This window comes from Flavobacteriales bacterium (assembly GCA_020635395.1).
Lineage (GTDB): Bacteria > Bacteroidota > Bacteroidia > NS11-12g > UBA9320 > UBA987.
This window is the reverse complement of sequence record JACJZV010000003.1, coordinates 230,687-288,357: the sequence shown is the minus strand read 5'-3', so window position 1 is coordinate 288,357 and position 57,671 is coordinate 230,687. Positions and strand designations below refer to the sequence as shown.

The window sequence follows — 57,671 nt, the reverse complement described above, 5'->3', positions numbered from 1 at the left end:
GTTGACAAGGCCATGGAGTTTAAGTTAGGAGCAAGAGGTCTTCGGTCTATGTGCGAGGCACTTTTGTTGGACTATATGTACGAATCGCCATCTGATAAAAAATCTAAAAAAGTAACCATCAGTATAGACACAGCTCAAAAGAAATTGAGCAAGTTTCAGCAAAGAGCAGCTTAGTTTCTCTTTTTTTCGTTACTTCGAGGCCGTATGCTTGAAAAAAACAATCCAAAAGTTATAAACGGTTGGGCATTTTACGATTGGGCAAATTCGGTTTATAATTTGGTTATTACTTCTGTTGTTTTTCCGATGTTTTATCGAAAAATGACTCCCGAAAGAGTAGATTTTTGGGGACGAAATTTTGAACACATGGAGCTTTATTCGTATGTGTTTTCTGCCTCATTTTTGGTTGTTACCATCATGGTGCCGCTGCTAAGCGGCATTGCCGACTACACCGGAAGCAAAAAAAGATTCCTTCAGTTTTTTTGTTATTTGGGTGCGGCATCGTGTGTAACCTTGTTTTTTTTCAATCCAAATCATCTTGAACTTAGTTTAATTTCTCCTTTTTTGGCCAGCATTGGTTTTTGGGGAAGTTTGGTTTTTTATAACTCTTATTTGCCCGAAATTGCAACACCCGATATGCACAATAAAATCAGTGCCAAAGGATTTTCTCTGGGCTATATAGGTAGTATTTTATTATTAATTTCCATTCTAATTGCCATAAAAACATTTCCAGAACAAGGCGGTCTTATTCCTCGACTTGGCTTTGTGGCTGTTGGCCTGTGGTGGGCTGGTTTCTCCCAAATAACCTATGCCCGACTACCGCATAATGTGTATAACAAAAAACCAATAAAAGAGGCAGGATACATTTTTAAAGGTTTTAAAGAATTACAGAAAGTGTGGCAAGAGCTGCGACATTTGAAGCAAGTTAAACGGTTTCTATTCTCCTATTTCATCTACAATATGGGAGTTCAAACCATAATGCTGCTGGCAGTTGTTTTTGCCGAAGAAGAAATAAACTGGCCTGTTGTGAACGGCGAAGTGGATACCAGCGGATTGATAGTCAGTATAATTCTTATACAGTTGGTGGCGGTTTTGGGTGCTATGGTCATGTCACGAATTGCTAAAAAAATTGGCAATATTTGGGTTATTAAAATTGCCGTTCTTATATGGATAGTGGTTTGCCTTATTGCATACAATATCTCTGAGCCTTCAGAATTTTATATTCTGGCAGCCATTGTTGGTTTTGTAATGGGTGGAATACAATCGATGAGTCGCTCCACGTATTCGCAGATGCTGCCAAGCGAAACCACCGACCATGCTTCCTATTTCAGTTTTTATGATGTTTTAGAAAAAATTGGCCTCATCATCGGCCCATTTTTATATGGCTATACCACTGGAAATTTTGGAGGAATGCGAAATGCGGTTATCATACTTGCCTCTATTTTTGTGTTTGGTTTTATAAGTTTGTTTTGGTTGAAATCAGAAAAGAGCGAAAAGCAATTGAGTGCTTTGTAGTTTATGCACACTTTCTTTAGTCAACATATCGAAAATGATAAAATTATTCTTGACGAAGAAGAAAGCCGACATTGCACCAAAGTAATGAGATTGACCATTGGTACAAGCCTTTGGGTTATTGATGGAAAAGGTAACAGGTACACTTGTGCCATTGAAACCGCGGGAAAAAGAGTGAGTTTGGATATTTTAGAAACCAAATTTCAATCTCAAAAATCTACGTGTGTGGTGGCTGTCTCTCCGACAAAAAATGCGGATAGAATGGAGTGGATGACCGAGAAAATGGTTGAAATTGGTGTGCAAAAAATTGCTTTTATCCAAACCGAAAACAGCGAACGAAGCCGTTTAAATTTGGGTAGAATTGAAAAAAAGGCGATTTCGGCTTTAAAACAATCCGGAAATTTGTGGATGCCCGAGTTAGTGGCCGATCAAAAACTAAACGATTTTATCAAAACCGATGATTCAGAAATAAAACTTGTTGCACATTGCTATGAAGGTCAAAAAGCTACTATCGGCAATATAATTTCACAAAAACAAACCACAATTTTAATAGGCCCTGAGGGAGATTTTTCAGAAACTGAAATTAAAGGGTTGATAAACGGAGGTTATCTGCCCACTTCTCTCGGAAATTCGAGATTGAGAACCGAAACGGCAGCAGTGGTGGCATGTACTTTGATAAATCATTTTACGTTAATTTAGCAAACTCAAAATGAACAGAAATTTTGCAATTGTATTGTTAATCTTTTTAGTGGGAACATCGTTTTCGCAGCGATATTCTATACAAATAGCCAAAGTAAAATACAATGGGGGAGGAGACTGGTATGCCAACCGGACGGCTCTTCCAAACCTAATAAAATTTTGCAACGAAAACCTAAAAACCAGCATTGACCCCGCCGACCAAACCGTAGAAGTGGGCAGTTCAGATATTTATAATTATCCGTTTATTTATCTAACAGGTCATGGAAACGTGGTTTTTTCAGACAATGAAGCTGATAATTTGAGAAAATACTTGGAAGCTGGTGGTTTTTTGCATATCGATGATAACTATGGTCTGGAGAAATTCATTCGCCCACAAATGAAAAAAGTGTTTCCCGAATTGGATTTTGTTGAATTACCGTTTACGCATACACTATATAGTCAGAAGTTTAAATTTCCGAACGGCCTGCCAAAAATTCACGAACACGATGGCAAACCACCAAAGGGATATGGCTTGATTTATCAAGGAAGATTGGTGTGTTTTTTTGACGTAGAGTGCGATTTGGGCAATGGTTGGGAAGATTTTGGCATACATGGCGATTCGGAAGAAACCCGCCAAAAAGCCCTAAAAATGGGAGCCAATTTGGTGCAATATGCCTTGACAAATTAATGAGTCCAAAAACTTCAATTCTTTTTGTCGTTAATCCGATTTCTGGAGGAAAATCAAAAAAGAATATTCCACAACTAATTGATAACTATTTAGATAGCTCCATATTTTCGATTGATATATTTTGGTGGAATAAAGCGGATGAACTTTTGGGAAAGGTCAATCATTTTATTGAATCGAACGGAGAGGTGGTAATAGCCGTAGGTGGTGATGGAACAATAAACTTGTTGGCTTCTATGTTGAGCAAGACAAATGTTGCATTGGGCATAATACCGATGGGAAGTGGAAATGGTTTGGCACGCGAACTGGGTATTTCAATGAATCCGCAAGAGGCCATAAAAGCATTAAATTCTGCCAAAATAGAATACATGGATCTTGGGTTGCTAAATGGTAAAGTGTTTTGCAATGTGGCCGGAATCGGCTTTGCCGGACAAGTGGTTAAAACATTTTCAACAATAAAGCGTAGAGGGTTGTTCTCGTATATTTTGGCAGTAAAAAAAGAATTCAATAAGGCTCAAAATACGCAATTCGAAATAAAATTGGATGAAACAGAAACAGTTGAAACAGCTTTTATGTTGGATGTGGCAAATGGCACACAATGGGGCAATAATTTTTTTGTAGCTCCCGATGCCAGCTATACCGACGGCGAGCTTGATTTTGTATTTTTAAAGAAGCCAAAGATGATTCAAATTCCTGCTTTTGTTTGGTCGTTGTTGCAAAAAAAGAATCATAAACTCATAAAAAGATACCGCTTAAAAGAGGCAACAATTACCCTTAACGAACCACTTTTTACTCATTTGGATGGAGAGTGCCAACAGGCTGAAAATCAATTAACTTTTTCGATAATTCCTTCCGGATTAAAACTGTTTCGCTAAACAACTTTATGGTATCCATTTGTCTTTTCCGAAATCAGGTTTCCTTTTTTCAAGAAAAGCATTACGGCCTTCCTTTGCCTCGTCAGTCATATAGGCCAATCGGGTAGCTTCACCGGCAAACACCTGTTGTCCCACCATGCCGTCATCGGTTAAGTTCATGGCAAATTTTAGCATTTTTATACTTGTGGGAGATTTTGCCAAAATTTCCTGAGCCCACTCAAAGGCGGTGTTTTCAAGTTCGGCATGTGGAATTACTGCATTTACCATACCCATTTCAAAAGCTTCTTGTGCCGAATAATTTCTGCCCAAAAAGAAAATTTCTCGTGCTTTTTTCTGTCCCACCAATTTAGCCAAATAGGCAGAACCGTAACCGCCATCGAAACTCGTTACATCTGCATCTGTTTGTTTAAAAATGGCATGTTCTTTACTGGCCAAAGTCAGGTCACAAACCACGTGCAGGCTATGTCCACCGCCAACGGCCCAACCCGGCACCACGGCTATAACTACTTTTGGCATAAACCTAATAAGACGTTGCACATCCAAAATATTCAACCGATGATAATTGTCCTCCCCAACATAGCCTTGATGACCTCTGGCACGTTGGTCTCCACCACTGCAAAAAGAATATACTCCATCCTTCGTACTCGGACCTTCTGCACTCAACAAAATCACGCCAATCCTCGTATCTTCCTGGGCATTATGAAAAGCATCTAAAAGCTCGGAGGTGGTTTTGGGGCGAAATGCATTGCGAACATTGGGGCGATTAAAAGCGATGCGAGCAACGCCGTTACATTTTTTATAAGTTATGTCTTCGTATTCTTTGGCTGTTTGCCAGTTGATGGTGTTCATATTTTATATTTTATGCAAAGGTAAGGAAGGTGGGGTATCTTTAACTCAAATAAGAAAAGGACGTTTGAAAAGCAATAGGGCTCATAAAACGTTTATGAGCCTTTCATTAACCTCTTATCAAAATAGAAAGGCTTTGTTTCAATTATTCTAACAATAGAACCGAAGTTGGAAGATAGTGGATTTAAGAGAATATTTTGCTCCTCAGGAATAACCACGGAAGGAACGGTTGTGGCCAATTGTGATGATTTTACCCAGTTGTCTCCGGTGCGTTGTGATGCAGATTCAAATGGCAAACTTTGCCAGTTTTGGGGGAGGGGCAACAATGGAATATTCTCTAAATCTATTTTTAAGATAATCATAAACATATCTTCGGGAAGCTTTGTTGAGGCCAGGTTTACCAACAATTCCAATACGGCCAATGAGCGAGATGAAGCAGCATATAGCATAGGTGTGCCAACACTATTCCATCTACCACCGTATAGTTTCGACCCCTCACCAGAAAGATCTAATGCATATTTTTCTTTAGCAAGCCGATAGACTAACATTATGAAAAAATGCCATGCTCAATTCTTCCCAAAACATCTTGCACCATTTTGATGCCGAAAGTGTTGTCTATAATCGAGATGGGCTCAACATCTCCTAGGGCTATGTTGGAAACGTGAAGCCAATCATAAAATGCCTGATTAGAACCCAAAACCTCTTTTCCTCGTTTAAAAAGCAGAAGCACCTCTAATATTTTCTCGGCATATATGGACTCAAATTTTTTGTTTTCTTTTTTATAGCGTTGAAAGGTACGTTCAGACAAGTGAAGCAAATTGCTCCATTCGTTTTGGTTAAAGGGTATTTTATTTGATTGATTTTCAAATAGTTGAAAAGGAATGCCCCTCTGGCTATACGAAACTAAATAGGGCATAGCAGGCTCTTCTACGAGTGGGGTTATTTCTTCGGGTAAGTTATATTTTTTCATAATAAACCGACATTTGTCCAACAAATTTACGACATTTTTCGTTGGTTTAATAATTTTTACCAAAAAAATCTCGCATCAATATTTTCTTATGCTTATAAAAAAACTCTCAATTTACATATTCCTTCTATACTCGCCACCCACTTCAAACAATGCGTTGGTAATTTGGCCAATGGAGCATACTTTGCATGCTTCCATCAATGCGGCAAATACATTTTGGTTTTTTAATGCTGTTTGCTGAACGTTTTTCAATTCCGCTAAAGATTTATCCGCATTTCGTTGGTGAAGATTTTGCAATGTTTGTATTTGAAACTGCTTTTCTTCTTCGGTTGCCCGAATTACTTCTTGTGGCACTATCGTGGGTGAACCTTTGCTACTCAAAAAAGTATTTACCCCAATAATTGGATACTCACCAGTATGTTTTAGTGTTTCATAATACAAACTTTCTTCCTGAATTTTTGACCGTTGATACATGGTTTCCATTGCTCCCAACACACCACCACGCTCAGTAATTCGATCAAATTCGGCCAATACCGCTTCTTCCACCAAGTCCGTCAATTCTTCAATTACAAAAGAACCCTGCATCGGATTTTCGTTTTTGGCCAAGCCCAATTCTCTATTTATAATAAGCTGAATAGCAACTGCTCTTCGTACACTTTCTTCGGTAGGAGTAGTAATGGCCTCGTCGTAGGCATTGGTATGCAGCGAGTTACAATTGTCGTAAATGGCATAAAGTGCCTGCAAGGTAGTACGAATATCATTGAAATCTATCTCTTGAGCGTGCAAACTTCTACCACTCGTTTGGATATGGTACTTGAGCATCTGGCTTCGTTCATCTGCACCATATTTTAGTTTCATGGCTTTAGCCCAAATTCTTCGGGCAACTCGACCAATTACGGCATACTCAGGGTCAATTCCATTGGAGAAAAAGAACGACAAATTAGGCCCAAATTCGTTGATGTCCATACCTCTGCTCAGGTAGTATTCTACATACGTAAATCCATTGGCTAAGGTAAATGCCAATTGACTTATTGGGTTGGCTCCAGCCTCGGCAATATGATAACCCGAAATACTTACTGAATAAAAGTTACGCACCTTATTATCAATAAAATACGACTGCACATCTCCCATTAATCGCAATGCAAATTCAGTACTAAAAATACAGGTATTTTGAGCCTGATCTTCTTTAAGAATATCAGCTTGCACCGTGCCTCGTACTTGAGCAATGGTTTCTGCTTTAATTTTTTCGTACACTTCTTTTGGCAAAACCATATCACCAGTCATGCCCAAAAGCATTAAACCGAGTCCATCATTTCCTTCGGGCAATGCTCCGTTGTATCGTGGTTGTACAGTTCCTTTTTCGTTAAAATATGCGTCAATTTTTTGTTTTACTTCCGCTTCTAAACCATTTTGTTTGATGTAAATTTCGCATTGTTGGTCAATAGCGGCATTCATAAAGTAGCCCAACATCATTGGTGCCGGCCCATTAATTGTCATTGATACAGAGGTAATTGGATCGGCCAAATTAAATCCAGAATACAATTTTTTTGCATCGTCCAAACAACAAATACTCACACCAGAGTTGCCAATTTTTCCGTAAATGTCAGGTCGATGGTCTGGGTCGTTACCATAAAGTGTTACCGAATCAAAAGCCGTGCTCAACCTTTTGGCTGGCATTCCTTTGCTCAAATAGTGAAACCGTTTGTTGGTGCGTTCCGGGCCACCTTCTCCTGCAAACATACGGGTTGGGTCTTCACCTTGTCTTTTAAACGGATAAATACCCGCCGTGTATGGAAATTTTCCAGGAACATTTTCTTGTAAATTCCATTGTAAAATATCTCCCCAATCGTTGTATTTGGGCAAACTCACTTTTGAAATAGGCAAATGAGAAAGCGATTCGGTTGTGGTTTTTACTTTTATTTCTTTTCCCCTTACAAAATAGCTAAAATATTCCCCTTGATATTGTGCTTTAGTTGCATTCCAATCCTTTATAATATCTTGATTTTCAGGAGATAGCTGACGAAGGAGTTCATGTTTTTTTGATTCTAAATCCGTAGTTGCAAAATTTTCAACCAAATCAATCCCATACAACTTCCTTGCAATTGCCGCTTGTTCGGTAGCCCATTTGTCATAACTGCGGTTATTTTCGGCTATTTCTGATAAATAACGCACTCTTTTTGGTGGAATGATAAAAATCTTTTCCGACTCATCTTCTTCTTTCTCAAAATGGGAATGAAAATCGTTTCTTGTTTTTTGTTTAATGGTTTCAAACAACTTGGCGTACAATGCGTTCACGCCTGGGTCGTTAAATTGGCTGGCAATCGTACCAAAGACCGGCATAGAGTCCGCATCTTCGTCAAATAATTTATGATTGCGTTGATATTGTTTCTTTACGTCTCTAATTGCATCGGCAGCACCCCGTTTGTCAAATTTGTTTATGGCCACCAAGTCGGCAAAATCGAGCATATCAATTTTTTCGAGTTGGGTAGCCGCACCAAATTCAGGAGTCATTACATAGAGCGAAACATCGCTGTGGTCGGTAATTTCCGTGTCGCTTTGACCAATCCCTGAAGTTTCGAGTACAATTAAATCGTATCCTGCCACTTTAAGAATGTCTTTGGCCACATCAATATGTGCCGAAAGTGCAAGGTTTGCCTGACGTGTTGCCAACGAACGCATGTAAATACGCTCATTTCGTATGCTGTTCATCCGAATTCGGTCGCCTAATAAAGCTCCACCAGTCTTTCTTTTGGATGGATCTACTGAAATTATGGCCATTTTCTTTTCAGGAAAATCAATTAAAAAACGACGAACCAATTCGTCCACCAAGCTCGATTTACCTGCACCGCCTGTTCCCGTTATACCCAACACTGGGGTATTCAATGCATTCGCCTCATTTTTAATGCGTTGAATAAGATCTTTATTCTCTTCAGGAAAATTTTCAACCGCCGAAATCATTCGGGCAATGGCCATTTTATTCCCTTTTTTAAAAGACTGAACTTCTCCATTCAGATTTGCTCCCGTTGCAAAGTCCGATTTTTGTACCAAATCATTTATCATGCCTTGCAAACCCATTGCTCGTCCATCGTCGGGGTGGTAAATACGAGCAATTCCGTAATCTTGGAGTTCCTTTATTTCGGAAGGCAATATAGTTCCTCCACCTCCGCCAAAAATCTTGATATGGCCGGCTCCTTTTTCTTGCAACAAATCGTACATATACTTAAAGTACTCATTATGACCACCTTGATAGCTGGTCATTGCAATGGCATTTGCATCTTCTTGAATGGCAGTGTTCACCACTTCCTCCGCACTTCGGTCGTGGCCAAGATGTATTACCTCGCAGCCCGTGCTTTGGATTATCCTACGCATCACATTTATTGCCGCATCGTGCCCGTCAAACAGCGAAGCAGCCGTAACTATTCGAACTTTATTTTTTGGAGTATAGGGAGATTGTTCTTGCATAAACTCAATATAGGTGTGGCAAAGATAAAATACTTATTCTCAAAATTCTCAAATACAAAAGACCCGCTCTCGCAGGTCTTTAAAATTCTCTCTTTTAGAGAGCACAGTTAAATGTAGTAATTCTAGTTTGAGATTCTACCTGTCGCAGGTATCATCAATAGTAGTGTAGCATTAATAATAAACAGATATTAGATTTTCTTAGTAGTTAAAATGTAGTAGTGTTCTTAAGTAGTGCGTAGTATTTATCAAATATTGTCAAATTCTTATTATCGTTTTTTTGAAATTATATTGTCAATACTTGTGCCAAATGTCTAGATAACCGTAGGATGTGTTGTTTAAATAATTGAATATTAAATGTTTATAAATTTGCTCGAGGTTTTGGATTAATGACCAAATTGTCTCAAAAATGGAAAAAATACCAAATTTGAGACAATTTCTATATTTTGTTGACAAAATTACAAGTCGGTCTTTCTCATTTTTTTTCAAGATTTTTGTCCGATGCATATTTTAAGAGGGTTTTTAGGTTTATTTTTTCTACTTTTTGTAGCTTATGGTTTTAGTAAAAACAGAAAGTCTATAAATTGGAGGTTAGTCTTATCTGGAGTTGGTCTTCAGTTGATTCTAGCAGTGTTGATTTATAAAGCCCCTGGCTTTGATAGTTTTTTTGGATGGCTGGCCACTGGTTTTACTCGTCTGCTTTCATTTACTGATGAGGGTGCAAAGTTTATTTTTGGGAAATGGCCCGAAGTAGCTCAGATTTTTGATATGACCACTGGCACTCCGGTGGCCCATACCATTGGGTATGTGTTTGCATTTAAGGTTTTGCCAACCATTGTTTTCTTTTCAGCCTTAACATCATTGCTATATTATTTAGGAATTCTTCAAAAGGTGGTATATGGGTTTGCTTGGGTATTGAGCAAAACGATGAGACTTTCGGGTGCAGAAAGTCTTGCAGCAGCCGCCAATATTTTTGTTGGTCAAACGGAGGCTCCACTTGTGGTAAAACCCTATATAAGCAAAATGACGAAATCTGAAATTTTGTGCCTCATGGTTGGTGGCATGGCCACTATAGCAGGTGGGGTTTTTGCAGCATTTATTGGAATGTTGGGTGGAGCAGATCCGCAAATGCAAGAAATGTTTGCCAAACATTTATTAACAGCTTCCATATTATCTGCTCCTGCTGCCATTGTTTTTGCAAAAATGCTTTTGCCCGAAACGGAGGAAGTAGAGAAAAAGTTGGATATTGATAAAGAAAAAATTGGTGCAGACCCGCTTGAGGCCATATCTACCGGAACAACGGAAGGAATAAAATTGGCCGTAAATGTGGGCGGAATGATTCTGGTTTTTTTGGCTTTTATTGCAATGTTCAATTTTTTTCTAACCAATATTATTGGAAGTTTTGATGGTATTGGCTCTTGGAAATTTACCAGTTTAAATGAAATGGTAAAAAGCAACACCATTTATCAAAGTTTTAACCTCCAAATGATTCTTGGTTATGTATTTGCTCCGGTTGCTTGGCTCATCGGAATTAGTTCAAACGACATGATTCTATCCGGACAATTGCTCGGTGAGAAAACCGTTCTGAATGAGTTTATTGCCTATATTTCCTTGTCAAACTTCGAACATTCAGCGGCCTTTGTCCATCAGCGTTCAATAGTAATATTAACCTATGCCCTTTGCGGATTTTCAAATTTTGCAAGTATTGGAATTCAAATTGGAGGAATCGGCACGTTAGCTCCAAATCAACGCACAACTCTTGCAAAACTGGGCATGAGAGCATTATTGGGGGGCACATTGGCTTGTTTAATGACTGCCGCTATAGCCGGAATTTTCTACTAATGCAAAATAGATCTTTTCTTTATGGCGATGGCTTTTTTGAGTCGATAAGAATTATCGATAAAAGCATTCCATTGCTAAACCTACATTTGGAAAGAGCTCAAAAAACGGCTCTATTTTTTGGTATGAATTGGCCAAAAAAATGGGATGAACCATTTTTTAAACATGAAATATTCGATAAATATGAACTAACAAATGGCGTTGTTCGAATAACCTTTTATCGGGCAAATGGCGGACTTTATTATACCGAAAATGCAGAAATTTGTTTTGAAGTATCCTCAAGGTTAATGAACGAAACTGGCATATTTCTTTTAAATGAAAATACAACTTCTGATAATCTAATCCGGCAAATTAGTGAGCTGAATGAACTAAAACTTGTGGTTGGTACTTATATCAAAAAGCCAATTAATCCATTATCCCCATTCAAATTAAATTCGGCAATACTTTATGTATATGCGGCTCAACAATTGAAAACAGCGAATGGAATTGATGATTTATTTCTGCTAAACGAAGATGGAAATATTTGCGAAGCACTGAGTAGCAACGTTTTAATTTACATTGATGGAAATTGGATAACTCCAAATATGCAAACTCAAGGCCCCGTAAATGGCGTATATTTTGCTTATATGAGGCAATATATTTCTGTAAAAGAAAAAACAGTTACCATTAATGAATTAAAATCTGCCGAATTGATTTTGTTGACCAATGCCACCCTGGGCATCCGAAGGGCTTGTTTAATAGGATAGTATTTCAGCCATTTTTATGAGGGATGTATCAATTTTCTTTTGATGGCTTATCGCCTCTGTAAATGGAGTATATTTAACTTGGTCATTAACCACCCCAACCGTTACATTTTTTTCGCCATTTAAAAGTGCCAAAACGCCTTCATAGCCCAGCCTACTGGCCAAAACTCGGTCTTTTGCTGTTGGGCTACCACCACGTTGAATATGCCCCAACACCGTATTTCTAATGTCAATATCCGGAAATTCTTTTTTTATTTTTTCAAAAAGCACGGAGGAGTTTCCGGTAGTTTCACCTTCAGCCACAACAATAATTGAGAACGATTTATTCCTGCGGTTGGCATTGTTAAAGTGTTGTCTAACCATTTCCATTTCACCAGTTCTTTCGGGAATGAATATGGCTTCGGCACCTGCCGAAATACCCACCTGAATGCCAATAAAACCGGAGTCTCTTCCCATAACTTCAACCAAAAAAACGCGGTTGTGGCTGTCGGCGGTATCTCGTATTTTGTCTATTGCCTCTACGGCAGTGTTTACGGCGGTGTCGTAGCCGATGGTGTAATCGGTTCCATACAAATCATTATCAATTGTGCCAGGCAGTCCAACGGTCGGAATGTTATATTCTTCATAAAGTTTTAAAGCTCCGGTATAAGAGCCGTTTCCACCAATACACACCAAAGCGTCAATTTCGTGGTTTTTGAGGTTCTCAAAAGCCTTTTTTCTACCTTCCGGAGTCATAAATTCTTTGCTCCTTGCAGTTTTTAATATGGTTCCACCTAACTGAAGTATGTTGGCCACCGATTTGCGACTCATTTCAACAAATTCATCCTCAATCATTCCTTGATATCCCCTTCTTACACCCATAACTTCAAGGTCATGGTATAATGCTGTTCTTACCACTGCCCGAATGCAGGCATTCATACCAGGCGAATCGCCGCCTGAAGTAAAGACTCCAATTCTTTTCATGGAAACAAAACAACAGAATTTATTTGAGAAGCGTAAAAAAAAAGACCGACTAAAAGCCGGTCTTTTTCAAAAAAATTAAAAATTTCTTAGTTGTCTTCAACCAAAACACTCACATTTATTGTGTTGTCAGTTCCGATGTTTTTAATCAACATCAAGGCATAACGGCCAGTAGAACTTGCAGGTTTTACAAAGTAAACGCTACCGCCAGTGATGTCAACATCGTTTGAAGTTGGCGAAGTGCTAGCAATCTCAGCATTCAATTTTTCAGATGTAGTCATTGCATTGAATTGAGTTGCAGAGTAGCTTGTTTTTCTAAATTCAGTAGCATTTTTGGTTGTCCAAGTGGCAACTTTAGTCATAATGCTTTGAACTCTTGAAGATGAAGGAGCACCAACAATGTGCAAGCTATTTGTTTCGTCCAAAACGTAAACCAAATCAACTGATGCAGAATTTGCAGTAGCATCTGTCAAGTTGTAAACGGTAAAGTCTGTCAAGTTCAATGAAGAACCTTCGGCAGCTTTTTGATTACCCAAAGTAGCGTCAACTGCTCTAACAGGTTTTGGAGTAGAAGTTCTTGTCAATTTAATTGATCTGGTAGTTTCATTTCCGTCTTTATCAGCCACGGTAAAGAACCACTCTTCGTAACCAACTTTGTTTTGAACCATGTTTGTGAAATCTACAGTCAAGGTTTTTGATTTGAAAGTAGTATCACAAAGAGTACACATGTCTGGAGTTACTTGTGAGCTTCCATCCAAACTAACACGAACTTTAAGAGATTCGATGTTTGAAGAATGAGATGCCTGAATGCCTACGGTAAATTCAGAACCTTCGGTAATTTCTCCATCTGCCGATATATAACCGGTATTAGATAAAAAGTTTAAAACAGGCTTGTCGGGTTCGGGTGTAACCCCAGGATCTGTACATGCATTAAGTACTAAAGTCCCGACAACGGCGAATGCAATCAATAAGTTAAATTTTACGTTTCTCATTACTGTGTCTATAAGTTTTCGGCAAATATATAACCGTTAAAACTGTTTTTTTTAAGTAATTGCTGTTTTAATTAAAAATTCTACAATGGTTTTACATTGGGTTGACTGGAGCATTATTGCAATCTTTCTTCTTTTTTCGGTTTTGATAAACCTAAAATTCAAATCGCTCGGCGAATCCGGGTTGGAAGGTTTTTTTCTTGGAGGTAGAAATTTGCCGTGGTATTTGGCAGGATTGAGCATGGTAGCCACCACGTTTGCCGCCGACACACCATTGGCGGTTACAGAACTTGTGGCTCAAGGGGGAATTGCCAAAAACTGGCTTTGGTGGAACATGTTAGCCGGAGGGCTTCTAACCGCAATATTTTTTACCCGACTTTGGCGGCGGTCAGGAGTGTTAACGGAAGTCGAATTTATAAATATTCGATACAGTGGCAGGGCGGCAAAATTTTTACGCAGTTTTAAGGCAGTATATCTTGGGTTGATAATCAACGCAGTGGTAATTGCCTGGGTTAATCTGGCTTTTATGTCGTTGGTGGAAGTCTTTTTTGGAATAACCGGAGCTAAACTCTACCTCATTACCGGGTTGGCCATGCTTATTGTGTATGCCTATTCGTCTATTTCTGGCCTTAAAGGTATAGCCGTTACGGATGCTTTTCAATTTATTATTGCGATGATTGGCTGCATAGTGCTTGCAGTTTTAGTATTGCAAAGTGATAAAATTGGAGGAATTTCAGGGTTAAAATCAAAGCTTGATTCAAGTGCTTTTCAATTTTTTCCAACTATAAAAAATGAAATGTCAAAATCGGCGATTGTCGATAATGAAAAGATTTTTACCATTTCTGTGGCCTCCTTTTTTACGATGGCCGGAGTGCTTTGGTGGAGTACTTGGTATCCGGGTGCCGAACCCGGTGGTGGTGGATATATCGCCCAGCGAATGATGTCGGCCAAAGACGAAAAAAATTCTTTTTTTGCTACACTGTTTTTTCAAATTGCCCATTATTGTTTGCGACCCTGGCCATGGATTTTAGTGGCCCTGTGTGCATTGGTTTTGTACCCCGATTTGCCAGCCGCCGACCAAAAATTAGGCTATGTAATGGCCATGAAAGATTATCTACCAACAGGTTTAAAAGGGTTGTTGCTGGTTGCTTTTTTAGGAGCTTATATGAGCACTATTTCTACCCAACTCAACTGGGGAGCAAGCTATCTGGTAAATGATTTTTATTTACCCGTTAGACAAGCAAGTCGAAATTCAGAAAGCAATGAATTAGACTCAAATATTGTGAAACAAAAAGAGCAAAACTTGATTAGAGTGAGCCGAATGGCAACCTTATTGGTTGTAGTTTTTTCATTAATCATCACCACTCAGGTTAAAACTATTTCAGGGGTTTGGGAATTTATTATGCAATGCGGAAGCGGCTTGGGGTTGGTTCTTATTCTACGTTGGTTTTGGCATCGCATCAATGTATGGAGCGAAATAACTGCCACAATTACACCTTTTTTTGTCTATGGATTTGTACTCATCAAACAGAATATTTTTAAAAATGATTTTTTGCTAAGTCATTCGCAGGCAGAGTTAGATGCCTTTTTAAGCAGTGGAGTGGCAGATATTCCGTTGTATTTCGATTTTGCCAATGGCGTATTATTGTCGGTTTCTATTACCACAGTTTGTTGGCTGGTTGTTACCTTTTTAACCCGCCCCACCGACCACAAGGTTTTATCTAAATTTTACGAAAAAGTGCAGCCAACAGGGGCCTGGGGAGGTTTTGGCCAACCCAATAACTCCCTGCTCATTTGGTCGGCTTTGGCTTGGGTTTCGTCAATTGTAATGGTTTACTCATGTCTATTTTGTAGCGGAAAATTCATTTTTATGGAATGGCAGCAGGGCTTTCAGTTTTTAGCTACAGCCATCATTGGTTTTGTTGGTTTTGTGTTTTTTGCCAAAAAAGCAAAGCTCTTTGCATAGTGTTGGCACAACTATTGCCAATGTATGCCCACATTATACACTAATAAAATACCTGACAGATTGACAATGTTTGATAAATCGCAGAATATACTACAGTTGGAAACCGATTCGGAAATAGATAATCCGGGCTTTATAACCCTGATGTCGCAAGACGAAGAAAATGAAATGAATAAGGAAACCTTGCCAGAGCAACTTCCTTTGTTACCATTAAAAAACACAACCTTATTTCCAGGTGTGGTTTTTCCTATTACCTTGGGCAGAGATAAGTCAATAAAACTGATAAAAGATGCCTATAAATCATCAAAAATAATTGGTGTCGTTTCGCAAAGAAGTAGCGAAATAGAAAATCCACAACAGGCTGATTTATACGAAATTGGCACATTGGCTCAGATCGTAAAAATGATTCGAATGCCTGATGGAAATACCATGGCAATCATTCAAGGAAAACGAAAATTTAGAATAGACGATATTGTTTCTGAAGAACCCTATTTTATTGCTAAAGTGAGTGCGGTTGTTGACAAAAAAGTAAAAGCCGACAAAAATTTTAAGGCACTTTTAGATTCGGTAAAGGATATGGCTATTCGCATCGTCGAATTGTCGCCAAACATTCCTACCGAGGCCAATTTTGCATTAAAAAATATCGATAGCCCCAATTTTTTAATCAATTTTATTGCATCAAACCTTAATGTTGGAATTGAAGAAAAACAGGCCATTTTAGAAATGGACAATTTGGCTTCAAAAGCCGAGCGGGTGCTGGAGTTGCTCACAAAGGAATTACAAATGCTGGAGCTGAAATCGCAAATTCAGTCGAAGGTAAAAGTAGATTTAGACAAACAGCAACGAGAGTATTTTTTGCATCAACAAATAAGAGCTATACAAGAAGAATTGGGTCAAGAAAGCCCCGACCAAGAAGTGGAAAGTATGCGTGGCCGAGGGTTGAAGAAAAAATGGCCAGACCATGTGGCTAAAGCCTTCAACAAAGAACTCGATAAATTGCTAAGAACCAATCCAGCCGCTCCAGATTATTCGGTTGGTTTAAATTATGCCGAATTGCTGCTTGAACTTCCGTGGAACGAATTTTCGAAAGATAATTTTGATCTTGCCAAAGCCAAAAAAGTGTTGGATAGCGACCACTTTGGTCTTGAGAAAGTCAAAGACCGCATATTGGAATATCTGGCTGTTTTGAAGCTAAAAGGTGATATGAAAAGCCCTATTTTGTGTCTTTATGGCCCTCCAGGTGTTGGTAAAACCTCTTTAGGACACAGCATTGCAAAGGCCGTTGGCCGCAAATATGTGCGTGTATCGTTGGGTGGTTTGCACGACGAAGCAGAGCTAAGAGGCCACCGAAAAACGTACATTGGTGCCATGCCAGGGCGTATTATTCAATCGTTAAAAAAGGCGGAGACATCAAACCCCATTTTTGTATTAGATGAAATTGACAAAATTGGAAATGATTTTCGTGGAGACCCATCATCGGCGTTGTTAGAAATTTTAGACCCGGAGCAAAACAACAGCTTCCACGACAACTACGTGGATTTGGATTATGACCTTTCCAAAATCATGTTTATTGCCACAGCTAATAGATTGGATACTATTCAGCCCGCCTTGTTGGATAGAATGGAGATTATCGAAATTAACGGCTACACGCTCGAGGAAAAAATAGAAATTGCTAAAAAATACCTTGTTCCGAAACAACGAAAAGAACATGGGTTAAAAAACAGCCAATTTAAAATTTCGGATAAGGTATTGGCCAAAGTTGTGGACGAATACACCCGAGAAAGCGGTGTTCGTGGTTTAGAGAAAAAAATAGCCTCATTGGCCAGATACAGGGCAAAACAGGTAGTGGCCAATGAGGTGGCAGATGCCAAAGTTTCGGCAGAAGATGTATTAAAAATTCTTGGAAACCAACGAGTAGAAAAGGAACAATATCAAGACAACGAAACTGCGGGAGTGGTTACAGGATTGGCCTGGACATCAGTGGGAGGCGAGATTTTGTATGTAGAAAGCAACATGACACACGGCAAAGGCAAGTTGACACTGACAGGGCAATTGGGCGACGTTATGAAAGAGTCGGCCATTTCAGCATTGTCATACCTCAAAGCCAATTGCGAATATTTGGATATGGATTATCGCTTGTTTGACGAATACGATTTTCATATACACTTTCCGGCAGGAGCCATACCAAAAGACGGTCCATCGGCGGGAATAACCATTTTGACATCGCTTGCCAGCATCCTCACCCAGCGAAAAATAAAATCGCATTTGGCCATGACCGGCGAAATAACTTTGCGTGGCAAGGTGCTTCCGGTGGGCGGCATCAAAGAAAAGATTTTGGCCGCTAAAAGAGCAGGTATCAAAGAGATTATCTTGTCGGATATGAATAAAAAGGATATTGACGACATTCCGGCTCACTACTTAGAAGGACTGAAATTTCATTTTGTGAAGAATATGCTTGGCGTGCTCGATTTGGCTTTAACTAACGAAAAGGTTAAAAACGCAAAAGTTTGGCGAGTGGAGGAGTTGGCTGCTAGTGGGGCTTAATCGAAAAAGATAATTGTGAACGTTTGATTTTCTTGGGTTCAAACCTCACTCCCCACCCGATTCAAAAAAATCATCCCAATACTTCTGATGCTTTTTCAATTTTTCATTGTACTGTTCTGAAAAAATCATTCGCAATCCTTTCTTCCCGTTACTATCAGGAATGTTTTGGTAATATTCCAATTGATATTGTAAAGTGCTGTCATCCATGCTCTTAGGAACAATAAGAATGGCCATTTTTTGCGGTGTTAGAAAATCATTCTCCCATGTGTATATCGTTTTATGCAAATCCATATACCAACTGCCCTCATAAGTTTCAGTTATTGAACCATCTTCTAATTGAATTGAATAATACGTACTAAAATTTCCTGCAAACAAAATGGAGTCCTTTTGCTCGTTGTGTGCAAACACCAGCATCCAACTATTGCCGTTCATGTTTGGGTCGGTGGCCATAACAATTTCCAAACCCGATTTTCCATTCAATTCTTCAAAATAAATGCGGTCATAACTTTCATCTTCCGAACCCTGATGAAAGCCAATTCGTTTCCAATAGTTCTTTTCGAGCCGATAAAACTCAACATAATTATGCTCCATATCATAGGCAATGGCAAGACAATTTTTTTTGTCAATGAATTTGCCGATTAACAATATTTCTGGTTTATCGTAACCTAAATGCGTTTCTAAAATACGTCGTTGGTTCTTGTCTCCCCAACTATTACGATAGTTAATGTAAAACTCGGGATACCTTTTTTGCATTAAATTGTTGTAAAACGGCTCCAATGAATCTGATTTTGCATATTGTATTACCTTTGGTAGTAATTTGGTCATCATTTCATACATACCAAGATTTTTAACTTCATTAGTGTCACGAAAATTCCATACATCATTGACTTTTAAATAAATACGATACTCTTCCAAGTACTTTTTTCTCTGTTCCTCAAAAATGACGGCTGAATTTTTATTGGTATCGCAAGGTTGAATAGATTGCTTGCTAATGGAATCCGGTTCAACCTTTATTGTCTTTAATTTTCGGGAATGATTGGTACACGAAGCAGCTAAAATGAACAGTAACCATATAATATTTTCAGTTCTTCGTGTCATTTGAAATGTTAAACGAGTCAATGGAATTTGTATTACTGATTCCAAACTCTTTACAACCACAAATTTAGATCTCAAAAAAAAATCCCCCGATTTCTCGGAGGATTTTTCTATCAAAAAGAATAATTAATTCTTAGTATCTGTACATATCCGATTTGAACGGACCTTCGATGTTTACGCCAATGTATTCGGCTTGTTCAACTGAAAGGGTTTCTAATTCTACGCCAATTTTGGCAAGGTGCAATTGGGCAACTTTTTCATCCAAATGCTTTGGTAACGTGTAAACTGCGTTTTCGTAGTTTTCGGCATTTTGCCACAACTCGAGTTGAGCAAGGGTTTGGTTGGTAAAACTGTTCGACATTACAAACGATGGGTGACCAGTAGCACAACCCAAGTTTACCAATCGGCCTTCAGCCAAAACGATGATTTCTTTTCCGGCCACGTTGTAAACATCTACCTGCGGTTTTACCTCGTATTTGGTGTTTCCAAAAGTTTTGTCAAGCCAAGCCATGTCTATTTCGTTGTCGAAATGGCCAATGTTGCATACAATCGTTTTATCGTTCATCGCACGGAAATGTGCTTCTGTGATAATATCTTTATTTCCGGTAGCGGTAACAACGATATTGGCACGAGGAATGGCGTTTTCCATTTTCTTAACTTCAAATCCGTCCATAGCTGCTTGCAATGCACAAATTGGGTCAATTTCAGTTACAATAACACGTGCTCCGGCACCTCTAAGAGATTGAGCAGTACCTTTACCCACATCGCCGTAGCCGGCCACAACAGCCACTTTTCCGGCCATCATAATATCCGTTGCACGACGAATTGCGTCAACCGCTGATTCTTTACAACCATATTTGTTGTCGAATTTTGATTTGGTAACCGAGTCGTTGATATTGATTGCTGGCAATGGCAACGTACCTTTTTTCATACGTTCATAAAGTCTCAAAACTCCCGTGGTTGTTTCTTCCGAAATACCTCTAATAGCAGGTACCAACTCAGGATATTTGTCCAAAACCATGTTGGTTAAATCACCACCATCGTCAAGAATCATGTTTAATGGTTGGCCGTCTTTAAAAGCGGTTAAGGTTTGCTCAATGCACCAGTCAAATTCTTCGGCATTCATTCCTTTCCATGCAAAAACCGGAATTCCTGCGGCAGCTATTGCTGCAGCAGCGTGGTCTTGGGTTGAAAAAATGTTGCACGATGACCAGGTAACTTCTGCACCTAAGGCTTGCAATGTTTCAATCAAAACGGCCGTTTGAATTGTCATGTGAAGACAGCCTGCAATACGAGCACCTTTAAGGGGTTGGCTCGCACCATATTCTGCTCTCAAACTCATCAAACCGGGCATTTCAGCCTCGGCCAGTCTAATTTCTTTTCTACCCCAATCGGCAAGATTAATGTCTTTTACTTTGTAATTTGTTGATGATGTCAATGTAGTCATTTTTAAATCTGTTCTTAAAAATCGGTGCAAAGGTAGCATTTTATTGCCCGAACCCAAAACATTATACCACACGGATTGTTCTGATTTCTGTAATAATTACTTTTGCAAAAAATAAAAATATGTATCCAGAAGAGTTGGTAAGACCCATGAGAGCCGAGTTGACAAAAAATGGCTTTATAGAATTGAAAACCGCAGACGAAGTGAAAGATGCCATGAAAGCTGCTAAAGGCACGGCCTTGGTGGTGGTTAATTCTGTGTGCGGATGTGCGGCAGGAACAGCAAGGCCCGGTGTTTTACTTTCGCTTACAGGTGATAAAAAACCAGCTAATTTGCTTACCGTTTTTGCAGGACAAGATGCAGAAGCCACCCAAACTGCTCGAAATTTTATGTTGCCTTTTCCTCCATCATCGCCATGCGTTGCTTTATTTAAAGATGGTGAATTGGTGCACATGGTAGAGCGTCATCACATCGAGGGTCGCAGTGCCGAAATGATTGCCATGAATTTAAAAGCTGCATACGACGAGTTTTGTTAGAATAGCTTCTAAGCAAAGATTCAATTTGAAGTCGACATGCAGAACGCGGTGAAGCATCTAAAAAAAAGGCCACAGTGGCAACTTTGATGTAAAATTGTTTGTGTGATGAAAGTACTTTCTTTCAATTTTAGATATTGTTAGCCCCAATTGGCAGGGTCATTTCTCCAAGCTTCTAACAGGGGCAAATCTTCTTGCTTAATGTAATTTTGAGCTACAGCTTGTGGCAAAAGTGCTTCGTAATTTGACAAACTGAAAAACGGACAATTGGCTTGATTGAAGTTCTTGGAGGCAACATCAAATCCGTAATTAAAAATGGAGATCATGCCCACTACATTATATCCCGCTTCACGTAAATAATTGACTACCAGAAGGCTACTTCCTCCAGTGGAAATTAAATCTTCCACAACCACCACGTTGCTTCCGGCTTCAATTCTACCTTCTAATTGATTTTTCATGCCATGGTCTTTTGGTTTTGGCCGACAATAGCTGTAGGGCAATTCCAAATTATCGGCCACCAAACCACCAATGGCTATGCCTGCGGTGGCCACTCCACACAATGATTGAGCCTCCGGAAATTTTTTTTTCACAATTTCTGCCAAGTTTTGAGCAATAAACTTTCGTATTTCAGGATAAGACAAAGTAACCCTATTGTCGCAATAAATGGGAGATTTCCATCCACTCGACCATGTAAAAGGATTGTTAGGTTCTAGTTTAACAGCTTTTATTTTTAATAAATATTCTGCTAATTTGACCGAAATTTTTGACTCAAAAATCATGCAGCAAAAGTATAAAATATTCTTTCGCAGGCATCAGTTTGTGTTTGGCAATGAAACTGATTTTGTCAATCCGGCAAATGTTGTGGTTAATGTACTAACAAAGGCATTAATAAAGGGCTTGCTCGAATATTTGAAGAAGGAAAAGGAGCCACAAATGGTTCTTATTACGGAAACAGGAGGATTTGTTCGGTTTTGCGAATTGCTAAAAATGGTGTATGCCGCCGGAGGTGCGGTTTTTAATACCAAAGGGCAATTGCTTTTGATAAGGAGAAACGATTTGTGGGATCTACCAAAAGGAAAATTAAACAAATTGGAGCCGGCATCGGTGGGAGCTTTGCGGGAAGTGGAGGAGGAGTGCAACGTGTTCGACATCAAATTAGAAAAGAAATTAGATACCACTTTTCATGTCTATTTCGAGAAAAAATGGTTGGTAAAACAAACCGATTGGTATAAAATGACCTCTGCTAATTGGCAGAATGCAAAACCTCAATTGGAGGAAGATATTCAGGAAATAAAATGGGTTGACCCCGATAATTTGGATATTGCCGAATTAGACACCTACCAAAGCATACGACAGGTACTTAACCAACTGTTACACCAGCAGGTAGATATTTAGCATAATTGCCGCCATGTAAAATAAGGTCTCTAATTACCGTTGAGCTAACGGCAGTATATTTTTGTTCGCTCAATACAAATACGGTTTGTATTTGCGGAGCTTGGTCACTGTTTACTAAGGCTATTTGTTTTTCGTATTCAAAATCAGCCACGGTACGCAAGCCTCTCAAAATAAAAGTGGCACCAATCTCTTTGCAAAAATTAATAGTCAAACCTGAATAGGTGCGAACTTCAACATTTTTTTGACCAATAAAGCAATTCTCTATCCACTGCTTTCGCTGTTCCAGTGGAAACATCGTTTTCTTATTGGCATTTTCACCAATGGCAATAATAACATGGTCAAAAAGAGAAAGCCCTTTTTCGATAATGTCTAAATGCCCATTGGTAAATGGGTCGAACGTGCCAGGAAAGAGTGCGATTTTTGTCATTTTAAAAAAAACAAAGTTAACAGTTCGATTGAATTTGACTTATTTATTTTCTTCGGTAAACTCAAAAAAGCTAAAAACCGATTGTCCGTAAACTCTTTGTTCGGAAGGAATGGTTTCATTCCATTTAAAACTCGAATGGTGTTCTATAACTAACAATCCACCTTTTTTTAATAGTTTTTGACGAAAAATGAGTTTTGGCAATTCGGACATTTTTTCCAAATGATAAGGTGGGTCGGCAAAAATGATGTCGAACGTATCTTTTGATTGTTTTAAAAAGCTGAAAACATTCATGGTAATGAATTGAACGTCAATATCTTTGCTCATGGAAAATGCAATGTTTTGAAGTGTAATTTTTCGATTTTTTTCCACAGAAATAACCAATTGGCAGTCTTGGGAGGCAAATTCAAAAGCCATATTTCCGCTGCCGCTAAATAAATCAAGCACTTCACAATTCGTCATCTCAAACCGATTTTGGAGAATATTAAAAAGCGATTCTTTTGCCCTGTCGGTAGTTGGCCTTATATCTCCGCCTTTGGGCATTGGTATGGTCAAACCTTTGTATTTACCCGAAATTATACGCATTGTAGAGCCATCCGAACGTTGTGGGGCAAGTCGTTCGATTTAATAATGGAAATATACTGAATGTAGTTTTTAAAGGTAGATTCAATAGTATCGGAAGATGAAAAAGCGGCATTTTCAAACCAATGTAAATGCAGGTTTTCATTGTCTAAATCAAGTTGCTCTACGGTAAACATGATAAAATAGAAGGCATCATCAACAGTACCGCATTGATACTGGTTTAGAAGCAAAACGGTTTTATCTTTTAACACCAACAACAAAAGATTTTCACCATCTTGTTTTGCATAAATGGCTGTTTCTGATTGGGTGGAATGGCTAATGGTAAAGGAGAAAAAGGGCATGGTTTCATGGTGGTATTCCAGCGTGGGATACTGCTTTTTAAAGGCATCGAGCAACTTGGTTTGTACAGAAAATAGAATTGTTATTTCGGCATTTAGGCTCGATTCTAAAAGAGATTCGTCTTGTTTTAGCGAATGGGAAGTTTCAAAAATCTGCTTTTTTTGACCGTTGGTTGAAAAAATAGGGGGAACGCAAGCAAAATTATTTCCGGAAAAAATAAGGTTTACCTTGCTATAAATTTGATTTAAAGGAAATCGGGAATCAAGATTGGCACGGAGCATCTCGTCATCTACCGCCGCAATTAGTCCATGAGTTAAAACATTTCCGGCCTTGTCGGCCACCATATACCCCAACTCATCGAGTTGTTGAACTAAAAAAAGAGAGTTACTTATGGAATGATTGTAGTTTTCTGCCACATCAAATTACTCCCAATTACCGTCAAATTTTATTTCGGTTAAAGAGCCCAATTGCAATGTATCCTTTGGATGGTTTGGGTTGGCTCTGTCTCTATCAAAAGGTCTTGGATCTAAAACCATAAAAACCTGATTGTCTTGATCTTGTTTTCTAAGAGTTCCCGCTTTCATTATAAACATATATTTTTCATCGGGCGGCACAAATCCAATCAAATCAATATTTACATCTTTAAACAAAGTGTCTTTTACCAATATATTTTTTATTTCTCTGCGGTATGTGTTTGTTGTATCGTTTTTGTCGCCATACTCCACCATAACTTTCATGGTTCCGGTTTTCATATAGTTTATCAACGAATCAAAGCTCGATGTGAAATGTCCGTTTACATCGCGAAAATTCATCTGAGCTTTTTTAATGATTTCCATTTTTTTGATTACCTGTGCTTCAATATCGTCTCGCTCGGCACGATAGGACATTTCTTTTGCAAATAGGTCGTATAAAAGATAGGCAAGCAAACAAGCTCCTGCAAAAAATAGTACTTTAAGAATGTTGTTAATCATTTTTCAAAATTCTGTGTCGGCAATATTAACACTTTACCACCGAAAATTAATATTTCAAAAAGGTTATGATTTTAGGAATTAATCAAAGTTTTTAACCAACGGTTATTTCATAAACCGATTTCCCACCCAAACAAATCGTTTGTTTATGTATTCTGGATTTGTAAAACTGGCATTGCCCGAGGGATTACCACCCGTAACGTGAAAATCACTGAACGCTGCATGTTGATTGACAAATGCTGCACCACCAAAATTGAAAGAAACGGGTGTGAATGTGTTGTTCATTATTTCTTCAATATGATTGACCATTTTTTCGTCGGTGCAATAAGCCGAGCAGGTTATTGCTCCTTTAGTTTTGGCCATTTCGGCAGCAATTTCAACCGAATGTTCGCGGTTTTTGGTTTTTACAATAAAAATAATTGGGCCAAAACATTCATGACCAAAGGCTTCAAAATTATCCGCATCGGTTGCAATAACCTTTGGAGAGTAAATTCGTGCATTTTCAAATTCAGGATTCACAACGTCTTGCTTTTCCAGCAAAACCTTTCCGCCAAAATCACCGCTGTCTGCAATTCGTTTTATGGTGTTGTCGTTTTGAATGCCGCCCAACGTGCCGGCTCCCATTTTTGGGTGCGAAACTAAACCGCTAACCGCATTGGCTATGGCATTGGCCACTTCATCAAAAGTTACCATGCCATTCTCGGTTTCTACACCCTCGCCAGAAACAAAAATGTTTTGAGGTGCGGTACACATTTGTCCAGAGTAGAGTGATGAGGCAAAGGCAATATTTTGAGCCACCAAATTGAGGTCTTTTACGGAATCTATAATAACACTGTTAACTCCTGCTTTTTCGGTAAATGTTGTTTTGTTTAGCGATTCAATGTAATCGCCAAAGAGGCTGCCACCGGTGTAGTCGATTAATTTTATTTTATCGGCAACGGCCAATTCTTTTGTTATTGGGTTATTCATTGTGTCAACCGCCATTTGAACAATATTTGGGTCGAGATTATTCTCAACAAACACCTTTCTAAGTTCAGCTATCACAATGGCTATGGGCAATATGGCTTTTGGGTGCGGTTTCACAATCACAGGGTTGCCGGTAATTAAACTGGCGTACATGCCCGGCACCGTGTTCCAAGTTGGGAAAGTGGAGCAACCAATAACCAATCCTATTCCTTTTGGCACTGCTTTCCAAGTTTTGTGGAGGGTCAAATCAAATTTTCCCATGGGTTTTACCCAATCTACCTGATTCGGAAAACGCGATATTTCATGGTATCCCATGGCAATAGCTTCCAACGCTCTGTCGTTGGCGTGCGGGCCACTTGCCTGAAAAGCCATCATAAAGCTTTGCCCAGTAGTATGCATGGTGGCATAGGCAATATCAAAATATCTTTTTTCTACTCTATACAGTGATTCAATCAAAATTCCGGCACGGTTTTCAATCGAAACATTTTTCCATGATTTGGCATTGTTTGCATTGTTAATTAGTTCCTCAACCGATAGTTGTGGATACGAAATTCCAATGCCGGTTTGCAGATATGGAGATACCTCTTCGCCAATCCAATGGTCGCTGTTTAAACCCAATTCGGTAAATTCATTATTCATCATTTGCCCAAATTTGGTTCTACCTTCCTCATCGGCTGTTTCGGGGTAGGCTCGCGGATGCTCAGGAAAAGGGCTGTAAAAATCTCTTTTATGGATTGCCTCGATGGCCTCGGTCAACACTTTTTTGTGTTTATCTGCTAAAATCATTGATTGTGTCATAATAGGGTGCAAAGTTAGAAATTATAGCAATTCTATTTGCGGTAAACTTTTTTACCATGGAGCTGCCAATATTCAAATATTTACCCAAAGGTTGCCAATTTGTACAGTGCATGTCATAGCCTAATGTAAAATCTCTTTTAGCCTAGGCGAACCGTTGTTCAACTAAAATTCAAATACATGGAAAAGCCAAAAAATTCACTGACTTTAAACGCATTACATCAAGAAATATAAAACAAGAAAAAAGAGTGTGTTAATGAACCAATATTTTGATGGGTTCATTTTCGTCAATCGATACCAAATAGAAGCCTCTATCAAAATTTGATAGGTCAATTAATGTATTGACACCTTCTGCCAATTGCGATACAATGGTTTGCCCATAAATATTGACAATGGTTACCTTTAGTTTTTCTTGGTCGGAATTATTCTCTATCAAAACTGCGTTTGATGTCAAAATTCTAACATTCACTTGATCCGATGGTAAAACATCCGCTTTACAACCACCTTTGGCCAAAAAAGATTCTGAATTTCCATCAAAATCAACCTGCACAAGTTTAAAATAACATTCGTTGTTACTTACTTTAACCACCTCATCATAATTGATGGTTTGGGTTGAATTTCCGTGTCCTTCTACTCGACCTAAATAGGTGTAATTCTGTGCGTCTGATGAAGCAAAAATCTCAAAGTGGCTATTGTTAGTCTCACTGGCAGTACTCCACGATAAAAGCACTTTATCTGTTTCAAGGTTTTTGGCATTAAAATAAACAATTTCAACTGGAAGTGGGCCGTTTTCGTCAAAACCTCCGTTGGCAACAATGGCGGAGAATAAATAATCACCACTATTGCTGCATGATCCAACTATGCTTCCAATAAGAAATTTGTAGTTGGCATTGCATCCACCCGAATTGGTTAACGTACCCCCGTTAATAATCTGAAGTTTTCCTCCTGTCCCGATTTGAAATGTTGCTGCCGCTGCCCAATCAATTGTACCACCATTTACTATAATAACTACATTTTGAATACTGGCCAAGGTTGTATAGCTGGCATTTAGTGTTAATGTAGAAGTAATAAAAATGGTATCTCCGGTACCAATGTTATTACACATGGTGGCAGAGGCAGTGGTTGGAGAACTTATTGTACAATTTGAAGCAAATGTTCGAGTTAAACCGAACATCATAAGAAGAACAAGGACTGAGATTTTTTTTAGATTACTAAACCTTAAAAATCTCCAAAATTTTAGAATTGAAAGTTTCATTTTAATACTTTTGACTACACATATCTTGTCGCAAATGTATCTAAACTTTTCTTGGAAAAAGTGAATATGGTTTCCAATCATCACTTATTTTTGATTAGAAATGACAGTAGAATGTTAATTCAACTTCAATTCTGCTTTTTTCTCCGTTTTTTACAATTCAATTTTGAGTTAATTAGTTAGTTATGAAATTGTTAAAGTACTTGTTGGTGGCTCTGATTTTGTTAATTACTGTTCTGATTTGCTCAATAAATGTTCGTTTGAAGCAAACAAGTTTTAAGAAGTCTGAACTCAAAGAAGACATAGTTAACACACTCAATTTTTTGGAAAACCAAATAAACAAAAAGAATTTAGGTCAAAAAATGCAGCAAATTTTTCCAGAGGGCTACGTCTTTACTCATGCTGTGTATGGTGTGTCTTGGTGCCAGTTGGCATTGGCTCAAAAAAATGATTCAGAAATTAGAAACAAAGCCCTACATCAGGCTATTTTGGCCTATAAAAATTTGGAAACTGAATACGCTAAAATGCCTTTTTCGGAAAACCTTGACCCCAACTACGGTATTTTTTACGTGGGCTGGAAAAATTATTTGTTGTCCAAAATTTTTTTGATTGACACCGTTTTTGCTCAATCTGATATTTTTCGAGCCAAATTTGAGCAACAGTGCCATGAAATTGCTGACGCGGCTTTTTCTTCTCAAAATCCATATCCACAATCGTATGCAGGGCATAGTTGGCCAAGTGATGCCTTTGTGGCGGTGGCTTCGTTGAGCAATTATGATAAAATATTTGGTAAAAAATTTAGAATCAACATCGACGAATGGTTGGCAAATATTAATGAAAGACTTGATGCTGAAACGGGTATGATACCGCACAAGGTTGATTTTGAAACAGGCAAATGCGTTGTTGGTACAAGAGGGTGTTCCATAGCATTAATATTGAGGATGTTAGCCGAAATTGATTCTGATTTGGCCACTGAACAATACCTAAAAGCCAAAGAAAAATTTATGGGTAAAACAGTTGGGCTGCCATCTGTTCGGGAATATCCAAAAGGAAAACATGGAAAAGGTGATATAGACTCAGGGCCGGTAATTTTTGGGGTAGGTTTTACGGCCACCATTATGATGGTGGGTGTAATGGCCATGCTGGATGATTCTGATATTGCTTTGCAGCAATATCAGACGATTAACGCTTTTGGCTTTGCTCAAACATCGAAAAAACAAAAAAAATATTTGTTAGGGAAACTGCCTATTGCTGATGCGTTTATTGTTTGGGGAAAGTGCACTGTTCTTAGTAGATATAACCAAAACGAGTATGAAAAAAAAGGTTCAATTTTTCTGAAGTTTCACCTTATTTCTGCACTCATACTCTTTTTTATTTGGGCAGGTTATTTTGCAAAACCCATAATTCGATGGATAAAAAATCCCAAAAAAATGTAGCTCAGTTTTTAATGCCTTCAGAGAAGTTTCCTTAACTTTTTGGTGAAAAAAGTTGCCATAATTATTTCTTAACTATATTGCCTGCCGATAACAAAAAAATGCCCCGCAAAATAAATATAGCAATAGACGGCCATTCCAGTTGTGGAAAGGGAACATTAGCCAAAAATTTGGCGAAAAAATTAGGGTATATGTTTATTGACTCCGGAGCCATGTATAGAGCCGTTACGCTCTATTTAAAACGAAACGCAATAAGATTGGAAGAAGTTGTTGAAAGGCCTCAATTGCTTGATAATATTGAGATTAGTTTTGATTTAGATCCGTTTTCTGGCTTCTACAACACTATGTTAAATGGAGAAAATGTGGAAAACGAAATACGTGGTATGGAAGTTTCGGGATGGGTAAGTGAAGTGAGTGCGGTTAAAGAAATTAGAACATTTTTGGTAAACAAACAGCAAAAAATGGGCGAAAATAAAGGTGTGGTAATGGATGGAAGAGACATTGGAACTGTTGTTTTTCCGGATGCGGAATTGAAAATTTTTATGACCGCAGAACCTATGGTGCGTGCAAAACGTCGGTTTCTGGAACTGAAAGAAAAAGGCATGGATGCCAATCTTGAAGACATTTATAACAACATTCTGCACCGCGATAATCATGACTCTTCCCGAGAAATCAGCCCACTGGTGCAAGCCCAAGATGCTATTGTGCTTAACAATACCGAAATGTCCCGCGATGAGCAAACCCAAATTGCTCTTACTTGGGCAAGAGGGGTTATTTTAGCATGATTCTGATAGGAACCACCGAGAACACAGGTCAGCGTTGGGGAGCTTCGTCAAATCTTCTGAGCCCAATTGTTTGAAAAAAAAGTCAATTTTTACATGATTAGTTACGTTGGTTTAAAGTCAATTATTTGATTTTTGGGGGAATGCATAGATATAAGTTACTTTTTTTAACGAATAAACCGCTACTACCTCTCCAACCCTTCCAAAATAATCTTACAAGATTTTTTAATTTCATTTAAGGTAATAATAAGGGGAGGAGCAATGCGAAGTTTATCCTCAGCAAACAAAAACCAATCAATCATTAGGCCTTTTTGCAGGCAATAGTCAACTGTTTTTTGCAATTTTTCTTTTGATTTTAATTGCACCCCAAGCATCAATCCTTTTCCCGTAATCTCGACAATCTCGGGGTGTTGAAGCAAATTTCGGAACAATTCTTCCTTTTTTGAAACTTCTTTAATCAAACCGGAGGTGGTTAGCACTTTTAAGTTTTCAAATGCCGCAGCACAGCTTACAGGATGACCCCCAAATGTGGTAATATGCCCCAAAACAGGATTGTCTGTGAGGCATTGCATCGTATTTTTGTTGGCCACAAATGCACCCAGCGGCATGCCGCCTCCAAAGGCTTTTGCCAAACAAATTATATCGGGAACTAAATTATACTGCTCAAATGCAAAAAGGCTTCCGGTTCTGCCCATAGCTGTCTGAATTTCATCAACAATTAAAAGTGTATTGGTTTGATTGCACCGTTCTCTGACGTTTTCTAAAAAATCAGGATTTGGTGCAAGATATCCGGCTTCTGCTTGCACAATTTCCAACACCACACAAGCCGTTTGTTCGTCAATCAGGTTTAGATTTTCTTCGTTGTTAAATTCGGCAAAATGCACGTTGGGTAGCAAGGGTCGAAAAGCCTCCGTAAAATAATTATTATTCATAAGGCTCAAAGCCCCGTGAGTGCTGCCATGATAGGCATTTTTCATGGCCACAATTTTGGTTTTTCCGGTAAATCGTTTTGCCAACTTCAAGGCACCTTCAATGGCTTCGCTACCCGAGTTAACAAAATAACATGAGTTGAGCGAGGGGGGCAATAAAGAAGTTAGCTTTTGAGCCAGTTTCACTTGAGGCGATTGTATATGTTCGCCATACACCATGGTGTGCCAATATTTGCCAACTTGTTTGCGAATGGCATTGGCCACGCGGTGGTTTCTATGCCCCATATTACTTACTCCAATACCCGAAATCAGGTCGATGTAACGTTTGCCATCGGTGATGGTAATATATATTCCGGAAGCTTTTTTTACTTCCAGATTCATTGGGTTTTCTGAAGTTTGGGCAATATGTTGCAGAAATAAGTTCCTCACCTATTTTTGGAATTATTCTCCTTTAAATTCTGGTCGACGTTTTTCAATAAATGCGGCCATGCCTTCTTTTTGATCGTTGGTGGCAAACAGCATATAAAAGTTTTTACGCTCGAATGATAGTGCTTCTTGCAATGGCATTTCATAAGCCTTTAAAACACTTTCTTTGGCCAACTGCACTGCCAGCGGGCTTTGAGCCGCAATGGTTTGAGCCATTCGCACGGTCTCGATCATATACGATTCAACAGGCACCACTTTGTTTATCAACCCATATCGCAAGGCTTCATCGGCAGAAATAAAGTTTCCGGTCAAAACCATTTCCATGGCTCTGGTTTTGCCAACAGCTCTTGGCAATCGTTGTGTTCCTCCAGCACCGGGCATCACACCAATTTTTATTTCGGGTTGGCCAAATTGTGCCGTTTCGGAGGCCACTACCATATCGCACGTCATAACCAACTCGCAGCCGCCACCCAATGCAAAACCACTCACCGCAGCAATAATTGGTTTTTTCGTTTTTCTAATTTGATCCCACGTGCTAAATTGGTCAATCTTTAGCATGTCTATAGCACCTTTTCCGGCCATTTGTTTTATGTCGGCTCCGGCGGCAAAAGCCCTTTCGTTTCCAGTTATAATAATGACACGCACTTCGGGGTCGTTGTCCAATAGTTGCAGGGCATCGCGTATTTCGCCCATTACCTGAAGGTTTAAAGCATTCAATTCTTTTGGTCGGTTAAGTTGGATTACGGCAATATGCTTTTCATATTGGGGCGTTACAATTATCAATTCCGGATTCATTGTTATTAAATTGACTTCAATATTAAGATTTTAAAATTTTATGGATTAGTTTTGGAAACATGAAAAAATACATTTTAGCTATCGTTGTATCTGCACTGTCTTTTTCAAATTATGTGTTTGCACAATCCAATTTTGGTTCTTCATCAATATCCGTTGATATGAGTGAACCGATTGACAGTCGAAAAAATTACATCAACCAAATTTTTAAAGGCGATGACGGAACACTTTTCAGTATCAATAATGTGTCCAGAAACTATACATTAATTCGGTATAGGGATGATTTGAGCGAAGGAGCAAGTGTAAATCTTTCTGAATTGATGAGTAGAAATGCCTACATCGAAAATGTAGTGTGTATCAATAATGGCATTGTTGTTTTTTTTAGTGAAAAAGATAATCGTGAAAAAGAGAATAAATTGAGTTATATGACTTTTGACCAAGATGATTTGTCCGTGTTGGAATCTACCAAAGAATTATCTGCCATTAAGTTCAACTCGAGGCTAAACACCGGAAACTTTGATGTGGCAGTGTCGCAGGATAGCTCAAAAATATTGGTTTATGCCAATACTCCATACAAACGAGCTAAAGATGCCAACGATGAGGTAAGCGTGGTGGTGTTGACAAAAGATTTTGATTTGATTTGGGAAAAGAACATCACTTTACCTTATGAAGAAAAAGACTTTTTGATAATGAACTACAATTTGGATAATAACGGAAATATTCAAATTTTAGGAAGATTGAAAAAAGAAAGATCCGAGCGAAAAAAGAAGACTCAAAACTATACCTTTCACTTTATTAGCTACACGGATGAAGGCAAATCAAGAGAAGAACATGAACTGAAATTGAAAGAAAACTTCATTTCATCCATTGATTATACGGTAAAAGAGGATGGCAATTTGCTTTGTGCGGGTTTATACAGTAAAACTGCCGAAAACCGGGCTTCGGGTGTTTTTTATTTGGAATTGGAGCAGGGTACTTTAGATGTTGTTTCGGAAAATGTTGAAGAATTTGGGTTGGATTTTTTTACAGAAGGTTTATCAGAACGAGCCGCGGAAAAATTAGAAAAAAAGGCAGCCAAAGGAAAGGAAATCGAATTTTACGAATTTGAAATAAGAGATTTACTTCCAAATTCGATGGGAGGACTTACTATGGTGGCAGAACAATATTATGTATATACCACAACCACTACCACAACCAACAGCAATGGCACTACCACCACACGCACAGTAACACATTACATATATAATGATATTTTGGTGGTAGAATTTGACGAAACCGGCGAGGTAGTTTGGAAACAAAAAATACATAAATATCAGCACACAACCGATGATGGCGGTTATTACAGCGGATTTAACTTGGTTAAAAATGGCGAAACGCTTCATTTTTTCTTTGTAACACCACTATCAAATACCGAAGATATTGAACTCCCAGAGGAAATGGAGGGCGATAAAAAGGCAAAAAAATATTACCACTACATTCACGTAGAAGTAGATGAGAACGGAAAAAAACAAGCAGAAACATTAGGGTATATTAGTAAGAAAGCCCATAGGCCGGTTGTTCGAGAATGTGTCAGCTTAAAAGATGGCACATCGTTGGTTTTTGCAAAAGGGAGAAAAACACACCAAATTGGTTTGTTGAAAACGGAGAATTAATGATTTCCAAGCAGACTGCTTAAAATGGCAATTGCCGCCCCAAGTGCAATGGCCACAAGCTTGTATCGGCTGAATTTGTGATTGTCCGTGTTTTCGAACAAAATGGTGGTTGAGATGTGCAGAAACACGCCAATAACCAACGCCACCAAATAGATGGAGATATACTCAAAATCGGGTATCAATTGGCTTAGTCCACCACTGGTTAATGCCCCCAAAACGGTCATTAGGGCATAAAAAACCAGCCAAGTGTACAGATATTGTTTTTTTACGTTTCCAGCTTTCAAAATAGTGATTAATGCAAATGCCGCAGGAATTTCATGAAGGGCAATACCAAAAACAAAACCACTTTGTATTTTTTCGGAAAATAAGTTGCTACCTGCTGCCATTCCTTCCAAAAAAGCGTGAAGGCTAAGGGCTATAAACACACCATAAGGTGTTTTGTCGGTTTTGTGATGATGCAAATGCCCATGTTCAATGCCCTGTGAGAACAAATCGATGACAATTTGAAGAAAAAATCCGGCCAAGACAAAGTAGCCTATGTTAAATTTAGTGTGATGATGGTAAACTTCGGGGATGATGCTAACAGCCGTAATGGAAAACAAAAAAGCCCCACTAAATGCCAAAAAAAGTTTGAGATACTGTGTTTTTTCCGACTGAATGATTAGGCCAACCGTGCCACCAACCAACGGAAAGAAAAACAATATAAAGTATGACCAAAAATTCACGAGGCAAATTTAGAACGATTATGCAGATTGTGCGAATGCAGATAGATTTTGAACAACAAATAAACTACTTGGTCGTTAAACTCACATTATTAAAATTCTCTTTTTTGTGTGTTTAAAAAGAACCCTAATAGTTGTATATATTTTGCTGCTTGGTCAGTATTTTCAGGCAAACGCACAGATTATTTCCTTAAAAAAGGGAAAATCTCAAGACTCTATTAAGATTGGAAAAGTAAACTGGACGGTTCAAGAGGTTATAGTTAAGAAAGATACCAATTTATATTATTTCACTGATTGGGATAATCAAATTTATGCCAGAAAAATTCAGTTAGAAAAAAGAAGAAATTTTCGATTAGAGTACTACAATCAGGATAGCATTATGTATCTGTCTCAGACTTATTTGGGAAAAAAAAGAAAAATTATAAATCGAGAACTGATAGGTGATGATCCGGAGGCTATTTTGTTTTCGTCTATTGATAGTGTTTTTGATGAAAACGGAGTTTTTAAATCAGTAACAAAACGGGATAAAAATGGAATGTAATTTATTATTTTGTAAATCCTTCAATGCACAGCACCAATGTTTTTGATATTCGCTATTATTCAAGAAATGCGGATACCGTTTCCATTTCTACACCTGCAGAAAAAACGATAATCGTTCTATCCCCTAAAAGTATTTTCTGCATAAAATACTCCGCTCTTGATTCAAACCAAATAGATACGCTGAAAATTAATTTTGAAAAGACAATTGCCATTTATTCTTATGGAAATATGGGTAATGAAAAAGACACAATTGCCGATTCAAGAAGGTATTTTAAAGAATACCAGCGTTTTCGCTCTAAAAATATTTTAAGAAAACATAGTGATAAGTTTGATTATTTTGAATGGTTGTTCGATAATTTTTAATGCCTTGCAGTAAAGCATTAAACCTCATGACTAAACTATATCTTCTTCCCGCACCTCGTGCAAAGCACAAACCTATTTAGCCAGCCAAAAGTCAGACCTATTATTATTCCCAAAATAGCCCCTCCAATTACATCAAAAGGGTAATGAACCCCAACATACACCTGGGCAAACGCCACCAATGATGCCCAAAGCAAAAAAGTTGGAATAACCCAAAGCCTGTTGCTTGGTCGGGCAAAAACAGTAATAAAATACATGCCAATTGCAAAATGGTTGGTGGCATGGCTGCTCACAAAACTGTAGCCGCTGCCACAGTCAACCAAATTATGTACCCATTGTCTAATGCAAGCATCGTTGCAGGGTCTAGCCCGTTGCACCAAAGGTTTTATAACATGGGCACTCAGTTGGTCGGCCACCAAAAAAGTAAGTGCTGCAAAGCCAAGAACATAAAGCGATTTTAGGCCATAATTTTTAATGACAAATGCCACAATAATGGCATACAGTGGCAACCACGTATATTTGTCTCTTAGAATTGGCATTAAACTATCAAAAAAATCATTTTTCATGCAATGGTTTACATGAAAAAAAAGTTGTTTGTCGATATGCTTAATACAATCTATCAAGTTGTTTTTTGAGCAACAATAATGAGTCTGTCCGAATTTTTTTTGTCAAAGTTAGTTAACCCATAGTCGCCATAAATTGTTTTTATTCCAAAGCCAGTTTCTTTCAGAATGTTACTCAAATCATCCTTCGTGAGCATAAATACCCGCTCAAAAAAGGTTCTTTTTATATCGTTTTCTTCAATAGTTATTTTCTTGATTATGAATGGTTTGTCGATAATCTTGTGGGTTTTAAATAAAATTTTTCCTTTACTGATTTGTTGTTCTCCACTTTCCGAAATTTCATCAAGAACTTTGCAAATATTTAGATAATCCAATACCAATATCCCATTTCTTTTCAATTGGTTTTTTATTGCCAATAGCGTCTGTTTTTGTTCATCTCTGCTCTTAAAATAGCCAAAACTGGTAAACAAATTCAACACAAAATCGAATTCATTTTCAAAATGAGTTTCACGCATATCGCCCACCAAAAAATGCTGCTTTTCGCAACCCATTTTGGTGGCATATTCAATGCTATTGGGGCTAAGATCTATGCCGGTGGCACTATATCCCATGGCAGCAATTTCGCGGGTATGCCTACCACTGCCACAGGCTAAGTCGAGAAATTTGGCCGTTGGCAAAGGATTTAGCTTTGTAATCAAGTTTTTAATAAAAATCTTCGCCTCATCTTCATCGCGATTGTCGTATAAAAGATGATAGTATGGCGAATTAAACCATTCTTCAAACCAGCTATCAGAAATATCCATACTGCAAAGGTGTTTTAATTTTTGGTTTGTCAAAAAATGCCGTTTATCGAAAATTTAATAGATTGAAATAGAGTAAGTTGAATATCACATTAAACAAAGTTTTAATTTGTTGTAACTTTAAAAACTATTTGACGTATTACAGTCGAAATTAATGACCACAAAAGAGTATAATACTTGTGTAGAAACACTGTCGGACGGCATCTTCAGATTTGCTTTAAAATATCTGAGAGATGAATTTGAGGCCGAAAATGTGGTTCAAAACACATTTGAAAAACTTTGGGTTAGAAAGGAAAAAGTAGAAATGCAAACAGCAAAAGCCTTTATGTTTAAAATAGCTTACAACAATTGTATTGACTTGCTAAGGGTGGCCGGAAGAACCACAACCATGGAGGATGTGGTGGAAAACAACTACAGTCACACCGAACAATATAGCGACACTTTGGAAATAGTGAATGCCGCTGTGGCCAAATTGCCCGAAAAACAAAAAACGGCTGTTATGCTTCGAGATTATGAAGGATATGACTATAAAACCATTGGTGATATTACAGGAATGACTGAGGCTCAGGTAAAAATAAATATTTTTAGAGCCAGACAATTCTTAAAGTCTTATTTAAAAAGTATGAATTTGGTGCTATGAAAGACGAAAAAAACATAGAATGGAAACTTTTTGAATTGCTCGAAAATGAGTTGAGTGAAGCGGAAGAACTCGAAATTTTGTCGGCTATTGAAGCAGATGAAGAGTTGGCGTGTATGTGGCAGGATATGCAAGCCACCAAACTGACTCCGCCAAATATAGTTTACAACAACAAAGAAAGTCTGCTTAAAAGGGAAACCAAACTGATTGCTTTTGCCGGTTTTGGTTGGATGAAATATGCCGCCGCGGTGGTAATTATGGTTTTGTCATACCCTCTTTGGAAATCATATATTTCGGATAAAGAAACATCTTCGGCTCTTTTGAACTCTGAAACTCCAAATGAAAAGGTTGATGAACAAAAAATTACCCCAATAATTGAAGAAGAAAGTGTGAAAGCAACTGATTTTGAGAGAATTACTCATAACTCTGTACGTCCGAAAAGTATCAAACCAACATTTGAATTAAACCCAACAGAAGAAACAGTGCAGAAAGAAAGTTTTGCAAACGATATGGTAAATTTAAAACCAATTCAATCTGAGTTGAACTTTGTGAGGCACCATCAGAACGCAACAAAACAAACAGCTATTGAAAATTTGGCCATTCAGTTAGCTTTTATTGAGGAAGATGGCTTTGAATTTCAAGGGGTTAGGACTACCTTAAACAACAGCTTTACTTCTGTTTTTAATCACATTAAAGGAATAAAAATAGACGTAGAACCAATAGAAGAAAATAAAAATAAAGCGTGGAATTTTAGTTTTCAAAACAACCAATATACGGTATCTGCTTTGGTTAGTTTGAAACCTTTAAATGATAAATAATTTGATATAAAATTTTGAAAATGAATAGTTTAGTTAAGTTTACGTTGGCAGGTGTTGCGATTTTGACAATGCAAACATCATGGGCTCAGCAGACTGAAGAAAGCGTGATTGATACGAAACACCTAAAAATTACAGTTGTTGGCAAGAATAGTGTTGCTGACACTATTTCTCCAGAATCTAAAAAGAAGGTGATAAAGGTTAATGAGGCAGAAATGAAGGAGAATATGCCGCTTGAAGATACGCTGGTATCAACGGATTTGTTGCCAGACACCATGACAACGGAAGAAAATGGGGATGTTGTTGTGAACAAAGATTGCGATGATAAAACGGAAAAAGTGGTTACTCATGGTTTAACCCTCGAACTTGGTTTTAATCAAATGCTTAACAGAGCCGGAAATTTTGATATGCCCGAAGCGTATAAGGATTTGGCCTTGGAAAATACATCCGGAAATTTGAATATTGGCTTTGTACAACAAGGTGTAAACATTGTGAAGGGCAAGCTGCGATTGGTTTATGGACTTGGTTTGGAGTTAAACCACTATCGGTTTAGAAAAGGGGTTACAATAAACAGAGAATCCAGCCCAATGACCTTTGAGATAAACAATAACATTGATTATAGAACCAATAAGTTGGTAAGCAAATATGCCACTGTGCCGCTTATGTTGCATTTTAAAAGCAATCCTTGCGATGAAAAAAAATCCTTTACAATTGCCGCCGGAGCTCAGTTTGGGTACTTAATTGGCTCAAAACAAAAGCAAAAATGGGGGAGTGGTGGCGACAAAGAAAAATACAACATAAAAGGCGATTACGGCTTTAGTGATTTTCGCACTGGCTATGTCGTTCAGCTGGGATACGGAGACTTTATTTTATATGGTAAATATTATCAAACCCCTATTTTCAAGGAAGGTAGAGGTCCTGAAATGAACACTGTGGCTGTCGGACTTGTTATCGTTCCATTTTAAAAGAGCATATTCTTTATTTCGTTTTCAAAGGCTTTTTTGCAATGCAGAAAAGCCTTTTTGTTTTTTTAAAAGCGTAATCTTGCACCATGAATTTGTTATTGTTGAGCAACTCTACCAATTATGGGGAGCCTTATTTGAATCATGCAAAAACCATAATCGACCAATTCGTTCAAGGGAATAAAAAAATTCTTTTTGTACCTTATGCCGGAGTCACCATTTCGTATGACGAATATACCCAAAAGGTACGGACGACATTGGCTGAATTTGGAATTGAAGTAGTCGGTATTCACACGCTGGAAAACAAAGTAGAAGCCATTCAAAATGCCGATGTTATTGCCGTTGGTGGCGGCAATACCTTTCGCCTATTGCAAATGCTGTATGATTTGGAGTTGATAGAACCAATTAAAAAGGCAGTGAAACATGGAGCTATCTACATTGGGTGGAGTGCCGGCTCAAACATTGCCGGAAAAACCATTTGCACCACCAACGATATGCCTATTGTAGAGCCAAAATCGTTCAATGCCTTAAACCTTATTCCATTTCAAATAAACCCACACTACAGTGAAAAAACAATTCCAAATCATGGAGGTGAAAGCCGAATGGATAGACTCAAAGAGTTTATTTTATTGAGCAAAACAGAGGTTATTTGTTTACCCGAAGGAAGTTATTTAGAAATGAATAACATTGGTTTGAGCTATGTGGGAAATGAAGACATGAAGATTTACCAGCATCCAAACAATATTAAGACATTTAACGAAAAGCAGGCCAACCAATATTTAATGGAGATGCAAAAAAATACGCTAATCTGAGATAAGTTTTGTTAGTTTCGATTATAATTGCACCATACATTAAAAATTAGTTAGATATGAAACTATTGAAATACATTTTTGGAGCATTTATCGCGGCTCCTTTATTTTTTGTTGGAACCGGAAGTCTATTAACGGGTTGTGGTCCAGAAACTATTGTTGATCCAATAGATACACCTCCAACCCCAGTAGTTAAAGACACTGCTGGATTTGGATTTACTGTGAGTTTTAAAGATTATCAGGTACTTATTGATAAATCTCAAACAATTTGTTACTATGATAAAGTTTCTGATATTACCACTATTAATGGAATTGGTTATTCCACTAAAGACAAATTGGGAGCTACGATTACAAGCAAAGCCGAAATATTGATTGAGTTTCCTGGTAAATCTATAGCTAATTTTGATCAAAATTCTGCAAATTTTAAGTTGGAAATTGCAACTGGTGAAAATGCTACTAGAATTGAGTCGAAAAACGATGGTACCGGAGCTGTGGACCTCAAGGTGACAAAATACGGTGAGGTAGGTCAAAAGGTAGAGGGGACTTTTACGGCTACCTTAAAATCTGGGATTAATCAACGCTCTTTTACGAAAGGACATTTTTCTATTGAGCGAAATGCAGATCAATAAGGGGTAAACTATTTCTTTCATAAAAGCTCAATTCAATAGAATTGAGCTTTTTTTATGCAAATGGTTTGCGATGCTATATTTTTGCCACACATTTAAAACTTAATTTTTTATGGGTCTATTAACGGATAAAATTGCTTTAATAACAGGTGCTACCCGAGGCATTGGGCTTGGCATTGCCACCCAGTTTGCAAAGCAGGGAGCCAATATTGCCTTTACCTATGCAAGTTCGGTAGAAAGAGCAAAACAAATTGAGGATGATTTGTCGTCAAAATTTGGTGTAAAGGTAAAAGGTTATCAAAGCAATGCAGCCTCGTTGGCCGCTTCCGAAGAGTTGGTTAATGCAGTGTTGGCCGATTTTGGAAACATTGATATTTTGATTAACAATGCCGGAATTACAAGAGATACGCTGCTAATGCGAATGAGCGAAGAACAGTGGGACGAGGTAATGGAGGTAAACCTTAAATCCGTTTTTAACCTTACCAAAGCTTGTCTGCGAACATTCCTTAAAAATAAAAAAGGCTCTATCATCAACATGTCTTCAGTGGTGGGTGTTAATGGAAATGCCGGTCAGGCTAATTATGCTGCCTCAAAGGCCGGAATAATTGGTTTTTCCAAATCAGTTGCCAAAGAGTTGGGCAGCCGAAATATACGATGCAACGTAATAGCTCCGGGTTTCATAGAAACAGAAATGACAGGTGCTTTGGATGAAAATGTCGTAAAATCGTGGGTAGAAACCATACCACTAAAACGTGGTGGAACTCCCGAAGATGTGGCCAATGCCTGTGTTTTTCTTGCCTCAGATATGTCGGCCTACATTACCGGACAAACTTTGCACGTATGTGGCGGAATGCTTACCTGATAAATAACACATGGCTTTAGATCAGGTTGATGTAGATGAACAGGAAAAGCAAATGTCTTTTCTTGACCACCTCGAAGAGTTGAGGTGGCACATCATTCGTTCGGTAGTCGTTATTTTAATCTTGTCCATTGTGGCAATGATTAACTACAAAGTTATTTTTGATGAAATAATCTTTGGAATCTTACAACCTGATTTTCCGCTTTACACCTGGTTTTGCAAGCTGTCCTACTACCTCTATGATAGCGATAAAATTTGCATGCAAACTCCTTCCATAAAAATCCAAAATATTAGTGTAAGCGGCACATTTACCTATTTTATGACAGTGGGTTTTGTAGCGGGCTTTGTGGCCGGAATACCCTATGTGCTCTGGGAGTTTTGGCGATTTTTGAAACCTGCTTTAAAACCCGCAGAACAGAAAAAAACAACTGGAGTGGTTTTAACCACTTCTTTTCTGTTTTTGCTGGGTGTGGCTTTTGGTTATTATGTTTTAACACCACTCAGCATCAATTTTTTTATCAATTTTCAGCCCTCCCAGTTTATTACCAACGAATGGACCTTGGCCTCATACACCTCAATTGTTACCACACTTCCGCTTGCTTCAGGATTGGTGTTTGAGCTACCTTTAATCATTTATTTTTTGGCCAAATTGGGCTTAATTTCGTCTGAAGTATTAAAAAAATATCGCCGGCATGCATTTTTAGTCATACTCATTTTGTGTGCCATCATTACCCCACCAGATGTTGCCAGCCAAATTTTAATGACTATTCCGGTATATATGCTTTTTGAAATTGGAATATCACTTGCCCAACGAGTTGAAAAACAAAGAATTAGAGAAAATGAAATATAAAATTGCAATTGGAAACGACCATGCCGGAACTGAATATAAGTTTATGCTTATTGAAAAATTTGGCAATAAAATAGACTTCATAAATTTTGGCACCGATTCTTCACAATCTGTTGATTACCCTGATTTTGTGCACCCCGTGGCCGAGGCTGTAGAAAGTGGTAAATGTCATTTGGGCGTTTTGATTTGTGGTAGTGGAAATGGCGTGTGCATGACGGCCAACAAACATCAAAAAATAAGAGCCGCTCTTTGCTGGACTAAAGAATTAGGCGAACTTGCCCGACAACATAACGATGCAAATGTGGTGTGCATTCCTGCCCGTTTTATTGACTTTGATACAGCCACGGAGATTGTCCGTGCATTTATCGAAACCGATTTTGAAGGTGGGCGACATCAAAATCGAGTAAACAAAATTTCCTGTTCCTAAACCAAAATTGCCCTTTTGCTTTGAATTTTAGATTCCTTTTCAAATTCATCGCTCACTGGCTTTTTATATTTTTATTGGCCAGAGCTTTTTTTTTGGCTATAAATATGTCCGAACTAAAGGATTTACTGCAGTTGCCCTATGCCGCGTGGCATGGCCTTCGGTTAGATTTGTCCTTTATTGGCTATTTGCTCATAGTGCCTGTGCTGCTTTCTTTTTTTCAGCCTTCAAAGCATGTTTGGGTAAGCAAATTTTTGAAGATTTACCATATCATTTTATTTATTCTGGTGGGCATTATTGCCGCAACCGATCCTTTTTTCTTTCATTACTGGGGGCAAAAGTGCAATCTTTCCTTCACGCAGTTTTTAGGAAACGACAATGCCGGATTTTATTCAGTTCGTTGGAGCCACTATTTGGCGGCAACTGCTTTTTTGGCAACCTTATTTCTGCTTTTTTATAAAAAATGGATGCCTCTGCCAACCTTTCAAATGGATAATGCAAAATGGACGACCATTTTATTGTTTCCAATCATTTTTTTGATGATAAGAAGCAGCTTTGATAAAGCTCCAATTGGTATAACAAGTGCCTATTATTCTGCTAATCCCATGTATAACAGTGCGGCTATCAATGCATCTTGGAGTTTTATTGCCATTGAATCTGAAAGCAAAAAAAATAAACCCATAAAGTTTATGAGTGATGAAGAAGCTCAAGAAGTTTTAGCCAAAATGGAATATAGAAATACCGGATTAGACACGCTGCTGAAGCACGATGAGATTGAAAATGTTTTACTGATTGTTTTGGAAAGTTTTGCGGCATTTAACAGCGGATTTTTGTCTGGCAACGAAAAAACATATACGCCAAATCTCGACAACTTAATGCAAAGGTCTGTATGCTTTACCAATTGTTATTCTTCCAGTTTTCGGTCGGATAAAGGGCTGATGGCTTTGGTAACCGGAACACCTTCGTTGGCAAGACAAACACTGACCAATTTTGCCGATATTATTGCCCAAAAGGATAATATTTTTAAAGTGTTTCAAGGTTTTGAGAAACGGTTTTATTATGGTGGCAATTTGGAATTTGCCAATATGAAATCTCTTTTTATGCAATGTGATAAAATAGTGAGCGAAGATGATTTTGACAGCAAAAATAAAACGGCATGGGGCATTCATGATGAAATTGTGTTTGAACGTTTTTTTGATGATTTTGATAAAACTGAGAAAAAGCAGTTTTTAATGATGTTTTCGCTCAGTAGCCACGAACCTTTTGATGTGCCAAACTATAAAAAGTATTCAGATTTGTATGAAAACAGCATTGCATATACCGATAGTTGTTTGGGCGTTTTTATTTCTAAACTCGAAAAATCGAGAGAATGGAAAAATACCTTATTGATTGTTACCGCCGACCACGGCAGAACCAAAGATTCTCGCACAAACAATTATGACAAAGTTAATTTTAAAATTCCATTGTTAATTTCGGGTGGAGTTATAAAAAATCATGCTGTTATTGAGGATATTGTAAGCCAGACTGAAGTTTTTGGGTTTGTTCAAAAAATTGGCGATAACGAAAAAGTGGACAATAAATCGAATCTTTTTCAGTCTTCAAACCGAGCATTTTACAGCTATTTTGATGGTATTTGTGAGGTAACGCCAGATTGTCATCAATGCTATGATTTAATAAGCAAGAAATATTCTTCAAGCGGCTGTAGCCCTTTATTTATGCAGGCCTATTATCAAAATAAACTGCAACAATTTTTTAAGCGATAGTCAAAACTCAATCTGCCAGTTTGCCGATAGCCACAAATTTTTCAAATACAGATGCTGAGTGAGGTGCATCAATTAATTCATCGGTCAAATCTTGCCCAGCCCAGTGTTCATAATGTTTTCCAGTAAACCAAAGCCTACTTTTGGAAACATCATACACCAATCCTTTATAGGCTACCCATACTTCGGGTTTGTCGGTACCGTTTCTTAAAGAAAGCTGCCGTTTTGAGATATTTTTAAGCATTCATGCAAATTTCGGATAAAATAGTGGGTTAAATTCGCAGACCTATAAAAATGAAATTAAGGCTGTTTTTCATCTTCGTTATCCTCTACGTTATTGCCGCATTTGGCTGGCTGGCTTTTTCGTTGATTGATTCGAGTAATGCCATCTACAAAACCAATCGGGAGCTTTTGGAAGCCGGAAAATATGCTTGTATTCTCAATGTCATTCAAAAAGGTAAAAACAATGAATTTATATCTGCAGATACCCAAACCATATATCTTCAAGAAATTGAAATGGAGGCAGACTCCAATCGAATAAGAGAATTTTTAAGATATTATAATTCAGGAACATATAAGCCAATTTTTACGTTTAAAGAAGGAAAAATAAACTTGGGTATTGATATTTCTAAAACCGTTTTGAACCGATTGGAGATAGAACGGGTGCGAAAAGTTAGATTACACATTTTTCAGGCCGTCTTGTTGTCTTTGTTGGTTGGCATCGGAGTTTATGGCGTTTATTATTCGGTCCAGATTATTTATAGACTAAACAAACAACAAAATAACTTTTTGCTCTCCGTAACCCACGAACTCAAAACCCCGATAGCCGCCATGAAACTACTGCTGCAAACCATCAGAGTGCGGGAGTTGCCCAGAGAAAAACAAAACGAATTGATTGATAAAGCGGTGGCCAACAGCGATAGGTTGAATGAATTGACCGAAAATATGCTAACGGCCATGCAAATAGAAAATGACAAATACAACTATGGTAAAGAACCATTTTCGGTAACCGAAATGATTGAAAAATTGGTGGAAAGTTATTCGCTTCGAGCAGAAATAGAGGCTCAAATAGAAGAAGGAATTGAAATGGAGGGAGATCGGTTTGTTATCAGAATTTCATTGAATAATTTACTTGAAAACGCCATAAAATATGGAAAGGATAACCCAATTTTTGTTGGGTTGACGTTCAAAAAAAATAAAGCCATAATTGAAATAAAAGACCACGGAATTGGAATTCCGGAAGCCGAGAAGAAAAAAATATTCAAAAAATTTTATAGGGTCGAGGACGAAGAAACTCGCGACACCAAGGGAACAGGTTTGGGGTTGTTTATTGTTAAAGAAACCATAGAGAAGCACAAAGGAAGCATTGTGGTTTCCGACAATCATCCCAAAGGAACAATTTTTACAATTGTGGTTCCCGCAAAAAAAATGAGTAGTCCATGACAATAGAGATTTAAAATCATCCCATTTTTGAGATGACAAATGACATAGTTTCGGTCAATACTTTTTTTGCTTTAAAAAAGTTAATAAATATTGATTGACTCACACAATTAATTGATGCCCTTTATGAAGAAACGTATTTTATTGGTAGAAGACGAAAAGCATTTAGCTGAAACCCTAAAATTGAATTTAGAACTCGAAGACTACCATCCGGTGGTGGTTTATGATGGTCTTACGGCTGTTTCAAAATTTAAGGAGCAACGATTTGATTTGGTTATTCTTGACATTATGATTCCGAATATAGACGGCATAGCTGTTTGCGAAAATATTCGTTTGCACGACTCACAAGTACCGGTAATGTTTCTTTCAGCTAAAAATACTGCCGAAGATAGGGTTTTAGGACTAAAAAAGGGCGGGGATGACTATATGGTAAAACCCTTCAATTTAGAAGAATTTTTATTAAGGGTAAAACGATTGTTAGAAAGAAATGATGCCAACTCAACTGGTGTCACACATTCAGAATATTCATTTGGAGACAATTATGTCAATTTTGTAAGCTACGAAGCCAAAGGAGTTGGTGGTTCGTTTTCGCTGACAAAAAAGGAAACGCTACTTCTAAAACTCTTAATTGAACACAAAAATGAAGTGGTAAGTCGCGAAAAAATTCTTCAAACCGTTTGGGGATATTCGGTTTATCCATCCACCCGAACCATCGATAATTTTATTTTGGCCTTTAGAAAATACTTTGAAAGAGACCCCAAAAATCCGGAGTTTTTCAAATCGTTGCGAGGCGTAGGGTACAAGTTTACAGAAGCTTAGCACACTAAAAGCATTCAATTTTTTCACAACCAATTTTCATATTTTTATCCAATTAGCTTATTGGATTGAATGTTTATATTATATGTGATAATGTTCAATCTTCACTTTTATAAAAGTTTACTTTTGTGCTTGATTTTTTTGCATGGAAGAAAAACTGATAATTCTTGATTTTGGGTCGCAATACACACAGTTAATTGCTCGTAGGGTTCGCGAATTGAATGTTTATTGCGAAATCCATCCGTTTAATGCAGATGTAAAACTGGATGAATCCGTTAAGGGTATTATACTTTCTGGAAGTCCATGCTCGGTAAGAGATGAAAATGCTCCACAGCCTGCGTTGGATGTAGTCAATCTGGCGGTTCCGTTGCTCGGTGTTTGTTATGGTGCACAATGGTTGGCCACCAAGTTTGGTGGAAATGTGGAGGCCTCAAAACACAGAGAATACGGAAGGTCAAATTTGGTTTCGGTGCAAAAAAATGCTCTGTTTCAAAACATCAGTCCGGGTTCGCAAGTGTGGATGTCGCATGGCGATACCATAACCAAAAAACCCGAAAACACTCAAATTATTGCTGGTACCGAAACAGTTGAGATAGCCGCTTTTCAAATAGAGAATAAAGATATTTATGCCATTCAGTTTCATCCAGAAGTAACACATTCTACGGATGGAAAAACACTATTATCCAATTTTGTACATGGTATTTGTGGGTGTGCTTCTGAATGGACTCCAGCACACTATGTGCAAACGGCAGTTACCGAAATAAAAGAAAAGGTTGGCTCAGACAAAGTCATTTTGGGTCTTAGCGGTGGTGTAGATTCGTCGGTGGCGGCTCTTTTAATTCACAAAGCCATCGGCACACAACTTCATTGCATATTCGTAAACAATGGTTTACTAAGAAAAAATGAATTTGAAAACGTTCTTAAAACCTACGAACAATTAGGTTTAAACGTGCGTGGGGTGGATGCATCCAATCTTTTTTTGAATGAGCTGAGCGGCGTTACTGACCCCGAGACAAAACGAAAAATAATTGGCCGATTGTTTATTGAAGTGTTTGACAGTGAGGCTTCTAAGGTGGAAAATGCAAAATGGTTGGCACAAGGAACCATCTATCCGGATGTGATAGAATCGGTATCGGTAAATGGGCCATCGGCTACCATAAAAAGCCACCATAATGTCGGTGGTTTGCCCGAAAAAATGAACCTAAAGTTATTAGAACCTCTCAATACACTTTTTAAAGATGAAGTCAGAAAAATAGGGGCTGAGCTAAATCTACCACATGAAATTTTGAATAGACATCCTTTTCCGGGTCCTGGTTTAGCCATACGAATTTTGGGCGACATCACTGCCGACAATGTGCGGGTATTGCAGGAAGCAGATGCCATTTTCATTGATTCTTTAAAGGCACATAATTTGTATGACAGTGTTTGGCAGGCCGGAGCAATATTTTTGCCGATACGTTCGGTAGGTGTTATGGGTGATGAAAGAACCTATGAAAATGTAATTTGTTTGAGAGCAGTTACCTCGCTTGATGGCATGACTGCCGACTGGGTTGATTTACCACACCGCTTTTTGGCGGATGTAAGCAACCGAATAATTAACAACATTAAAGGCATAAACAGAGTAGTGTATGATATTAGTTCAAAACCTCCGGCAACAATTGAGTGGGAATAAATTTTTGGCATTTATTGCCGCTTTATTGCTGATTTCGTGCAATGCCTTTAAAACCATTTCTCGGTCTAATGAGAAAGAAGATGTGGTAGTTTCTGAAAATGAAATTCCCGCAAAACAGGAAAAAACATCAACAGAAACCAAAACTCCAGAAACCAAAAAGACCATTGAATCAGAAGCGAAAAAAACAGTAACGATTGATTTTTTTGGAGAAAAATATCAGGTTGAACCGCACAAAACCGAGTTTAACGCTGCATTAATTTTACCTTTTTTTTATCATACAGACGATGCCGCCAACAGGCAGATTTCAACCATTATGGTGCAATATTATCAAGGGTTTAAAATGGCACTCTCGGCATTAGAGCGTGATGGATTGAAATTAAAACTTCACGTTTTTGACAACGAAAACAATGCCGACAAACTGAAAACTATTTTGGCCAATCCCAACATGAAAAACATGGATTTAATTATTGGCCCTATAGGCGAAGAAATGATTACCTCGGTTGCCGATTTCGGTTTAAAAAACAGTATTCCTGTTTTTTCGCCGTTTACCACCATCGAAACACAAAAGATTGCCAACCAAATACTTTATTGCACTACGCCCAATAACGATAATAAAGCTCAGCGATCTGCCGAATATGTAAAGAAAAAGTTTGCAAATAGCCCGGTTGTTATTTTAACAGATGGGAAGGCCATGAACATAGAGTATGAAACAATATTAAAAGCAAAACTTCGCTCTGCCGGCATTAGCAATATTACTTCTACAACATACGGAAAAACATCGTGGGGCAATATGCTTTTGAAAGACAAAAAAACGGTGGTTTTCGTTCTGTCATATACCCCTTCGGTGGTTAATACCACCTTAGGTAGCATTTATCAAACCCGAAGAGATGTAGCTGTTTTTGGTTTTAATGCCTGGTCAGATTTTATGGATAATGATTACAATTTTTGGGATAAAACACATGTGCATTTGGTAGCATCCGATTTTGTAAACGATTCGAGCAATGCTGTTATCAATTTTCGACAAAACTTTAGATTGCAGTACAGGGAAGACCCAGGTGTTTACTCCTATTTGGGATATGATCAAATGAAATTTGCAGGGGAATTTTTAATGGCTTTTGGCAGTCAGTTCCCAACGTTTATTGACGGTAAAGAATTTCGCTATTTGAGTTCTAATTTTAAATATCGGTTTGAAAATGGCTGTAATCAGAATGAAAATGTTTTTATCCTGAAATTTGAAGATTATCAGCTGAAAGCCGCTGAATGAACTACGAAGCCATTTTTCAACGACACGTTGATTTTGCATACGAATGTTTGTGTGAACACCAAAAAGGAAAATCATTTTCCTTTACCATCAATCAATATTTAAAACGGCACAAAAAGTTTGGAAGCCGCGATAGAAAAGTCATCAGGGAGTTGTGTTTTTGTTGGTTTCGTTTGGGTTTTTCATTTCTTTTTCTCGAAAAAAGAGACCAAATTATTTGGGCATATACGCTCCTCAATCAACCCGAAAAAAAATTGGTAAGTGATGCGTTGCTTGAAGAAATAATTCATCTTGAGACTTCCCAAAAATGGCAATTTATTGAGCAACAATTCGATTGGAAACTGGTTGATATTTTCCCTTTTTTTGATTCAATATCTATCCAATTAGACAAAGAAGTTTTTTTTGAGTATGTACTTTCCCAGCCAAAACTCTGGGTTAGAGTAAAAAATAAAAAACAAAAACTACCCACGAAGGCATTGGAGTTAATCGGCAAACAGGATATTAATGCCCCCATAAATTTGAGCTACTCTACAAATTTGAGTGGTTTTGAATCAATTTTAGAAGTTCAGGATTTTAGCTCTCAAACTGTTTTGGCGAAAGCCTTAAATTTTTCATTTTCTACCCTTTGGGATTGTTGTTCAGGGTCGGGTGGTAAATCGTTATTTATCCTCGAAAATAAAGACAATGTTAAGGTATATGCCACCGATATTCGCACCTCTATCTTGCAGAATTTTATGGAGCGAACGGCCAGATTGAAGCATTGCCGCTCCACGTTGGTATGCGACATTTCAGAAGAAAAAAAAGAACTGCTATTTCCAGAAAAAAAAATAGGTAAGAATTTTTTTGATTTTATTGTGGCAGACGTGCCGTGCACAGGTTCGGGTACATGGAATAGGAATCCGGAATTTAAATATTGTTTTTTGGGTGATATTGAGAAATATGCCGAATTGCAGAAAAGAATATTGCGAAATAGTTGGCAATTTTTAAAACCGGGCGGAGTATTGCTTTATTCAACTTGTTCGGTATATGCCATGGAAAATGAAGATATTGTTAATGAGTTTGTAAAACAGCAAAAGTCAGAAATTATAGAAATTGGCTATATAGACGGCAGTCGGCACCAATCAGACAGTATGTTTTATGCTTATGTCAGAAAAATGGAAAAGTAATTTGTCAATACATTTTTTTGTGTAGATTTACCAAAAATTGTTACTATGACATCTAAATTTACTCTTTTATTGAAATCCCTTGTGGCTTTTGTAATCGTTCTAAACCTGAATGCTTGCAAACCTGATGAAGGAACAGACGACAATCAGCCGACAGAATCTATTTCGCAAAGTTTAACAAGTAGCGGAAAGTTCTCAATGTTTATTTCGGCCATTGATAGAGCGGGTTTGAGCGGCAGTTTGTCCAGCACAGCTTCTAACTATACCTTGTTGGCCGTGAGTGATTTGCTGTTGCAAGATAACGGTATTGATTTTACAGCAATGACTGACGATGAAGTAAAATCATTTGTAAAATTGCACCTTATTGCCGGAAAAAAGAATCCATCGGATTTTACAAACAAAGGATACGTTTCGAGCGAAGCAAACGAAGGTTTGAATGGCGAAAAATTGTCTATTTATACCGAAGTTGTAAATGAAACACCATATTTCAACGGACTCGCTTCGTTCAACAAATTTGATGCAACCAATGGCGTAATTTATGAGCTCGAGAAAAACCTTAGACCCTTGACCTTGCTCGAAACCATTCAAACAAACCCGAATTTAAAAAATTATTATTCAGGAATTATTTTGGATGGAGCAATCAAAACACAACTGAGTTTGGAAACCGACAACACGGTGTTTGCTATAAACGAAACGGAATTGGTAGAGTTTTTAAAAACACAAAGTCAGATTACAATGGGTGGCCTATCTGCATCAATGCGAAGAAGCATTTTGAACAATACCATGATTTATGATGAAACAGTAGCATCTTCTGGTTTAACCGGAACAATAACCACAGAAGGTGATGATATGGTGGCTACTAATTCGGGTGGAAGCATAAAAATAAACGGCACCATCGATGTGATTCAGCAAGACATTTATTCCACCAATGGTGTTATTCACATTATCAACGGTGTGATTTTACAATAAGATTTAATCGATTTTAATTTGATAAGGGGACTTTTAAAGTCCCTTTTTTATTTCGTTTTGTTTTGATTTTGGCAGGGAATTAACCACCATTTCAAAACTGTGGTCGATAAGTTCTATTAACATTTTGGTTGATAAATCTTGTTGCATTACCGTGTTCCAATGCTTTTTATTCATGTGATAGCCGGGTGTTATTTGCGGATATTCTTCCCTGAGCAAAATGGCTCTTTCGGGGTCGCATTTCAGGTTGATGCTTTCAAAATGGTCAATGTTAGTAAGTGCAAACATTTTGTCCATCACCTTAAAAACAATAGTGCTTTGATCGAATGGAAAACCTTCGGTGGTAAAGGGTTTTGATAGGCAATATTCTCTGAATTTTTCTAAATCCATTTTTCTAAATTGGTTTATAAATATAAAAATTGGGTCGCTTTGCAAAAAGCACTACATTGCCGTATAGTTTGCTTTGGTCGGTTTTAAATTTATCTGCGACAAACCTCGGGCAGATAATAAAATCAGGTTTTATTCTATCAAACCAATAGTCCATGTTGCTGGGTGGACGGGTCATCTCTTCAAAGTTAAAGGTTCGACCTCTTCTATCAAAATAGACTAGAGCAGTGTTTGGAGCCGAGGCATATAAAGCAAAAATTTTCTTATTTAAGTCAATACCAATTTCGTCTAAAATTTCTGCACCATTTTGCATCCAATCGGTTTGGCTATCAATTGATTTATTTTTCCATACAAATGTATCTGACATCCTAATTTTAAAACTTTGAGCAGACACAACAAAACTGCTAATTAACAAAATCCAGATACCAAGCGTTACGTAGTTTTTATTAATTGAAAATGACTGGGTTTGATAAATCACAAAAGAAATTAAAATGGCTGCCAAAGGCACAAAGGTAGAGATGTAATAATAGTCGTGGTCTATAAACTGTTTGCCCATCATTTTTAAAAAACCGATTAAACCCAATGCAAAAATCCAAAGCAATTTACCCAGAATGGCCGTTTTTTTCTTTTGTTTCATACTAAAACCAAACAGAAAAGTGATGCAAATGATGGCAGCCTGCGACCAAGTAATATACTGCCCAAACCAAAATTTAATGGCTTTCCAAACGCCAATTAAATCAGCTTTATTTTTTACGGGCTGACTGCTCGACATAAAAACGATAGACCAATTGTCTTTGTTGAATTTATGAAAGTAAAAGTAGTCGTAAAGAGCTATAACGGCAGTCAAAGCCACAAAAGTTGCCGTTAGTTTTAGTAGGTCAAAGTGCTTTTTTTGCTCAATTAAGTAGAGTCCATAAGCACCCGTTAAAGCAATAAAGTAAACCCCGCACGAAGTCTTGATTAGAGCGGCAAGTGCGGCCAATAGAATGGAAAAGTACACGTGTTTTGGCGTTCCAGTTTTTTCAAACTTGAGCACAAATGCCAATGAAAAAAGCACCAATGCCAGGCCGGAAGTATCAGGGTTAAAATTAAATCCATAAAAAAATAACACCGGAGAAAAAAGCAATGACATTGCAACTCCGAACTCGGCTAAGAGAGTAAATTGACTTGCAAAAAAAAGGAATCCACCAAACAACAGCAAAAAACTAAAAAGTCTGTAAACCGCGGTAAGTGGGATGTTGGTAAAGTGGCTGAGTCTGCCGGAAAGGTATTGGATAATGGGAAATTCAAGGCCACATCGGCCATCGTCGGTCATCAAATTGTGTGTTCTGGGTTCAAAAAAGTTACCATTGGTTTCATACATTTTTGCCACCGAATATCTATCGGCTTGTGCCCAGTTGTGCAATCCTCTTGGCAAATCAGAAACATACGGTTGATAAATAACCAAAGCGGCAACAAACAAAAGAATGCCAATGATTTTATATAAATGTTGTTTAATAAATTGTTTCAACGAAACTCATTTTTGGGGCAATTTAGGAACTATTTTTCACATTAAAATTTTCATGCAGGAGTAATCAAATTGGCAACAATTTCATTTTGAAAATTTGATTGGCAATTTTAATAACAAAATGTTATCTTTGGGCCATGTATTGTAGCTCGTACAAACGTTTTTCCCTATCCATGATTTCCTTTTTATGCTTTGGTTTGGTGCTGGCCACTAACGCTGATAGTGCGAAGGAAAATCAGTTTTATAACCAAAAGTTGAACTCACTGTTGGTTGGGCAAAACCAGTTGTTTATGGGCAATTCCGGTCAATGGGATGATGGAGTTTTGTTTCAAACCAATGGAAACGGTGCATCAGCATCTTTTTATCAGGATAAAGTTTTGTTTTCACTTCGTAAAGAATTGAACACCACTTATAGCTCTGAAAATCCATTTGAGTTAAAAGGATCTTTTTTGAATTGGGCTTTGATTTTTGATGGTTCGAATACCAGCGAAATCACTCCTTCTGACTTGCAACAAAACAACAAAAATTTTATAGGCTCAAAAAACAATGGTTCTGTCAAACTTTCTGAATACGGCCAATTGCTTTACTCCAACATATACAAAAACACCGATTTAAAATTCTATAGTTCGAAGAATGGGGAACTAAAATATGATTTTATCATAAAACCGGGAGCCTGCCTTGAGGAGATAAAAATGCGGTATGATGGCATACGAAATCTTAAAATATCTGAATCAGGCGAATTGATTTTAGATACCGATTGGGGATTTTTTAAAGAAGATAAACCCTACTCATACCAAATTATTGATGGCCAAAAAATAGAGGTAAATGTTCGGTATGCTGTAAACAATAATACCTGTGGGTTTGAAATAATTGGCAATTACAATCCTGAATATGAATTAATTATCGACCCAATATATGTTGATTGGAGTACGTATTTTTATGGTGAAACCATTGGGTCATTTTGGGGATACAACTATATTTTAGATGTTGACATAGATGATGAAAATTTTGTGTACGTGACGGGAATGTCATGGAATCAAAAATTCGAAAGCCGATTGGGCGGCTGGGACACTACAACTTCCGGCAACTCGTATAGAGCCTTTATAGCAAAAATAACTGCCGATGGCGATAGTTTAGAGTATTTTACTTTTATCGGTCAAGGATATAGCATGAATCTATCTGTGAGTTCCACCCACGAGGCTGTAATATCCGGAATTGCTTGGGGAGCTGGTTTTCCGACAACATCCGGTGCGTATGACGAGGGTGGAAGAACCTGCTCCGGTTGTTGGCAAGGCTTTGTTACAAAATTATCAGACAAAGGTGATTCGTTGATTTATTCGACCTATTTATCAGGAAGAACAAGTAGTTCAACTTGGGATTGGATACGAGGAATGCAGGTAACACCGAACGGAAAGGTCTATCTGGTGGGTAACACCACCTCTCAGGATTTCCCGGTTACTGCGGGGTGCTATCAATCAACTTATGGAGGAGATGCCACCACTACTGGATATTACTATTATGAAAGAGGGGATGGTTTTTTGACTTGTTTGAGTGCTGATGGTTCGTCACTTGTTTTTTCAACATATATAGGCGGAGATGGAAATGATGTGGCCAAAGATGTTTTTGTGGCCGATGGAGGAGAAATATATGTGGTTGGGTCTTCAAGTTCTGGAAATTTCAAAACCACTCCCGGTGCCCCGGTTTTCAATACCTATATAAAGGGGGAGCGAGATGGATTTTTTATAAAATTCAAGCCCAGTGGTAATAGTGTGGAATATTCAAAATTAATGGGTGGAACAGGAGATGAGTCTTTTGAAGGAATTTTTGCAAATGCGGGAGGAGAACCTTACCTCGTTGGTAACTCCAATTCAAGCAATTTTCCGGTATCTAAAAATGCCTATCAAAAAAAGAATGCCGGAGGATATGATATTGTGGTGGTAAAACTTATTAGTGCCGGAACCAACTTTAGGTACAGCACGTATTTAGGTGGCTCAGGCGATGATGGTCATAGCCCATACAGCTATTGGTTCGAATCGGCAAGCATTACAGCCAACGTGAAAGAAGAAGCGATTATAGCAGCAACTTCCAAATCGACCAATTTTCCGTTAACCTCCGATGCTCTGCAAACCTCAAATATTTCGACATTTTCATATACAGGAAAATTAACCATTTCAAAGTTATCGTATGATGCAACAGAACTCAAATACGGAACTTTTTTTGGTGGGAATGGGGGAGAATTTCCCGGGGGCATTAGAGCCAAAAAAGTGGGATGTGTAAGTTTTATTTTGTTTGGCGGAGTTTCATATCAAGGAGGATATCCAACCACTGCGGGTTCATACAGAGATTCTTTGCCAACTTCAGGAAACTATTGGAATGGTTTTGTTACCAAATTTCGCGACACACTTTACACCGAACCTATTGCTTTGGGACTTCAAGATTCTATTGTGGAGTGCGACAAGGTTTTTGAAATCTTTGATGCTCAAAATCAAGGTGCCGACTTTTTGTGGAGTGATGGTACCACAAAACGATATAACATAGTAGAAGATAGCGGGACATTTTGGGTAAGAGCTACTTATGGCTGCGATACCGTACACGACACCATTCACATAGCTCTTGAGCATAGTCCGAAAGTGCCCATTTTTGATAATGATACAACCTACTGTGATGTTTTTCCAACCCTACTTCTCAATGCTAAAAACGATACGATTTACCGTACGTATAAGTGGCAAAATGGTGCAAAAACCCAAACCATTTGGGTGAATACACCCGGAAAGTATTATGTGGACGTGATGACACCCCATTGTGGTACAAAAACGGATACATTAAACCTAAAGTTTCTTAAATCGGCTAATTTGTCGTTTCCCACCGAAACACACGCTTGCGATAGTATTAACCTCATTTTAGATGCCGAAAATGAAAACGTTGAAATGGTTTACAGATGGAACACCGGCGATTCTACCCAAACTATTTCGGTAACTGATACGGGTTTCTACAAAGTAGTTTTATCCAATTATTGTGGAATAGACAGCAGTTTTACCACGGTTAAACTATACACTACTCCAACGGTCTCCTTGCCAAACGATTCGGTGTTTTGTGATTCTATTAAAAACTTTGTGCTAAAGGCCGGAAATAAGCAGAATTTGGAAACAACACGATGGACTGATATTGGCGAAACCTTGCTTTACAGCGATTCGGATTCGTTTATTCCCTCTGCACCGGATTTTTATTTGGTAATGGTTGAAAATAGTTGTGGTGTTGCAAAAGATTCAATCAAACTCAGCACAATATTTACCCCAAATCAGGGAAAATTAGACACCATTTATGCCTGCGATAAAGTGGCTCAAACTCTTAATTTGCCCAATACAAAAGCCAATAATCAAGAAAAATATTCTTGGCTTGGGGGTGTTTCTAACAGTTCCATTTTGAATGTAAACAAAGAAGGATTGTATGTTGGTTACATTCAAAATAAATGTGGGATTGACTCATCCTCATGGAATATTATTTTGAAAAAAACACCAACTGTAAAGCTTCCGACAGATGAAACCTTTTGTGACAAAATGAAGGTGGATTTGAATGTGAAGGATGCCGATGACGAAATGAAATATGAGTGGCAGGATGGAACTACAACACCAACCTTTACGGCCACAAAGGCAGGAACATACCGTGTTGTTTTGTCAAACAGATGCGGAACAGCTTCTGACGAAGTTATCTATAAACTTCTGCAAACTCCGGCAGTAGATTTGGGCGACGACATGGTGTTTTGTGGCTCGTCCAAACTCAAACCGATTACTTATTCGGTTGGATTGCCTAACAACGAAGAGAAATATCTTTGGTCGAGTGGGGGTACTGCAAAAGCTGAACAAATTAGTGC

General features: G+C 38.0%; 55 protein-coding genes (2 of these 55 running past the window's edge). 32 read left to right on the top strand and 23 right to left on the bottom strand.

The features are described 5' to 3' along the window. The 5 genes in view from clpX to H6607_10630 are tightly spaced (at most 30 nt apart) and all read left to right on the top strand, a layout consistent with a single transcriptional unit that may run on beyond the window. Positions 1–174: the 3' portion of an ATP-dependent Clp protease ATP-binding subunit ClpX gene (gene clpX, locus H6607_10650; GenBank protein ID MCB9262823.1), read on the top strand. Its footprint begins 1,053 nt before the window's first position; only the last 174 of its 1,227 coding nucleotides appear in the window; its start codon lies beyond the left edge, outside the window; its stop codon occupies positions 172–174. 30 nt (positions 175–204) lie between these two features. Next, positions 205–1,512: an MFS transporter gene (locus tag H6607_10645; protein ID MCB9262822.1), complete on the top strand. Its 1,308-nt coding sequence runs from the start codon at positions 205–207 to the stop codon at positions 1,510–1,512. Positions 1,513–1,515: 3 nt separating this feature from the next. Then, positions 1,516–2,208: a 16S rRNA (uracil(1498)-N(3))-methyltransferase gene (locus tag H6607_10640; protein MCB9262821.1), complete on the top strand. Its 693-nt coding sequence runs from the start codon at positions 1,516–1,518 to the stop codon at positions 2,206–2,208. A gap of 10 nt (positions 2,209–2,218) precedes the next feature. Further along, positions 2,219–2,875: a DUF4159 domain-containing protein gene (locus tag H6607_10635; GenBank protein ID MCB9262820.1), complete on the top strand. Its 657-nt coding sequence runs from the start codon at positions 2,219–2,221 to the stop codon at positions 2,873–2,875. Next, entirely contained in the window at positions 2,875–3,747 is an 873-nt protein-coding gene (locus H6607_10630) for a hypothetical protein (protein MCB9262819.1), read from the top strand. The genes H6607_10635 and H6607_10630 overlap by 1 nt, the downstream gene beginning before the upstream one ends. 6 nt (positions 3,748–3,753) lie before the next feature. Here H6607_10630 and H6607_10625 read toward each other — a convergent pair whose 3' ends face one another. The 4 genes from H6607_10625 to H6607_10610 form a co-directional block, all read right to left on the bottom strand. After that, complete coding sequence (locus H6607_10625) at positions 3,754–4,596, bottom strand: 1,4-dihydroxy-2-naphthoyl-CoA synthase (protein MCB9262818.1); 843 nt, start codon at positions 4,594–4,596, stop codon at positions 3,754–3,756. 92 nt (positions 4,597–4,688) lie between these two features. Further along, positions 4,689–5,141, bottom strand: coding sequence for an RES family NAD+ phosphorylase (locus H6607_10620; GenBank protein MCB9262817.1), 453 nt, complete (start codon positions 5,139–5,141; stop codon positions 4,689–4,691). Beyond that, on the bottom strand, positions 5,141–5,563 hold the full coding sequence (locus H6607_10615; protein ID MCB9262816.1) for a DUF2384 domain-containing protein: 423 nt from the start codon (positions 5,561–5,563) through the stop codon (positions 5,141–5,143). Before H6607_10615 ends, H6607_10620 begins: the two co-directional genes overlap by 1 nt. 111 nt (positions 5,564–5,674) lie before the next feature. Beyond that, complete coding sequence (locus H6607_10610; GenBank protein MCB9262815.1) at positions 5,675–9,022, bottom strand: methylmalonyl-CoA mutase family protein; 3,348 nt, start codon at positions 9,020–9,022, stop codon at positions 5,675–5,677. Between the two features lie 498 nt (positions 9,023–9,520). Here H6607_10610 and H6607_10605 point away from each other — a divergent pair, with 498 nt between their 5' ends. Then, positions 9,521–10,861 carry a Na+ dependent nucleoside transporter gene (locus H6607_10605; GenBank protein MCB9262814.1) on the top strand — a complete coding sequence of 447 codons (1,341 nt, stop codon included), beginning with the start codon at positions 9,521–9,523 and terminating at the stop codon, positions 10,859–10,861. Then, on the top strand, positions 10,861–11,604 hold the full coding sequence (locus H6607_10600; GenBank protein MCB9262813.1) for an aminotransferase class IV: 744 nt from the start codon (positions 10,861–10,863) through the stop codon (positions 11,602–11,604). Before H6607_10605 ends, H6607_10600 begins: the two co-directional genes overlap by 1 nt. Here H6607_10600 and pfkA read toward each other — a convergent pair. Next, positions 11,593–12,564, bottom strand: coding sequence for a 6-phosphofructokinase (gene pfkA / locus H6607_10595; protein MCB9262812.1), 972 nt, complete (start codon positions 12,562–12,564; stop codon positions 11,593–11,595). The two genes, H6607_10600 and pfkA, sit on opposite strands and share 12 nt — an antisense overlap. 86 nt (positions 12,565–12,650) lie before the next feature. Next, complete coding sequence (locus H6607_10590) at positions 12,651–13,553, bottom strand: hypothetical protein (protein MCB9262811.1); 903 nt, start codon at positions 13,551–13,553, stop codon at positions 12,651–12,653. An 85-nt stretch (positions 13,554–13,638) separates the two neighbouring features. Between H6607_10590 and H6607_10585 the strand changes: the two genes are divergently transcribed. Both H6607_10585 and lon read left to right on the top strand, forming a co-directional pair. Beyond that, on the top strand, positions 13,639–15,516 hold the full coding sequence (locus H6607_10585) for a Na+:solute symporter (GenBank protein ID MCB9262810.1): 1,878 nt from the start codon (positions 13,639–13,641) through the stop codon (positions 15,514–15,516). 66 nt (positions 15,517–15,582) lie between these two features. After that, positions 15,583–18,057 (top strand): endopeptidase La, encoded by a 2,475-nt coding sequence (gene lon / locus H6607_10580; protein ID MCB9262809.1) that lies wholly within the window; start codon positions 15,583–15,585, stop codon positions 18,055–18,057. A 45-nt stretch (positions 18,058–18,102) separates the two neighbouring features. Here the strand turns inward: lon and H6607_10575 are convergent, their stop codons facing one another. Together H6607_10575 and H6607_10570 are read right to left on the bottom strand one after the other, a co-directional pair. After that, entirely contained in the window at positions 18,103–19,155 is a 1,053-nt protein-coding gene (locus H6607_10575) for a hypothetical protein (protein ID MCB9262808.1), read from the bottom strand. Between the two features lie 130 nt (positions 19,156–19,285). Further along, positions 19,286–20,599, bottom strand: a complete 1,314-nt coding sequence (locus H6607_10570; GenBank protein MCB9262807.1) for an adenosylhomocysteinase — start codon at positions 20,597–20,599, stop codon at positions 19,286–19,288. 119 nt (positions 20,600–20,718) lie between these two features. On the opposite strand from H6607_10570, the gene H6607_10565 reads away from it, so the two are divergent. After that, on the top strand, positions 20,719–21,132 hold the full coding sequence (locus tag H6607_10565; protein MCB9262806.1) for a BrxA/BrxB family bacilliredoxin: 414 nt from the start codon (positions 20,719–20,721) through the stop codon (positions 21,130–21,132). A gap of 137 nt (positions 21,133–21,269) precedes the next feature. Here the strand turns inward: H6607_10565 and H6607_10560 are convergent, their stop codons facing one another. After that, complete coding sequence (locus H6607_10560; GenBank protein MCB9262805.1) at positions 21,270–21,908, bottom strand: orotate phosphoribosyltransferase; 639 nt, start codon at positions 21,906–21,908, stop codon at positions 21,270–21,272. Between H6607_10560 and H6607_10555 the strand changes: the two genes are divergently transcribed. Next, the gene (locus H6607_10555; GenBank protein ID MCB9262804.1) at positions 21,907–22,524 is read left to right on the top strand and encodes an NUDIX domain-containing protein; all 618 of its coding nucleotides are present in this window, start codon (positions 21,907–21,909) and stop codon (positions 22,522–22,524) included. The genes H6607_10560 and H6607_10555 overlap by 2 nt on opposite strands. Here the strand turns inward: H6607_10555 and coaD are convergent. The 6 genes from coaD to H6607_10525 form a co-directional block, all read right to left on the bottom strand. Then, complete coding sequence (gene coaD, locus H6607_10550) at positions 22,490–22,951, bottom strand: pantetheine-phosphate adenylyltransferase (GenBank protein ID MCB9262803.1); 462 nt, start codon at positions 22,949–22,951, stop codon at positions 22,490–22,492. The genes H6607_10555 and coaD overlap by 35 nt on opposite strands. Before the next feature lie 39 nt (positions 22,952–22,990). Continuing rightward, the gene (gene rsmD / locus H6607_10545) at positions 22,991–23,533 is read right to left on the bottom strand and encodes a 16S rRNA (guanine(966)-N(2))-methyltransferase RsmD (GenBank protein MCB9262802.1); all 543 of its coding nucleotides are present in this window, start codon (positions 23,531–23,533) and stop codon (positions 22,991–22,993) included. Next, a complete protein-coding gene (locus H6607_10540; GenBank protein ID MCB9262801.1) occupies positions 23,524–24,285 on the bottom strand; it encodes a DUF3822 family protein in 762 nt (253 codons plus the stop codon). Before H6607_10540 ends, rsmD begins: the two co-directional genes overlap by 10 nt. Before the next feature lie 6 nt (positions 24,286–24,291). After that, complete coding sequence (locus H6607_10535; protein ID MCB9262800.1) at positions 24,292–24,840, bottom strand: hypothetical protein; 549 nt, start codon at positions 24,838–24,840, stop codon at positions 24,292–24,294. Between the two features lie 102 nt (positions 24,841–24,942). Further along, entirely contained in the window at positions 24,943–26,589 is a 1,647-nt protein-coding gene (gene paaN, locus H6607_10530; GenBank protein MCB9262799.1) for a phenylacetic acid degradation protein PaaN, read from the bottom strand. Positions 26,590–26,851: 262 nt separating this feature from the next. After that, positions 26,852–27,775 carry a T9SS type A sorting domain-containing protein gene (locus H6607_10525; protein MCB9262798.1) on the bottom strand — a complete coding sequence of 308 codons (924 nt, stop codon included), beginning with the start codon at positions 27,773–27,775 and terminating at the stop codon, positions 26,852–26,854. A 260-nt stretch (positions 27,776–28,035) separates the two neighbouring features. On the opposite strand from H6607_10525, the gene H6607_10520 reads away from it, so the two are divergent. Together H6607_10520 and H6607_10515 are read left to right on the top strand one after the other, a co-directional pair. Further along, positions 28,036–29,286, top strand: coding sequence for a hypothetical protein (locus tag H6607_10520; protein ID MCB9262797.1), 1,251 nt, complete (start codon positions 28,036–28,038; stop codon positions 29,284–29,286). A 98-nt stretch (positions 29,287–29,384) separates the two neighbouring features. After that, entirely contained in the window at positions 29,385–30,068 is a 684-nt protein-coding gene (locus tag H6607_10515; GenBank protein ID MCB9262796.1) for a (d)CMP kinase, read from the top strand. Positions 30,069–30,250: 182 nt separating this feature from the next. Here H6607_10515 and H6607_10510 read toward each other — a convergent pair whose 3' ends face one another. Continuing rightward, entirely contained in the window at positions 30,251–31,375 is a 1,125-nt protein-coding gene (locus H6607_10510) for an aspartate aminotransferase family protein (protein MCB9262795.1), read from the bottom strand. A gap of 60 nt (positions 31,376–31,435) precedes the next feature. Continuing rightward, complete coding sequence (locus H6607_10505) at positions 31,436–32,215, bottom strand: enoyl-CoA hydratase/isomerase family protein (protein ID MCB9262794.1); 780 nt, start codon at positions 32,213–32,215, stop codon at positions 31,436–31,438. Positions 32,216–32,274: 59 nt separating this feature from the next. On the opposite strand from H6607_10505, the gene H6607_10500 reads away from it, so the two are divergent. Next, positions 32,275–33,864, top strand: coding sequence for a hypothetical protein (locus H6607_10500; protein MCB9262793.1), 1,590 nt, complete (start codon positions 32,275–32,277; stop codon positions 33,862–33,864). On the opposite strand, the gene H6607_10495 is transcribed toward H6607_10500, so the two are convergent. Further along, complete coding sequence (locus H6607_10495) at positions 33,861–34,589, bottom strand: ZIP family metal transporter (GenBank protein ID MCB9262792.1); 729 nt, start codon at positions 34,587–34,589, stop codon at positions 33,861–33,863. The genes H6607_10500 and H6607_10495 overlap by 4 nt on opposite strands. 106 nt (positions 34,590–34,695) lie before the next feature. On the opposite strand from H6607_10495, the gene H6607_10490 reads away from it, so the two are divergent. Next, positions 34,696–35,127, top strand: coding sequence for a hypothetical protein (locus tag H6607_10490; GenBank protein MCB9262791.1), 432 nt, complete (start codon positions 34,696–34,698; stop codon positions 35,125–35,127). Positions 35,128–35,150: 23 nt separating this feature from the next. Further along, on the top strand, positions 35,151–35,489 hold the full coding sequence (locus H6607_10485; GenBank protein ID MCB9262790.1) for a hypothetical protein: 339 nt from the start codon (positions 35,151–35,153) through the stop codon (positions 35,487–35,489). Between the two features lie 35 nt (positions 35,490–35,524). Here the strand turns inward: H6607_10485 and H6607_10480 are convergent, their stop codons facing one another. Next, positions 35,525–36,109, bottom strand: a complete 585-nt coding sequence (locus H6607_10480; GenBank protein MCB9262789.1) for a phosphatase PAP2 family protein — start codon at positions 36,107–36,109, stop codon at positions 35,525–35,527. Next, on the bottom strand, positions 36,106–36,852 hold the full coding sequence (locus H6607_10475) for a class I SAM-dependent methyltransferase (GenBank protein MCB9262788.1): 747 nt from the start codon (positions 36,850–36,852) through the stop codon (positions 36,106–36,108). Before H6607_10475 ends, H6607_10480 begins: the two co-directional genes overlap by 4 nt. Before the next feature lie 151 nt (positions 36,853–37,003). On the opposite strand from H6607_10475, the gene H6607_10470 reads away from it, so the two are divergent. The 9 genes from H6607_10470 (at position 37,004) to H6607_10430 (ending at position 44,591) form a co-directional block, all read left to right on the top strand. Further along, on the top strand, positions 37,004–37,489 hold the full coding sequence (locus H6607_10470) for an RNA polymerase sigma factor (GenBank protein MCB9262787.1): 486 nt from the start codon (positions 37,004–37,006) through the stop codon (positions 37,487–37,489). Further along, positions 37,486–38,304, top strand: coding sequence for a hypothetical protein (locus H6607_10465; GenBank protein ID MCB9262786.1), 819 nt, complete (start codon positions 37,486–37,488; stop codon positions 38,302–38,304). The genes H6607_10470 and H6607_10465 overlap by 4 nt, the downstream gene beginning before the upstream one ends. 20 nt (positions 38,305–38,324) lie before the next feature. Beyond that, on the top strand, positions 38,325–39,266 hold the full coding sequence (locus H6607_10460; protein MCB9262785.1) for a PorT family protein: 942 nt from the start codon (positions 38,325–38,327) through the stop codon (positions 39,264–39,266). 86 nt (positions 39,267–39,352) lie between these two features. Next, positions 39,353–40,075 carry a dipeptidase PepE gene (gene pepE / locus H6607_10455; protein ID MCB9262784.1) on the top strand — a complete coding sequence of 241 codons (723 nt, stop codon included), beginning with the start codon at positions 39,353–39,355 and terminating at the stop codon, positions 40,073–40,075. Positions 40,076–40,140: 65 nt separating this feature from the next. Next, entirely contained in the window at positions 40,141–40,701 is a 561-nt protein-coding gene (locus tag H6607_10450; protein ID MCB9262783.1) for a hypothetical protein, read from the top strand. 109 nt (positions 40,702–40,810) lie between these two features. Beyond that, on the top strand, positions 40,811–41,560 hold the full coding sequence (gene fabG, locus H6607_10445; protein ID MCB9262782.1) for a 3-oxoacyl-[acyl-carrier-protein] reductase: 750 nt from the start codon (positions 40,811–40,813) through the stop codon (positions 41,558–41,560). Positions 41,561–41,570: 10 nt separating this feature from the next. Further along, the gene (tatC, locus tag H6607_10440; GenBank protein ID MCB9262781.1) at positions 41,571–42,407 is read left to right on the top strand and encodes a twin-arginine translocase subunit TatC; all 837 of its coding nucleotides are present in this window, start codon (positions 41,571–41,573) and stop codon (positions 42,405–42,407) included. After that, entirely contained in the window at positions 42,397–42,831 is a 435-nt protein-coding gene (rpiB, locus tag H6607_10435) for a ribose 5-phosphate isomerase B (GenBank protein ID MCB9262780.1), read from the top strand. Before tatC ends, rpiB begins: the two co-directional genes overlap by 11 nt. A gap of 104 nt (positions 42,832–42,935) precedes the next feature. After that, the gene (locus H6607_10430) at positions 42,936–44,591 is read left to right on the top strand and encodes an LTA synthase family protein (GenBank protein ID MCB9262779.1); all 1,656 of its coding nucleotides are present in this window, start codon (positions 42,936–42,938) and stop codon (positions 44,589–44,591) included. Positions 44,592–44,598: 7 nt separating this feature from the next. Here H6607_10430 and H6607_10425 read toward each other — a convergent pair whose 3' ends face one another. Continuing rightward, on the bottom strand, positions 44,599–44,832 hold the full coding sequence (locus H6607_10425) for a cytochrome b5 (protein MCB9262778.1): 234 nt from the start codon (positions 44,830–44,832) through the stop codon (positions 44,599–44,601). Positions 44,833–44,882: 50 nt separating this feature from the next. Here H6607_10425 and H6607_10420 point away from each other — a divergent pair, with 50 nt between their 5' ends. From H6607_10420 to H6607_10395, 6 genes are all read left to right on the top strand, one after another. Further along, positions 44,883–46,031, top strand: a complete 1,149-nt coding sequence (locus tag H6607_10420) for a HAMP domain-containing histidine kinase (GenBank protein MCB9262777.1) — start codon at positions 44,883–44,885, stop codon at positions 46,029–46,031. A gap of 114 nt (positions 46,032–46,145) precedes the next feature. Beyond that, complete coding sequence (locus H6607_10415; protein ID MCB9262776.1) at positions 46,146–46,847, top strand: response regulator transcription factor; 702 nt, start codon at positions 46,146–46,148, stop codon at positions 46,845–46,847. 142 nt (positions 46,848–46,989) lie between these two features. Continuing rightward, positions 46,990–48,516: a glutamine-hydrolyzing GMP synthase gene (gene guaA, locus H6607_10410; protein ID MCB9262775.1), complete on the top strand. Its 1,527-nt coding sequence runs from the start codon at positions 46,990–46,992 to the stop codon at positions 48,514–48,516. Then, positions 48,503–49,780: an amino acid ABC transporter substrate-binding protein gene (locus tag H6607_10405; protein ID MCB9262774.1), complete on the top strand. Its 1,278-nt coding sequence runs from the start codon at positions 48,503–48,505 to the stop codon at positions 49,778–49,780. Before guaA ends, H6607_10405 begins: the two co-directional genes overlap by 14 nt. Beyond that, positions 49,777–50,943, top strand: a complete 1,167-nt coding sequence (locus H6607_10400; protein ID MCB9262773.1) for a hypothetical protein — start codon at positions 49,777–49,779, stop codon at positions 50,941–50,943. The genes H6607_10405 and H6607_10400 overlap by 4 nt, the downstream gene beginning before the upstream one ends. Before the next feature lie 45 nt (positions 50,944–50,988). Next, positions 50,989–51,909, top strand: coding sequence for a fasciclin domain-containing protein (locus tag H6607_10395; protein ID MCB9262772.1), 921 nt, complete (start codon positions 50,989–50,991; stop codon positions 51,907–51,909). 33 nt (positions 51,910–51,942) lie between these two features. Here H6607_10395 and H6607_10390 read toward each other — a convergent pair whose 3' ends face one another. Beyond that, positions 51,943–52,296, bottom strand: coding sequence for an MmcQ/YjbR family DNA-binding protein (locus H6607_10390; GenBank protein MCB9262771.1), 354 nt, complete (start codon positions 52,294–52,296; stop codon positions 51,943–51,945). 4 nt (positions 52,297–52,300) lie between these two features. Beyond that, positions 52,301–53,803 (bottom strand): glycosyltransferase family 39 protein, encoded by a 1,503-nt coding sequence (locus H6607_10385; GenBank protein ID MCB9262770.1) that lies wholly within the window; start codon positions 53,801–53,803, stop codon positions 52,301–52,303. A 170-nt stretch (positions 53,804–53,973) separates the two neighbouring features. Here H6607_10385 and H6607_10380 point away from each other — a divergent pair, with 170 nt between their 5' ends. Then, positions 53,974–57,671 carry the 5' portion of a gliding motility-associated C-terminal domain-containing protein gene (locus H6607_10380; protein MCB9262769.1) on the top strand. The gene runs 568 nt beyond the window's last position, so 3,698 of the gene's 4,266 nt are visible here — the first part of the coding sequence; its start codon is at positions 53,974–53,976; the stop codon falls past the right edge of the window.

Excerpts from the sequence above, each read along its gene's own strand:
- H6607_10535 (MCB9262800.1), bottom strand. The coding sequence starts at position 24,840 with ATGATTAACAACATTCTTAAAGTACTATTTTTTGCAGGAGCTTGTTTG.
- H6607_10500 (MCB9262793.1), top strand. The coding sequence starts at position 32,275 with ATGAAAAAATACATTTTAGCTATCGTTGTATCTGCACTGTCTTTTTCA.
- H6607_10515 (MCB9262796.1), top strand. The coding sequence starts at position 29,385 with ATGCCCCGCAAAATAAATATAGCAATAGACGGCCATTCCAGTTGTGGA.
- H6607_10560 (MCB9262805.1), bottom strand. The coding sequence starts at position 21,908 with ATGATTTTTGAGTCAAAAATTTCGGTCAAATTAGCAGAATATTTATTA.
- H6607_10470 (MCB9262787.1), top strand. The coding sequence starts at position 37,004 with ATGACCACAAAAGAGTATAATACTTGTGTAGAAACACTGTCGGACGGC.
- H6607_10600 (MCB9262813.1), top strand. The coding sequence starts at position 10,861 with ATGCAAAATAGATCTTTTCTTTATGGCGATGGCTTTTTTGAGTCGATA.
- H6607_10590 (MCB9262811.1), bottom strand. The coding sequence starts at position 13,553 with ATGAGAAACGTAAAATTTAACTTATTGATTGCATTCGCCGTTGTCGGG.
- H6607_10505 (MCB9262794.1), bottom strand. The coding sequence starts at position 32,215 with ATGAATCCGGAATTGATAATTGTAACGCCCCAATATGAAAAGCATATT.
- H6607_10635 (MCB9262820.1), top strand. The coding sequence starts at position 2,219 with ATGAACAGAAATTTTGCAATTGTATTGTTAATCTTTTTAGTGGGAACA.
- H6607_10555 (MCB9262804.1), top strand. The coding sequence starts at position 21,907 with ATGCAGCAAAAGTATAAAATATTCTTTCGCAGGCATCAGTTTGTGTTT.
- H6607_10395 (MCB9262772.1), top strand. The coding sequence starts at position 50,989 with ATGACATCTAAATTTACTCTTTTATTGAAATCCCTTGTGGCTTTTGTA.
- H6607_10575 (MCB9262808.1), bottom strand. The coding sequence starts at position 19,155 with ATGACACGAAGAACTGAAAATATTATATGGTTACTGTTCATTTTAGCT.
- H6607_10400 (MCB9262773.1), top strand. The coding sequence starts at position 49,777 with ATGAACTACGAAGCCATTTTTCAACGACACGTTGATTTTGCATACGAA.
- H6607_10390 (MCB9262771.1), bottom strand. The coding sequence starts at position 52,296 with ATGGATTTAGAAAAATTCAGAGAATATTGCCTATCAAAACCCTTTACC.
- H6607_10430 (MCB9262779.1), top strand. The coding sequence starts at position 42,936 with ATGTCCGAACTAAAGGATTTACTGCAGTTGCCCTATGCCGCGTGGCAT.
- paaN (MCB9262799.1), bottom strand. The coding sequence starts at position 26,589 with ATGATTTTAGCAGATAAACACAAAAAAGTGTTGACCGAGGCCATCGAG.
- H6607_10420 (MCB9262777.1), top strand. The coding sequence starts at position 44,883 with ATGAAATTAAGGCTGTTTTTCATCTTCGTTATCCTCTACGTTATTGCC.
- fabG (MCB9262782.1), top strand. The coding sequence starts at position 40,811 with ATGGGTCTATTAACGGATAAAATTGCTTTAATAACAGGTGCTACCCGA.
- H6607_10620 (MCB9262817.1), bottom strand. The coding sequence starts at position 5,141 with ATGTTAGTCTATCGGCTTGCTAAAGAAAAATATGCATTAGATCTTTCT.
- tatC (MCB9262781.1), top strand. The coding sequence starts at position 41,571 with ATGGCTTTAGATCAGGTTGATGTAGATGAACAGGAAAAGCAAATGTCT.
- coaD (MCB9262803.1), bottom strand. The coding sequence starts at position 22,951 with ATGACAAAAATCGCACTCTTTCCTGGCACGTTCGACCCATTTACCAAT.
- guaA (MCB9262775.1), top strand. The coding sequence starts at position 46,990 with ATGGAAGAAAAACTGATAATTCTTGATTTTGGGTCGCAATACACACAG.
- H6607_10625 (MCB9262818.1), bottom strand. The coding sequence starts at position 4,596 with ATGAACACCATCAACTGGCAAACAGCCAAAGAATACGAAGACATAACT.
- pfkA (MCB9262812.1), bottom strand. The coding sequence starts at position 12,564 with ATGAAAAGAATTGGAGTCTTTACTTCAGGCGGCGATTCGCCTGGTATG.
- pepE (MCB9262784.1), top strand. The coding sequence starts at position 39,353 with ATGAATTTGTTATTGTTGAGCAACTCTACCAATTATGGGGAGCCTTAT.
- H6607_10460 (MCB9262785.1), top strand. The coding sequence starts at position 38,325 with ATGAATAGTTTAGTTAAGTTTACGTTGGCAGGTGTTGCGATTTTGACA.
- H6607_10630 (MCB9262819.1), top strand. The coding sequence starts at position 2,875 with ATGAGTCCAAAAACTTCAATTCTTTTTGTCGTTAATCCGATTTCTGGA.
- rsmD (MCB9262802.1), bottom strand. The coding sequence starts at position 23,533 with ATGCGTATAATTTCGGGTAAATACAAAGGTTTGACCATACCAATGCCC.
- H6607_10645 (MCB9262822.1), top strand. The coding sequence starts at position 205 with ATGCTTGAAAAAAACAATCCAAAAGTTATAAACGGTTGGGCATTTTAC.
- H6607_10485 (MCB9262790.1), top strand. The coding sequence starts at position 35,151 with ATGCACAGCACCAATGTTTTTGATATTCGCTATTATTCAAGAAATGCG.
- H6607_10605 (MCB9262814.1), top strand. The coding sequence starts at position 9,521 with ATGCATATTTTAAGAGGGTTTTTAGGTTTATTTTTTCTACTTTTTGTA.
- H6607_10425 (MCB9262778.1), bottom strand. The coding sequence starts at position 44,832 with ATGCTTAAAAATATCTCAAAACGGCAGCTTTCTTTAAGAAACGGTACC.
- H6607_10525 (MCB9262798.1), bottom strand. The coding sequence starts at position 27,775 with ATGATGTTCGGTTTAACTCGAACATTTGCTTCAAATTGTACAATAAGT.
- H6607_10640 (MCB9262821.1), top strand. The coding sequence starts at position 1,516 with ATGCACACTTTCTTTAGTCAACATATCGAAAATGATAAAATTATTCTT.
- H6607_10565 (MCB9262806.1), top strand. The coding sequence starts at position 20,719 with ATGTATCCAGAAGAGTTGGTAAGACCCATGAGAGCCGAGTTGACAAAA.
- rpiB (MCB9262780.1), top strand. The coding sequence starts at position 42,397 with ATGAAATATAAAATTGCAATTGGAAACGACCATGCCGGAACTGAATAT.
- H6607_10615 (MCB9262816.1), bottom strand. The coding sequence starts at position 5,563 with ATGAAAAAATATAACTTACCCGAAGAAATAACCCCACTCGTAGAAGAG.
- H6607_10510 (MCB9262795.1), bottom strand. The coding sequence starts at position 31,375 with ATGAATCTGGAAGTAAAAAAAGCTTCCGGAATATATATTACCATCACC.
- lon (MCB9262809.1), top strand. The coding sequence starts at position 15,583 with ATGTTTGATAAATCGCAGAATATACTACAGTTGGAAACCGATTCGGAA.
- H6607_10570 (MCB9262807.1), bottom strand. The coding sequence starts at position 20,599 with ATGACTACATTGACATCATCAACAAATTACAAAGTAAAAGACATTAAT.
- H6607_10415 (MCB9262776.1), top strand. The coding sequence starts at position 46,146 with ATGCCCTTTATGAAGAAACGTATTTTATTGGTAGAAGACGAAAAGCAT.
- H6607_10465 (MCB9262786.1), top strand. The coding sequence starts at position 37,486 with ATGAAAGACGAAAAAAACATAGAATGGAAACTTTTTGAATTGCTCGAA.
- H6607_10585 (MCB9262810.1), top strand. The coding sequence starts at position 13,639 with ATGGTTTTACATTGGGTTGACTGGAGCATTATTGCAATCTTTCTTCTT.
- H6607_10520 (MCB9262797.1), top strand. The coding sequence starts at position 28,036 with ATGAAATTGTTAAAGTACTTGTTGGTGGCTCTGATTTTGTTAATTACT.
- H6607_10610 (MCB9262815.1), bottom strand. The coding sequence starts at position 9,022 with ATGCAAGAACAATCTCCCTATACTCCAAAAAATAAAGTTCGAATAGTT.
- H6607_10475 (MCB9262788.1), bottom strand. The coding sequence starts at position 36,852 with ATGGATATTTCTGATAGCTGGTTTGAAGAATGGTTTAATTCGCCATAC.